The organism is Conexibacter stalactiti, from assembly GCF_033542075.1.
GTDB classification, from domain to species: domain Bacteria; phylum Actinomycetota; class Thermoleophilia; order Solirubrobacterales; family Solirubrobacteraceae; genus Conexibacter; species Conexibacter stalactiti.
In genome coordinates, this window is the sequence record NZ_JAWSTH010000017.1 from 1 (window position 1) to 55,691 (window position 55,691).

At 72.3% G+C, this 55,691-nt stretch carries 55 protein-coding genes, 1 pseudogene and 1 riboswitch (1 of these 57 running past the window's edge); of the genes and pseudogenes, 33 read left to right on the forward strand and 23 right to left on the reverse strand.

Translation table 11 applies throughout. The features are described 5' to 3' along the window. Both R7226_RS08810 and R7226_RS08815 read left to right on the forward strand, forming a co-directional pair. Positions 1-612 (forward strand): annotated as a pseudogene (locus R7226_RS08810) (hypothetical protein); the annotation flags it as partial. After that, positions 609-1,025 carry a hypothetical protein gene (locus R7226_RS08815; RefSeq protein WP_318596703.1) on the forward strand — a complete coding sequence of 139 codons (417 nt, stop codon included), beginning with the start codon at positions 609-611 and terminating at the stop codon, positions 1,023-1,025. The pseudogene R7226_RS08810 and the gene R7226_RS08815, both read left to right, overlap by 4 nt. 48 nt (positions 1,026-1,073) lie before the next feature. Here the strand turns inward: R7226_RS08815 and R7226_RS08820 are convergent, their stop codons facing one another. From R7226_RS08820 to thiE, 6 genes are all read right to left on the reverse strand, one after another. Next, entirely contained in the window at positions 1,074-2,411 is a 1,338-nt protein-coding gene (locus R7226_RS08820; RefSeq protein ID WP_318596704.1) for a dihydrolipoamide acetyltransferase family protein, read from the reverse strand. A 138-nt stretch (positions 2,412-2,549) separates the two neighbouring features. Next, on the reverse strand, positions 2,550-2,804 hold the full coding sequence (locus R7226_RS08825; RefSeq protein ID WP_318596705.1) for a hypothetical protein: 255 nt from the start codon (positions 2,802-2,804) through the stop codon (positions 2,550-2,552). Then, positions 2,801-3,424 (reverse strand): DsbA family protein, encoded by a 624-nt coding sequence (locus R7226_RS08830; protein ID WP_318596706.1) that lies wholly within the window; start codon positions 3,422-3,424, stop codon positions 2,801-2,803. Before R7226_RS08830 ends, R7226_RS08825 begins: the two co-directional genes overlap by 4 nt. 56 nt (positions 3,425-3,480) lie before the next feature. Beyond that, entirely contained in the window at positions 3,481-4,854 is a 1,374-nt protein-coding gene (lpdA, locus tag R7226_RS08835; protein WP_318596707.1) for a dihydrolipoyl dehydrogenase, read from the reverse strand. A 100-nt stretch (positions 4,855-4,954) separates the two neighbouring features. Then, positions 4,955-5,590 carry a hypothetical protein gene (locus R7226_RS08840; RefSeq protein ID WP_318596708.1) on the reverse strand — a complete coding sequence of 212 codons (636 nt, stop codon included), beginning with the start codon at positions 5,588-5,590 and terminating at the stop codon, positions 4,955-4,957. Then, positions 5,577-6,230, reverse strand: a complete 654-nt coding sequence (gene thiE / locus R7226_RS08845; protein WP_318596709.1) for a thiamine phosphate synthase — start codon at positions 6,228-6,230, stop codon at positions 5,577-5,579. The genes R7226_RS08840 and thiE overlap by 14 nt, the downstream gene beginning before the upstream one ends. Before the next feature lie 171 nt (positions 6,231-6,401). Then, positions 6,402-6,511: riboswitch (TPP riboswitch) on the forward strand. On the opposite strand from thiE, the gene thiO reads away from it, so the two are divergent. The 4 genes from thiO (at position 6,504) to R7226_RS08865 (ending at position 9,220) form a co-directional block, all read left to right on the forward strand. Then, entirely contained in the window at positions 6,504-7,676 is a 1,173-nt protein-coding gene (thiO, locus tag R7226_RS08850) for a glycine oxidase ThiO (RefSeq protein WP_318596710.1), read from the forward strand. (Overlaps the previous riboswitch by 8 nt.) Further along, the gene (thiS, locus tag R7226_RS08855) at positions 7,673-7,879 is read left to right on the forward strand and encodes a sulfur carrier protein ThiS (RefSeq protein WP_318596711.1); all 207 of its coding nucleotides are present in this window, start codon (positions 7,673-7,675) and stop codon (positions 7,877-7,879) included. The genes thiO and thiS overlap by 4 nt, the downstream gene beginning before the upstream one ends. A gap of 2 nt (positions 7,880-7,881) precedes the next feature. Then, positions 7,882-8,727, forward strand: a complete 846-nt coding sequence (locus R7226_RS08860; RefSeq protein WP_318596712.1) for a thiazole synthase — start codon at positions 7,882-7,884, stop codon at positions 8,725-8,727. Further along, the gene (locus R7226_RS08865; RefSeq protein WP_318596713.1) at positions 8,720-9,220 is read left to right on the forward strand and encodes an ester cyclase; all 501 of its coding nucleotides are present in this window, start codon (positions 8,720-8,722) and stop codon (positions 9,218-9,220) included. Before R7226_RS08860 ends, R7226_RS08865 begins: the two co-directional genes overlap by 8 nt. 10 nt (positions 9,221-9,230) lie before the next feature. On the opposite strand, the gene R7226_RS08870 is transcribed toward R7226_RS08865, so the two are convergent. After that, the gene (locus tag R7226_RS08870) at positions 9,231-9,902 is read right to left on the reverse strand and encodes an endonuclease/exonuclease/phosphatase family protein (RefSeq protein WP_318596714.1); all 672 of its coding nucleotides are present in this window, start codon (positions 9,900-9,902) and stop codon (positions 9,231-9,233) included. A gap of 23 nt (positions 9,903-9,925) precedes the next feature. On the opposite strand from R7226_RS08870, the gene argF reads away from it, so the two are divergent. Both argF and R7226_RS08880 read left to right on the forward strand, forming a co-directional pair. Further along, entirely contained in the window at positions 9,926-10,798 is an 873-nt protein-coding gene (gene argF, locus R7226_RS08875) for an ornithine carbamoyltransferase (RefSeq protein ID WP_318596715.1), read from the forward strand. Between the two features lie 69 nt (positions 10,799-10,867). Then, positions 10,868-11,938 carry a hypothetical protein gene (locus tag R7226_RS08880; protein ID WP_318596716.1) on the forward strand — a complete coding sequence of 357 codons (1,071 nt, stop codon included), beginning with the start codon at positions 10,868-10,870 and terminating at the stop codon, positions 11,936-11,938. A gap of 6 nt (positions 11,939-11,944) precedes the next feature. Here the strand turns inward: R7226_RS08880 and R7226_RS08885 are convergent, their stop codons facing one another. From R7226_RS08885 to R7226_RS08895, 3 genes are read right to left on the reverse strand one after another with little or no spacing between them, the layout of a single operon-like run. Then, on the reverse strand, positions 11,945-12,379 hold the full coding sequence (locus R7226_RS08885) for a GFA family protein (RefSeq protein WP_318596717.1): 435 nt from the start codon (positions 12,377-12,379) through the stop codon (positions 11,945-11,947). A gap of 30 nt (positions 12,380-12,409) precedes the next feature. Continuing rightward, the gene (locus R7226_RS08890; protein ID WP_318596718.1) at positions 12,410-13,909 is read right to left on the reverse strand and encodes a hypothetical protein; all 1,500 of its coding nucleotides are present in this window, start codon (positions 13,907-13,909) and stop codon (positions 12,410-12,412) included. A 12-nt stretch (positions 13,910-13,921) separates the two neighbouring features. Further along, positions 13,922-15,049: a glycosyltransferase family protein gene (locus tag R7226_RS08895; protein ID WP_318596719.1), complete on the reverse strand. Its 1,128-nt coding sequence runs from the start codon at positions 15,047-15,049 to the stop codon at positions 13,922-13,924. Between R7226_RS08895 and rlmD the strand changes: the two genes are divergently transcribed. Genes rlmD through R7226_RS08910 form a run of 3 tightly spaced genes read left to right on the forward strand, consistent with a single transcriptional unit; the run spans position 15,025 to position 17,568 of the window. After that, the gene (rlmD, locus tag R7226_RS08900) at positions 15,025-16,398 is read left to right on the forward strand and encodes a 23S rRNA (uracil(1939)-C(5))-methyltransferase RlmD (protein ID WP_318596720.1); all 1,374 of its coding nucleotides are present in this window, start codon (positions 15,025-15,027) and stop codon (positions 16,396-16,398) included. The two genes, R7226_RS08895 and rlmD, sit on opposite strands and share 25 nt — an antisense overlap. Positions 16,399-16,454: 56 nt before the next feature. Beyond that, complete coding sequence (locus R7226_RS08905; RefSeq protein WP_318596721.1) at positions 16,455-17,126, forward strand: VOC family protein; 672 nt, start codon at positions 16,455-16,457, stop codon at positions 17,124-17,126. A 31-nt stretch (positions 17,127-17,157) separates the two neighbouring features. Further along, complete coding sequence (locus tag R7226_RS08910) at positions 17,158-17,568, forward strand: hypothetical protein (protein ID WP_318596722.1); 411 nt, start codon at positions 17,158-17,160, stop codon at positions 17,566-17,568. A gap of 27 nt (positions 17,569-17,595) precedes the next feature. Here R7226_RS08910 and R7226_RS08915 read toward each other — a convergent pair whose 3' ends face one another. Both R7226_RS08915 and R7226_RS08920 read right to left on the reverse strand, forming a co-directional pair. Continuing rightward, positions 17,596-18,633 carry a glycosyltransferase family protein gene (locus R7226_RS08915; protein ID WP_318596723.1) on the reverse strand — a complete coding sequence of 346 codons (1,038 nt, stop codon included), beginning with the start codon at positions 18,631-18,633 and terminating at the stop codon, positions 17,596-17,598. Between the two features lie 11 nt (positions 18,634-18,644). Further along, positions 18,645-19,445: an esterase/lipase family protein gene (locus R7226_RS08920; protein ID WP_318596724.1), complete on the reverse strand. Its 801-nt coding sequence runs from the start codon at positions 19,443-19,445 to the stop codon at positions 18,645-18,647. A 193-nt stretch (positions 19,446-19,638) separates the two neighbouring features. Between R7226_RS08920 and R7226_RS08925 the strand changes: the two genes are divergently transcribed. Both R7226_RS08925 and R7226_RS08930 read left to right on the forward strand, forming a co-directional pair. Then, the gene (locus R7226_RS08925; protein WP_318596725.1) at positions 19,639-20,577 is read left to right on the forward strand and encodes a zinc-binding dehydrogenase; all 939 of its coding nucleotides are present in this window, start codon (positions 19,639-19,641) and stop codon (positions 20,575-20,577) included. A 101-nt stretch (positions 20,578-20,678) separates the two neighbouring features. After that, entirely contained in the window at positions 20,679-21,473 is a 795-nt protein-coding gene (locus tag R7226_RS08930; RefSeq protein WP_318596726.1) for a DUF4097 family beta strand repeat-containing protein, read from the forward strand. Between the two features lie 51 nt (positions 21,474-21,524). On the opposite strand, the gene R7226_RS08935 is transcribed toward R7226_RS08930, so the two are convergent. The 9 genes from R7226_RS08935 to R7226_RS08975 form a co-directional block, all read right to left on the reverse strand. Then, positions 21,525-21,707, reverse strand: a complete 183-nt coding sequence (locus tag R7226_RS08935) for a hypothetical protein (RefSeq protein ID WP_318596727.1) — start codon at positions 21,705-21,707, stop codon at positions 21,525-21,527. Positions 21,708-21,734: 27 nt separating this feature from the next. Beyond that, a complete protein-coding gene (locus R7226_RS08940) occupies positions 21,735-22,343 on the reverse strand; it encodes a uracil-DNA glycosylase family protein (protein ID WP_318596728.1) in 609 nt (202 codons plus the stop codon). Positions 22,344-22,390: 47 nt separating this feature from the next. After that, positions 22,391-24,307, reverse strand: coding sequence for a glycosyltransferase (locus R7226_RS08945; RefSeq protein ID WP_318596729.1), 1,917 nt, complete (start codon positions 24,305-24,307; stop codon positions 22,391-22,393). 80 nt (positions 24,308-24,387) lie between these two features. Further along, the gene (locus R7226_RS08950) at positions 24,388-25,554 is read right to left on the reverse strand and encodes an inositol-3-phosphate synthase (protein WP_318596730.1); all 1,167 of its coding nucleotides are present in this window, start codon (positions 25,552-25,554) and stop codon (positions 24,388-24,390) included. Positions 25,555-25,611: 57 nt separating this feature from the next. Next, the gene (locus R7226_RS08955) at positions 25,612-26,268 is read right to left on the reverse strand and encodes a CDP-alcohol phosphatidyltransferase family protein (RefSeq protein ID WP_318596731.1); all 657 of its coding nucleotides are present in this window, start codon (positions 26,266-26,268) and stop codon (positions 25,612-25,614) included. Continuing rightward, positions 26,268-27,047: a phosphatase PAP2 family protein gene (locus tag R7226_RS08960; protein ID WP_318596732.1), complete on the reverse strand. Its 780-nt coding sequence runs from the start codon at positions 27,045-27,047 to the stop codon at positions 26,268-26,270. Before R7226_RS08960 ends, R7226_RS08955 begins: the two co-directional genes overlap by 1 nt. Positions 27,048-27,062: 15 nt before the next feature. Further along, the gene (locus tag R7226_RS08965) at positions 27,063-28,835 is read right to left on the reverse strand and encodes a hypothetical protein (RefSeq protein ID WP_318596733.1); all 1,773 of its coding nucleotides are present in this window, start codon (positions 28,833-28,835) and stop codon (positions 27,063-27,065) included. Positions 28,836-28,906: 71 nt separating this feature from the next. Continuing rightward, complete coding sequence (locus R7226_RS08970; protein WP_318596734.1) at positions 28,907-29,440, reverse strand: CAP domain-containing protein; 534 nt, start codon at positions 29,438-29,440, stop codon at positions 28,907-28,909. Positions 29,441-29,444: 4 nt separating this feature from the next. After that, positions 29,445-30,248 carry an alpha/beta fold hydrolase gene (locus R7226_RS08975; protein WP_318596735.1) on the reverse strand — a complete coding sequence of 268 codons (804 nt, stop codon included), beginning with the start codon at positions 30,246-30,248 and terminating at the stop codon, positions 29,445-29,447. 74 nt (positions 30,249-30,322) lie between these two features. Here R7226_RS08975 and R7226_RS08980 point away from each other — a divergent pair, with 74 nt between their 5' ends. The 7 genes from R7226_RS08980 to clpB all read left to right on the forward strand — a co-directional run bounded on the left by R7226_RS08980 (position 30,323) and on the right by clpB (position 38,860). Further along, entirely contained in the window at positions 30,323-31,219 is an 897-nt protein-coding gene (locus R7226_RS08980) for a PfkB family carbohydrate kinase (RefSeq protein WP_318596736.1), read from the forward strand. After that, complete coding sequence (locus R7226_RS08985) at positions 31,219-31,959, forward strand: endonuclease III domain-containing protein (RefSeq protein ID WP_318596737.1); 741 nt, start codon at positions 31,219-31,221, stop codon at positions 31,957-31,959. Before R7226_RS08980 ends, R7226_RS08985 begins: the two co-directional genes overlap by 1 nt. 99 nt (positions 31,960-32,058) lie before the next feature. Next, positions 32,059-33,987, forward strand: coding sequence for a molecular chaperone DnaK (gene dnaK, locus R7226_RS08990; protein WP_318596738.1), 1,929 nt, complete (start codon positions 32,059-32,061; stop codon positions 33,985-33,987). Next, the gene (locus R7226_RS08995) at positions 33,984-34,598 is read left to right on the forward strand and encodes a nucleotide exchange factor GrpE (protein ID WP_318596739.1); all 615 of its coding nucleotides are present in this window, start codon (positions 33,984-33,986) and stop codon (positions 34,596-34,598) included. The genes dnaK and R7226_RS08995 overlap by 4 nt, the downstream gene beginning before the upstream one ends. Positions 34,599-34,608: 10 nt before the next feature. After that, complete coding sequence (gene dnaJ, locus R7226_RS09000) at positions 34,609-35,745, forward strand: molecular chaperone DnaJ (protein ID WP_318596740.1); 1,137 nt, start codon at positions 34,609-34,611, stop codon at positions 35,743-35,745. Then, positions 35,742-36,248, forward strand: coding sequence for a heat shock protein transcriptional repressor HspR (locus R7226_RS09005; protein ID WP_318596741.1), 507 nt, complete (start codon positions 35,742-35,744; stop codon positions 36,246-36,248). Before dnaJ ends, R7226_RS09005 begins: the two co-directional genes overlap by 4 nt. A 47-nt stretch (positions 36,249-36,295) precedes the next feature. After that, on the forward strand, positions 36,296-38,860 hold the full coding sequence (gene clpB, locus R7226_RS09010) for an ATP-dependent chaperone ClpB (protein ID WP_318596742.1): 2,565 nt from the start codon (positions 36,296-36,298) through the stop codon (positions 38,858-38,860). 28 nt (positions 38,861-38,888) lie between these two features. Here clpB and R7226_RS09015 read toward each other — a convergent pair whose 3' ends face one another. Then, positions 38,889-39,587, reverse strand: coding sequence for a hypothetical protein (locus tag R7226_RS09015; RefSeq protein WP_318596743.1), 699 nt, complete (start codon positions 39,585-39,587; stop codon positions 38,889-38,891). 138 nt (positions 39,588-39,725) lie between these two features. Between R7226_RS09015 and R7226_RS09020 the strand changes: the two genes are divergently transcribed. The 3 genes from R7226_RS09020 to purE all read left to right on the forward strand — a co-directional run bounded on the left by R7226_RS09020 (position 39,726) and on the right by purE (position 41,783). Beyond that, positions 39,726-40,007 (forward strand): GYD domain-containing protein, encoded by a 282-nt coding sequence (locus R7226_RS09020; protein ID WP_318596744.1) that lies wholly within the window; start codon positions 39,726-39,728, stop codon positions 40,005-40,007. Positions 40,008-40,022: 15 nt separating this feature from the next. After that, on the forward strand, positions 40,023-41,300 hold the full coding sequence (gene purD / locus R7226_RS09025) for a phosphoribosylamine--glycine ligase (protein WP_318596745.1): 1,278 nt from the start codon (positions 40,023-40,025) through the stop codon (positions 41,298-41,300). Between the two features lie 102 nt (positions 41,301-41,402). Further along, positions 41,403-41,783 (forward strand): 5-(carboxyamino)imidazole ribonucleotide mutase, encoded by a 381-nt coding sequence (gene purE, locus R7226_RS09030; protein ID WP_404827801.1) that lies wholly within the window; start codon positions 41,403-41,405, stop codon positions 41,781-41,783. Between the two features lie 63 nt (positions 41,784-41,846). On the opposite strand, the gene R7226_RS09035 is transcribed toward purE, so the two are convergent. Then, entirely contained in the window at positions 41,847-43,628 is a 1,782-nt protein-coding gene (locus tag R7226_RS09035; protein WP_318596747.1) for a PKD domain-containing protein, read from the reverse strand. A 129-nt stretch (positions 43,629-43,757) separates the two neighbouring features. Here R7226_RS09035 and purB point away from each other — a divergent pair, with 129 nt between their 5' ends. The 10 genes from purB to purH all read left to right on the forward strand — a co-directional run. After that, on the forward strand, positions 43,758-45,038 hold the full coding sequence (gene purB, locus R7226_RS09040; RefSeq protein ID WP_318596748.1) for an adenylosuccinate lyase: 1,281 nt from the start codon (positions 43,758-43,760) through the stop codon (positions 45,036-45,038). A 108-nt stretch (positions 45,039-45,146) separates the two neighbouring features. After that, complete coding sequence (locus R7226_RS09045) at positions 45,147-46,028, forward strand: phosphoribosylaminoimidazolesuccinocarboxamide synthase (RefSeq protein ID WP_318596749.1); 882 nt, start codon at positions 45,147-45,149, stop codon at positions 46,026-46,028. A 2-nt stretch (positions 46,029-46,030) separates the two neighbouring features. Continuing rightward, on the forward strand, positions 46,031-46,279 hold the full coding sequence (purS, locus tag R7226_RS09050; RefSeq protein WP_318596769.1) for a phosphoribosylformylglycinamidine synthase subunit PurS: 249 nt from the start codon (positions 46,031-46,033) through the stop codon (positions 46,277-46,279). A 4-nt stretch (positions 46,280-46,283) separates the two neighbouring features. Then, positions 46,284-46,955: a phosphoribosylformylglycinamidine synthase subunit PurQ gene (purQ, locus tag R7226_RS09055; protein ID WP_318596750.1), complete on the forward strand. Its 672-nt coding sequence runs from the start codon at positions 46,284-46,286 to the stop codon at positions 46,953-46,955. Next, positions 46,948-49,185, forward strand: coding sequence for a phosphoribosylformylglycinamidine synthase subunit PurL (purL, locus tag R7226_RS09060; protein ID WP_318596751.1), 2,238 nt, complete (start codon positions 46,948-46,950; stop codon positions 49,183-49,185). The genes purQ and purL overlap by 8 nt, the downstream gene beginning before the upstream one ends. A 125-nt stretch (positions 49,186-49,310) precedes the next feature. Further along, positions 49,311-50,909 carry a S1 family serine peptidase gene (locus R7226_RS09065; protein WP_318596752.1) on the forward strand — a complete coding sequence of 533 codons (1,599 nt, stop codon included), beginning with the start codon at positions 49,311-49,313 and terminating at the stop codon, positions 50,907-50,909. Positions 50,910-51,127: 218 nt separating this feature from the next. Then, positions 51,128-52,519, forward strand: coding sequence for an amidophosphoribosyltransferase (gene purF / locus R7226_RS09070; protein WP_318596753.1), 1,392 nt, complete (start codon positions 51,128-51,130; stop codon positions 52,517-52,519). Between the two features lie 27 nt (positions 52,520-52,546). After that, a complete protein-coding gene (locus tag R7226_RS09075; protein ID WP_318596754.1) occupies positions 52,547-54,295 on the forward strand; it encodes a RecQ family ATP-dependent DNA helicase in 1,749 nt (582 codons plus the stop codon). Then, positions 54,292-54,915, forward strand: coding sequence for a phosphoribosylglycinamide formyltransferase (gene purN / locus R7226_RS09080; protein ID WP_318596755.1), 624 nt, complete (start codon positions 54,292-54,294; stop codon positions 54,913-54,915). Before R7226_RS09075 ends, purN begins: the two co-directional genes overlap by 4 nt. A gap of 54 nt (positions 54,916-54,969) precedes the next feature. After that, positions 54,970-55,691: the 5' end (the start) of a bifunctional phosphoribosylaminoimidazolecarboxamide formyltransferase/IMP cyclohydrolase gene (purH, locus tag R7226_RS09085; protein WP_318596756.1), read on the forward strand. 874 nt of this gene lie beyond the right edge of the window; the window shows 722 of its 1,596 coding nt (coding positions 1-722); its start codon is at positions 54,970-54,972; the stop codon falls past the right edge of the window.

Consider the following 55,691-nt stretch of genomic DNA (forward strand, 5'->3'; position numbering starts at 1 on the left):
CCCGCCGGCGCCGCGCCCGCCGGCGCCGCGTCCGCCCATCCGCGCGTGCTGCTGCCGCCCGCGCCCAGCGGCGCGGCGGTGGAGGGACTCGCCTGGCTCCCGCCCGACCGGCTGCTGGTGCTGCGCGGCGGCGGTCTGCTGCTGCTCGACCGCGACGGCCGCCTGCTCTCGAGCGTCCCCCGCCCGGAGCACGGCCGCTTCGCCGCGCTGACCGCCTCGCCGATGACGCGCACGGCAGCCTTCGTCCGCCGCGACCCGCGCACCGGCACGAACGTCGTCTGGAGCGTCCGCTTCCCGCGCCACGACGCGAGGGCCGCGCTCGGGCCGGTCGCACCGACGCCGGCGCCCGCCCGCCGCGCGGCCGCCTCCGGTGCGGCGCCGCGCCTGTTCGGCGGTCGTGCCCGGATCGCCTTTGCCGGCACCGGCACGGTCCGCTCGCTCGCCTTCTCACCCGACGGTCGCTGGCTCGCGTTCGCGTGGCCGCCGTCGGACCAGTGGATCTTCCAGCGCGTCGACGGCCGCCCGCGCCTGGCGACGGTCGAGCGGGTGGCGGAGCGGCTCGGCCACATCGGCCTCCCGGCCGACTCGGCGATCGCCGGCTGGGCGAGATGACCGCGGCTGCGCTGCTGGCCGTGCTCGCCGGCGCCGTCACGAGCCCGCTCACGCCCGGCGCAGAGCTGCAGTACGTCTACGCCGGCGTCACCTGCCGTTCGCCCAACTCGATCGCGTGCGATCGCTTCGGCATCGCGGTCGCCGTGCGACCACGGCCCCGGTACGTCTCCGCGGTCGTCGGTGGGCGGCAGGTGCGGCTCGCGCGGAGGAACGACGGCAGCGGTCTGTGGGTCGGTCAGCTCCGCGACGCCGGGCTGCCGCGGATCCTCGCCGCCTCGGGCGCCGTCGTGCGCGGGTCGCGCTGGAACGGCAACGGTGCGCCGTTGATCGGCGCACGGATCGTCGCGACCTTCGCCGATCGCCGCCGTGAGATGCTGCCGGGGCTGGCCTGGCTCTGCCCCGGCTGGGGGTGAGACGCCGAGCGCGCCCGCCGTGGGCGCGCCCGGGTGCGACGGGGCCGCCTAGAAGGCGAGCGAGAAGGGCGTCTCGAGCAGCTCGCGGATGCGTGCGAGGAACTGCGCGGCTTCGGCGCCGTTGATGATGCGGTGGTCGGCGGCGATCGTGATGCTCATGCGCTTGCCGGGGACGACCTGGCCGTTCTTGACGACGGGCTCGTCGCGGAGCGCGCCGACCGACAGGATCCCCGCCTGGCCGGCCGTGATGACGGCGGTGAACTCGGTCGTGCCGAACATGCCGAGGTTGGAGACCGTGAAGGTCGCGCCCGACAGCTCCGGCGGCGTGATCTTGCCGGCGCGCACACGCGCGGCCAGCGCGCGGGCGTCGCGCGAGATCTCGCCGAGCGCCTTTCTGTCGACGTCGAAGATGGTCGGCACGATCAGCGCGTCATCGGTCGCCACGGCGATGCCGATGTTGACGCGGCCGTACAGCTCCCACTTGCCGTCCTTGTAGGCGCCGTTGGCCTTCGGGTGCTCACGCAGCGCGAGGCCGGCGGCCTTCACGACCATGTCGTTGAAGGAGGGCGCGCGCAGCGTCTCGGTCGCGGCGGCCTTCATCTGCTCGCGCAGCGAGACGGCGGCCTCCATGTCGACCTCGGTCGTGACGGTGTAGTCGGGGATCGTCGCCTTCGACTCGGCCATGCGGCGCGCGATCACCTGCTGCGTGCGCGTCAGCTCGACGGTGGTCGTCTCGCCCTTGCCGATGCCGGCCTCACCGGAGACGACCGGGCCCGGTATCTCCTTCGCGGGCTTCTCGGCGGCGGCCGGCGCGGGAGCGGCGCTCTCAGCAGCAGCGGCGGGCGCGGCGCTCGCGGCAGCCGGCGCGCCCTTCGCGGCACCCTCGACGTCGGCCTTCACGATGCGGCCGTTGGGGCCGGAGCCCTCCAGCGCGCCGAGGTCGACCCCCAGTTCCTCGGCGAGCCGGCGGGCGACGGGGGAGGCCTTCACGCGGCCGTTGCCGTTGCCGTTGGCGCCGTCACCGGCGGGCGCGGGGGAGGTGGGAGCCGGCTCCGCGGTCGCGGTCGCGCCGGAAGCGGCGGGCGCCTCGGCCGGCGCGTCCTTCGCCTCCGCGGCGGCGGCCTTCGGCGCCTCAGCCTTCGCGGCCGGCGCGCTGCCGTCGCCCAGCGTCGCGATCGTCTCGCCGATCGGCAGCGTCGCGCCCTCTTCGGCGACGATCTCCAACGTGCCCGAGGCGTCTGCCTCGTAGACCATGTTGGCCTTGTCGGTCTCGATCTCGACGAGCTCCTCGCCGCGCTGCACGTCATCACCGGAGGCCTTCAACCACTTGATGATCGTGCCCTCCTCCATCGAGTCCGACAGGCGGGGCATCACGACGTCCGGCACGGCGGGTTCCTTTCGAGTACTGACCTACGCTGCTCGTCCTGTCGATTTGCTATCGACGGTCTCTCGCACGATAGCGAAGGAGTCGCCGCCGACCCGGTCCGGCGCGGCTGCGATCTCCCCCGCTCGGGGGGTAGCGTGTTACTCGCCGCGCTCGCGCTCCTGCGCGGCGCGCCAGGCGGCGATGAAGGCGTCGGCGTCGAGGCGCCCGAGGTCCTCGCGCAGCGCGCGCGCCAGCCGTGAGGCGGCGCGCGGCTCCAGCTCCCAGAACAGGACCGACTCGCCGCTGACGATCTCGACGACCTCGACGCGGTCGAGCCGGTCCGGCGCGGCGAACAGCGCCGGCCCGCGGCCCTCGCGCGCGACGATCAGCTCGTAGGCCGCCTTCGCCTTCACGGCGCCGGTCTCCGCGCGAGCGCCTCGGCGATCGCCGCCGCTCGTCCCTGCGCGACCTGGAGCTGGTCGGCGAGCACGTCGACGCCGACGTCTCCGTGGAAGACCTGGCCCTCCCACACGAGCGCCGGCACGCGCTTGACGCCTGCCGCGACGGCGGCGGCCGTCGCGAGGTCGAGCGCGGCGCCGAGCACCGCCTCACGCTCCAGCGCCTTCACGACCGCGTTGGGATGGACCTCGCAGGCGGCTGCCGCCAGCAGCAGCGTGTCGTCGTCGGCGAGGTCGCGTCCGCCCGCGAACGCCTGCCGGAAGGCGGCGAGCGAGAAGGCGGTCGCGCGGCCGATCTGCTTCGCGTAGGTGGCGACGACGAGCGCGCGGCGCGTCTCACCGGGCCAGGGACGCGGCCAGCGCAGCGGCTGCACGCCGCGCTTGACGGCGAGCGCCTCGATCGCCGCGCGGCGGCCGGGGCGGTCGGCGATCCCGCCCTCGGGCAGGCCGCTGGCCGCGACCGGCACCCACTCGGCGAGCGGCAGCAGTCCGGAGAGCCGTTCGGCTGCGAGGTACGACTCGGGGTCGCCGAGGTCGTAGAAGAACGACGGCCGCGCCCCCTCGGCAGGAGGCACGGCCGTGAAATGCTGGGTGACGCGAAGTGAGGACTCCGGCGCCACTCGGATGCTCCTTACCCGTGGATGAGCCAGCCGTCGGCGTCTCGCGCGGCCTCCATCACGCCCTCGGAAAGCGTGGGATGGCCGTGGACGATGCGCGCGACTTCGGGGTAGCCGCCCTCGAGCGCCTTGGCGTTGACGAGCTCCTGGATCAGCTCGGTCGCCTTCGCGCCGATGATGTGACCGCCGAGCAGCTCGCCGTATCTCTTGTCGCCGATGACCTTGATGACGCCGGCGCGGTCGCCGTAGACGGTGCCGGCGCCGACGGCGCCATACGGCACTCTGCCGACGACGACGTCATAGCCGGCCTCGCGCGCCTGTGCCTCGGTGAGGCCGAAGCTCGCGACGTTGGGGGTGCAGAACGTCGCGCGCGGGACGTCGACGTACTCGATCGGGTGGGTTCTGTGGCCGGCGATGTCCTCGGCGGCGATGATGCCCTCCTCCGAGGCCTTGTGCGCCAGCGCGGGGCCGGGCACGATGTCGCCGATCGCCCACACGCCTCTCACGGAGGTGCGCAGCGCGCCGTCGACCTCGATCAGGCCTCTGTCGGTCAGCTTCACGCCGGCCTCAGAGAGGCCGAGGCCCTCGTCGTCGGGGCCGCGACCGGCCGCGATCACGAGCCACTCGGCCTCGCCCTGCTCACCGTTGTAGGTGAAGGTGACCTTGTCCTCAGCCGTCGCGACGTTCTCGACGAACGTTCTCGTGACGACCTTCATGCCCTGCTTCTTGAGGCCGCGCTCCGCCAGTCTGGAGATCTCCGCGTCCTCGGTCGGCAGCACACGATCCAGGCCCTCGAACAGCGTCACCTCGGTCCCGAGACGGGCGTAGGCGGAGGCGATCTCCGAGCCGGAGGCGCCGGCGCCGACGACCGCGAGCGTCTTCGGCAGCGCTTCCAGCGCCCACGCCTCCTCGGTGCCGATCACGCGGCCGCCGAACGTGGTGCCGGGGATCGGCCGCTTGACCGACCCGGTCGCGACGATCACGCCCTTGGTCGCCTCGTACGTCGTGCCATCGACGATCACGTTGCCGTCGGCGGTGACCTGGCCGAGGCCGGGGATGACGTCGATTCTGTTCTTCTTGAACAGGCCCGAGACGCCGCCGGTCATCGTCTTGACGACTCTCTTGCGGCGCTCCTGGACCTTGTCGAAATCGACCGAACGGCCATCGACGTTGATGCCGAACTCAGCGGCCTCGTCGACCTCCGAGAGGATGTCGGCCGAGCGCAGCACGACCTTTGCGGGAATGCAGGCGTAGTTGAGGCATCGGCCGCCGATCTGGTCCTTCTCGACGACAGCGGTCCGCAGGCCAAGCTGCGCCGCGCGGATCGCCGCGACATAGCCGCCGGGACCAGAACCGATGACGATGCAGTCATAAGCGGATTCGGGCATGGTGGTTCGAGACTATAGGAACGTCATACAAAACAGCCGGCCGCGCCTAGCAAATCCGCCAGGCGGCTGTCGCGTTCCGGTCTGAGGAAGCCTCGGGTGCTCAGTGAGCGGTCGGCCGCTCGGGCATCTGGATGCGCGCCATCGCGCGGATCAGCTTCCAGAAGAGCCAGCCGCCGAGCCCGATCAGCGCCACGCACAGCAGCGCCGCCCACCAGTTGGAGGCGACCAGCAGCGACAGTCCCGCGACCGCGATCTGGAAGGCGAGCAGCGCCTCGAAGCCGAGCACGGCCCAGTACTGGACCTTCCACATGCCGCCGGCGGCGACGAAGAGGATCGCGGCCAGCACGAGCGCGCCCGCGAGCGAGCCCTCGCCGCCCACGCGCGCGCCGGTCGCGTAGCCGATCAGCACCAGCGCGCCGAGCGCCGCCGCGACGGCGGCGCCGACCGTCACCGCGCCCGGTCGCTCGCCCTTCGCGAGCGGTTCGAGCCCAGCGCGCACCTCGGCGTTGCGCTGCTCGGTCCGCTCGCTGCGGGAGGGTCTGGGTTCGGGCGGGGCGGCCGGCGTGAGGGTGTCGGCCGCCGGACGTGGCAGGGACCGGCCGGTCGCGGCGGCGTCCTCGCGCGCGGCATCGGCCTCCGAGCCGCCGCCACCGAGCGCCGGCGTGTCGCCGAGCCCGCCGGAGGCCGCCCCGGCTCCGCCCGAGGAGCGCTGGCGCTTGCGGCTACGCTGCGCCAACGCCGGCCTCCAGCTCCGCGCGCAGCGCACGCGCCGTCGCCTCGGGGTCGCTCGCCGCCGTCAGCGCGCGCACGACGACCGCGCGCCGCGCGCCGGCGGCGACCGCGGCCGGCAGCGTCGTCGCGTCGAGCCCGCCGATCGCGAACCACGGCACCCGCCGCGGCTCGCTCGCGGCATGCTCGATCAGCTCCAGCCCGACGGCCGGTCGCCCCGGCTTCGTCGGCGTCGCGTGGACCGGCCCGACGGCGAAGTAGTCGACGTCGTCCTGCGCCGCCGCGTCGACCTGCGCGGGCGTGTGGGTCGAGAGCCCGACGATGCGGTCGTCGCCGACGGCGACGCGCGCCTGCGGCACGCCGATGTCGTCCTGTCCGACGTGGGCGCCGTCGGCGCCGGTCTCGGCGACGAGGTCGGGCCGGTCGTTGAGCACGAACAGCGCGTCGTGCGCGTCCGCGGCGGCGCGGAAGAGCGGCGCCGCGCGCAGGATCGCCTCGTCATCACCACGCTTGTCGCGCAGCTGGATCAGGTCGACGCCGCCGCGCAGCGCGGCGTCCAGGAAGGCGGCGAGGTCACGACCGTCGCCGCGCGCGTCGCAGACGAGGTAGAGACGGGCGGCGGCGAGGCGTGCACGGCGGTCAGGCATCGCCCTCATCTTGCCAGCCCTGCTCCGGCGGTGGAGCCGGCCGGCCGCACTCCTCCGCGGCGCACTTGTGCTCCCGTGCGCCGCGGGGGACTGCGGCCGGCTCTCTCCAGCGCCGCCGAACCCTGTTGTCGGCAGCTCGCGCAGAAACCTGAAGCGGTGGCCGGGCGCTACCATCGATCGCACGGGAGCCCGCGTGGGCTGAGAGGGCGGTGAGCACGCACCGCCGACCGTCACGACCTGATCCGGATAATGCCGGCGCAGGGAAGGAGGCACGTGCCCCAGGGATCGCATCGAACGTTCGACGTCGCCGTCGCCGGCGGCGGCATCATCGGCCTTGCCGTCGCATGGCGCGCGCAGCGCCACGGCCTGAAGACCGTGTTGCTGGAACGCGACGCGCGCGTGGCGCAGGGCGCCACCCACGCGGCCGCCGGGATGCTCGCGCCGGTCAGCGAGGCGAACGTCGCCGAGCAGGAGCTGCTGCGGCTCGGGCTGGAGAGCGCCGCCCGCTACCCCGCCTTCGTCGCCGAGCTGGCGGAGCAGAGCCCGCTCGACGCCGGCTTCCTGCGCTGCGGCACGCTCGTCGTCGCGCGCGACCGCGACGAGGCCGAGGCGCTCGACCGCGAGCGCGACGCGCGCGCCCGCCTCGGCCTCGAGGTCGAGCGGCTGCTGCCGAGCGAGGCGCGCCGCCGCGAGCCGGGCCTGGCGCCGACGCTGCGGCTGGCGCTCGACGTGCCCGAGGACCACGCCGTCGACCCGCGCGGGCTCGCCGCCGCGCTCGCCGACGCCTTCGCGCGCGCGGGCGGCGACCTGCGCACCGGCACGCCCGTCGCGCGCGTCACGACGAGCGCGACGGGCGAGCGCGTCAGCGGCGTCGAGCTGGATGACGGCGAGCGGATCGCGGCCGCGCAGGTCGTCGTCGCGACCGGCGCGTGGACGCAGGCGCTCGGTGGCATCCCGACCGCCGCGCGCGTGCCGGTGCGCCCGGTCAAGGGGCAGATCCTGCGGCTGCGCGACCCGGCCGGCCCCGGCCTCTTCACGCGCGTGCTGCGGATGGACCCCGGCTACCTCGTCCCGCGCGGCGACGGCCGCTACGTGCTCGGCGCGACGATGGAGGAGCGCGGCTACGACACCGACGTCACCGCCGGCGGCGTCTTCGAGCTGCTGCGCGACGCGAGCGAGCTGGTTCCCGGCATCTCCGAGCTGGTGCTGGAGGAGCTGGAGGCCGGCCTGCGGCCGGGCACGCCCGACAACGCCCCCGCGCTCGGTCCCGGCGCGCTGGAGGGGCTGCACTGGGCCGCCGGCCACCACCGCAATGGGATCCTGCTAGCGCCCGTCACCGCCGACCTGCTGCTCGCCTCGCTGACCGGCGCGCCGCTCGGCGAGCTGGCGACGCCGTTCACGCCCGACCGCTTCACGACCACCCCGACGAAGGACGTCGCCGCATGACGATCCGCCTCAACGGCGAGGAGCGCCGCCTCGACGACGCCGCCACCGTGCAGACCGCACTCGATCTGCTCGACGTGACGCCCGACTCGCGCGGCGTCGCCGTCGCCGTCGACCGCGAGGTCGTGCCGCGCGCCCGCTGGCACGAGACGCCGCTGCACGACGGCGCGCAGGTCGAAGTCGTGATGGCGATCCAGGGAGGATGATGATGAGCACCGTGGAGAGAGCACCGACCCCCGTCGCCGCGAGCGCGCTCGACGCCGCCGCGGCGGCCGACCCGCTCACGATCGCCGGCAGAACGTTCGGCTCGCGGCTGCTGCTCGGGACCGGCGGCTTCCAGTCGCTGGAGGCGATGGCGGAGGCGATCCGCGTCAGCGGCAGCGAGCTGGTGACGGTCGCGCTGCGGCGTGTCGACCCGGCCGCGCGCGGCTCGATCATGGACGTGATCGCGGAGGCCGGCGTCGAGGTGCTGCCGAACACGGCCGGCTGCTACACCGCCCGCGACGCGGTGACGACGGCGCAGCTCGCGCGCGAGGCGTTCGAGACCAACTGGGTCAAGCTCGAGGTGATCGGCGACGATCGCACGCTGCTGCCCGACGCGATCGAGCTGGTCGAGGCCGCGGAGATCCTCGTCGACGACGGCTTCGTCGTGCTGCCGTACACGACCGACGACCCGATCCTCGCGCGGCGGCTCGAGGACGTCGGCTGTGCGGCGATCATGCCGCTCGGCTCGCCGATCGGCTCCGGGATGGGGATCAACAACCCGTACAACGTCGCGATCATCCGGGAGCGCACGCAGTTGCCGGTCGTGCTCGACGCCGGCGTCGGCACCGCCTCCGACGCGGCGCTCGCGATGGAGCTGGGCTGCGACGCGGTGCTGTGCGCGAGCGCCATCTCCCGCGCGCACGACCCGCGCGCGATGTCGCTCGCGATCCGCGCCGCGGTCGAGGCCGGGCGGCTGGCGCGCAGCGCCGGGCGGATCCCGCGCCGCCTGCACGCAGAAGCCTCGACCCCCGACGCCGGCATCCCGCACTTCGGCGGCGGCGATGGCTGAGGAGGAGGCCGTCGACCGCCGGCCGGTCGACCGGCTGCTCGACAACTGGGAGGCGGCATGGTCGGGACGCGACGCGGCCGCCTTCGCGCCGTTGTGCGATCCCGACGTCCACTACGAGGACCCGCTCACGAGGGGTCCGTACGTCGGCGTCGAGGAGCTGGGCGAGCTGGCGCGCAGACTGTGGGGCGGCTTCCCCGACGTGCGCCTGGAGCGCGCCGGCGAGCGGCTCACCGACGGTCGCTACCTGGCCGCGCCGGCGAAGCTCGCCGGCACCCATCGCGAGGCGCTCGACGGACTGCCGGCGACCAATCGCTTCGTCGTCATCCACTGCGTCTTCTACTGCGAGCTGCGCGGCGGCAGACTGCTGCGCGTGCGCGCCTTCTACGACCTCTACGACGCGGCGACCCAGCTTGGCGTGCTGCCGAGACACGGCACGCTCGGCGAGAAGGCGCTGCTGACGCTGCGCGGCTTCGGTCTGCGCGCACGCGGCTAGGACGCGCGTCCTAGCCGAGCGTCACGCGCACCGGCGCGTGGTCGGAGAGGTCGCCGCGATCGAGCAGCTCACGTCCGCTGCCGCACGCACGCGCGAGCCCGTTCGCGGCGAAGACGTGGTCGACTCCGCTGCCGCCGACGTGCGTCAGCCCGCCCGCCTCCGGGTCGCGCACGTTGAGGTCGCCGCCGAAGACGAGCGGCGCGCCGCCGGCCCAGCGCAGCGCGGTCGCCGCGGCTGTCGCGATCTCGCGCCGCGCCCGCGGGTCGTCGTGCACGGTCGCGTGCAGGTTCGCGAACCAGCGGCCGTGCTCGTCGCGGACGCCGTGCACGACGCGACGCTCAGGCCACAGGCAGAGCCGTCGCCGCGCGTGGGCGTCGACGCGCGCGCCGCGCACGAGGATCACGTTGGCGCCGCCGCCGCCCGACTTCAGCAGCTCCGGCCGCCGTCGCGCGACCGCGCGTCGCAGCGGCAGCAGCTGGTTGCGCGAGGTGAGCGCGGTGCGCTGCTCGGCGTCGCACGCGAGCGCGAGCGGCGGTCCCCACCACGGCGGCACCTCCTGCAGCAGCGCCACCTCCCACGACCAGGTGGAAAGACGCTCTGAGAAGGCGTGCATCAAGTCGTGATCGCGCGGTGGAACGGAGCGTCCATGGAAGAGATTCCAGGTCACGACGCGCAACGCCATCGTCTGACCGTACACTGGCGGCCGTGCCGCGCCATTTCCTGACCGGGACAGAACTGACCAGAGACGAGCTGCTGACGCTCGTCGATCGCGCGATCGAACTGAAGGCCGACCCGCTCGGCTCCGCCGCGCTCGCCGGCAAGAGCATCGGCCTGATCTTCCAGAAGCCGTCGACGCGCACCCGGCTCTCGTTCGAGGCCGGCGTCTTCGAGCTCGGCGGCAACCCGATCATCCTGCGGCCCGACGAGATGCAGCTCAGTCGCGGCGAACCGGTGCGCGACACCGCCTATGTGCTGTCGCGGCACGTCGCCGCCTTCGGCATCCGGACGCACGCGGACGCGCTCGTCGAGGAGCTGGCCGAGCACGCGAGCGTGCCGGTCTTCAACATGCTCACCGCCGAGCACCATCCCTGCCAGGCGCTCGCCGATCTGATGACGCTGAAGGAGACCTTCGGCAGACTCGACGGGCTCGTGCTGACCTACGTCGGCGACGGCAACAACGTCGCGCGCTCGCTCGCGCTGCTCGGCACGCGCGCCGGCATCGAGGTGCGCGTCGCGGCTCCGGCCGGGTACCAGTTGGAGGATGGGACCGGCGCGCAGCTGTTCGACGATCCGACCGCGGCGGTCGCCGGCGCCAACGCCGTCTACACCGACGTCTGGGTCAGCATGGGTGACGAGGAGACGGCTGCGCAGCGGCGCGCCGCGCTCGCCTCCTACCGCGTCGACGACGCGCTGCTCGACCACGCCGCGCCCGACGCGATCGCCTTGCACGACCTGCCCGCGCACCCCGGTGACGAGATCACCGCGGAGGTCCTCTACGGAGCGCGTCAGCGCATCTGGGACCAGGCAGAGAACCGTCGTCACGCGCAAAAAGCCCTGCTCGAACTGCTGTTGCGGTAACGCGTCGACATGCCGCTGCGGTAGCCTCGCGCCCACCGCCCGTTACACCCCGCTTCTGAGGAGCCGTCAATGCCGCAGCCGAAGTCCCCCGCATCGTCCGCAGCCGGTAGAAGAGCTGCGCGCAGATCGGCGGCCGCGAGAGCGACGTCGAGAAGAACGACGGCGAGAAGACCGACGGCTGTCAGAGCCGCGGCCAGAACGCCCGTCGCGAGAGTCGCCGCGAGCAGATCGCCCGTCGCAAGAAGAGCCGCCGCCAGAAGAGCGCCGGCCGCAAGAGCAGCGAGAAGAGCGGCGGCGAGAAGAGCGCCTGCCGCGAGAAGAGCCGCCGCGAGAGCGCCGGCGAGCAGAAGAGCGGCGGCCAGACGACTGGCCGCCAGAAGAACCGCGCCGGCTGCCAGAAGAGCCGCCGCGAGAAGACTGGCCGCCAGAAGACCGGCCGCCAGAAGAGCGGCTGCGAGAAGAGCGCCTGCCGCGAGAAGAGCCGCCGCGAGAGCGCCGGCGAGCAGAAGAGCGGCGGCCAGACGACTGGCCGCCAGAAGAACCGCGCCGGCTGCCAGAAGAGCCGCCGCGAGAAGACTGGCCGCCAGAAGACCGGCCGCCAGAAGACCCGCTGCCAGAAGAGTGGCCGCGAGAAGACCCGCTGCCAGAAGAGCGGCAGCGAGAAGAGCGGCGGCCAGAAGACCGGCCGCCAGAAGAACGGCAGCGCCGTCGGCTGCAGCCGCGACCGCCGGGGTCGCCGAGGCGGCTGCGAGCGTGAGAACGGCGAAGGGCGAGGACCCGCTTGGTCAGCTCGTCGGCACGCTGCGCGAGCAGCTCTCCGATCACGTCTTCGAGCCGCTCAACCTCGTGCTGCTCGCCGCCGACCGGATCCAGGGCACGCTCGACGAGGCGGTCGAGCGTGGCAGGGTCACGAGGGGAGACGCGAACGACCTCGTCTCGGAGCTGGTGCGCCGCGGTCGCGAGCAGACCGACGACGTGCTCGGCAACCTCGACGAGCTGCTCGGCAAGGGCATCGACCAGCTCGACTCGCTCTCGCGCAAGCTGGAGGAGAAGAGCGCTCGCGCTCGCCGCGTCGACTCCGTCGACCGCATCGTGCAGACCGCCGAGAAGGCTCGCAGAGCGGTCGGCAAGCAGCTCTAGTCAGTCTCAGTCCGGACGGCGGCCGTCGAAGCGCGGCAGGCCGTCGTCCGGCAGCGGCTCCCACACTGGCGCGGAGGCGACGAACTGGTGCCACTGCGGCCGAATGCCGGGGTCGCCATCGATCGCGCCGAGCCGCACGCCGACGCCGTCGCCCTCGCCGGGATGCCCGGCGAACAGGTGCGAGCCGCACAGCACGCAGAACGACTTCGGCCAGCCGTCCGCCGGCTCCCATGACCGCACGTGCTCGGCGCCGCTGATGACCACGACTGCGTCCGAGTCAGCCACACCGGCCGGTGAGGCGGCCGCGCCGGTCCGCCGCTGGCAGCGGGTGCAGTGGCAGTAGCCGGCCGACTCGAACGGCGCGCGCACCTCGAAGCGCACTGCGCCGCAGTTGCAGCCGCCGGTCAGCGGCAGCTCAGGAGAGGCCGTCGGTTCGCTCATGCCGCCGACCCTACCGCGCCCCGCAGCCGCTCAGATGCCGAGGTCGGCGACGAGCACGTCGAGGTCGAGCTGCTCGCCGGTGAGCGATGCGAGCAGCTCCTCGGCGCTCAGGCGCTGGCCCTCCGCCCACAGCGAGCGCAGCGCGGCGCCGGCCTCGGGGACGGTGAACCAGTCGGGGCCGAAGCGGTCGGTCAGCCAGCGGCGCAGATGGGTCTCCAGCGCCCACGCGCGCAGGTAGGCGGCGACGTAGAAGCCGGAGTCCATGTCGGCGAGGTGGTTCGCCGCCGGCCACGCGACGCCGACAGCCTCCGACAGCGAGCGCGCGTAGACGTCGGCCAGCAGCGCGTCGCCGGGCGGCGCCTCGCCGTGCGCGGTCAGCTCGTAGGCGAGCTTGCCGCAGTAGCGGCGCAGGTAGACGAGGCGCGCGGCGCGCGCATGCCGCGCGAGTCCTCCGTCGGCGTCGGCGACGCCGCGCAGCGCCAGCCAGCGCGGATCCTCGGCGAGGTGGTCGAAGAGGAAGGCGAACGCTTCGGTGATCGCGTTGTCGCCGAGCTGGCGGTACTCGAACGGCAGCGTCGTCTCCATGTGCGCGAAGTGCTGCGCGTGGCCGCCCTCGTGCAGCAGCGCGGCGTAGTCGTCGCGACCGCCCACCGGGGCGACGACGAGCCGCACGTCTTGAGGCGCGCGCACCGCGACGCAGAAGGCGCGCGGCGACTTGCCCGGTCGCGCCTCGACGTCGAGCGCGATCCGCCCGCCGGCGTCGGTGCTCAGGCCGAGACCGTCGAGCGTCGCCGTGTACGACGCGAGCAGCCGCGCCGCCGGGAAGGCGCGGTCGTCATCGCGGGCGCGGAAGAACCACGGCAGGTCGGAGCGCAGGAGGCCGTCGAGACCGCTCCCGACCGTCCGCTGCAGCGCCGGCGCGAGCACGTCGGGATACGCGGCCGCCGTCGCGTCGAGGAACGCATCGGTCGACCTGCCGAGCGCGCCGAGGTCGTACCCCTTCAGCTCCTCGCACATCGCGCGGTAGCTCGGCCAGCCCAGCTCGGTCACCAGAGCACGGGTTCGCTCGAGCGCCGCTCGGTGAAGCGGGTTGAGCTCGCTCTCGGTCGCCTCCAGCCGTGCCGCCTCGATCGCGGCGCGCCGCTCGCGGTCCGGCTCGTTGGCCTGCGCGACGCTCGATTCGCGGAAGCCGAGCACACTGCCGCCGACGTCGAGCCGCAGCGACGCCTCGCGCCGCGCGAGCGCCTCCGCCTCGGCCGCCGTCGCCTGGCCGAGGCAGCCCTCGACGGCGAAGTCGAGCAGCATCCGCAGACGTCGCGCCTCGTCGTCGCGAACGCCGGCCGCCGCGGCCGCGGCCGCGACGCGCTCACGCAGTCCCGCGACCGCCTCGAACGAGAACAACGCCCGATGACGGGCGTAGATCGCGTCGACCGCGAACTCCCGCCGCAGCCCCGCGTAGTGCGCGTGGTACTCGTCGCCGAGCTCGGCGACGAAGGCCTCCGCCTGCTGTCGATACGCATCGAGGTCCACGACGGGCGCAGTCTAGACGCGCGCCGCCTGCGCTCTCGCCCGCGTCGTTCTGACGGCGAGCTGAACCGCGGCCTCCCAACGAGCAGCGGTGGCTCGAACCGTCTGCTGCCGCGCCCACCTGCACGCCTGTCTCGTGAGCCGATCGCGCAGCGCGTCCTCCTCCACCACCCGCGTGAGCGCCTCGTACCAATCGCCATCCGCGACAAGCTGACCGCCGTGCGCCTCGCCGAGCTGCCGGTACGGCCCGATCGGGGAGGCGAGCCACATCGCGCCCGCGGCCGCGTACTCCTTGACCTTGATGTCGGAGCGACTGCGGTTGAACGGCGTCTCGAGCAGCGGAGCGATCCCGACGTCGAATCCTCTGACGATCGTCGCGAGATCTCTGAACGGGACGAATCCGTGGCAGTGATAACGAGGTGACTGGAGCCCGAGATCTATGCCGACGGAGACGAAACGGACGCGTGGGTGCTCCTCCAGCAGCCGGTCCAGCAGCTTCGCGAACTTCAGCTTTCGCAGGTCCTCCGCGTGTTCGACCGCCCCTGTGTAGCCAATCACGAGGCTGCGATCCCGAGATCCGCTTCCGATCGGCTCCGCCCCGGCCACCTGATTCTCGATCACCTGAACGGACGGCGCCCCCAGCTCGCGGTAGATGCGCGCGATCTCCTCGCTGGATGTGGTCATCAACGAGGCCGCACGCGCAATCTCGACGGATCGCTTGAAGAAGCCGAGCGAGGTCCGTTTGCTGTGACCGTTCTGCGCGCGCGTCGCCTTCGGCAGCGCCGCGAGATCGTCGTCGTTGTCCCATACGACAGGAATCGCCTGCGCGGCGCAGTTGCGCACCAGTTCGAGATGCTCGGGGTAGCAGCCGCGGTGAAGGAAGACGAGGTCGGAGCTCGGCAGGTCGTAACCGCGCGCGAGCACCGCGCCCGCATGGTGGCAGACGACCTTGTGACCCCGTGCCTGGAGCGCCGCGAGCGGAAGCTGCGCGCGGTAGTAGCCGTTCGCCGTATCGGGATCGAAGAGGCCGGTGATCTTCACATCCAGATTATGGAGCCTTGTGAAGGGCTGCGGCAAGCAGGAGCCGTCCGGTCGCGACCTGCCATCCTTGGCCGTGCATGAGCACCCCTCCCACAACTCCACGCAAGAAGCGGCCTGACCGCTTCGTCGAGCTCGACCTGACGATCGACAGCCTCGCGTTCGGTGGCAACGGCGTCGCACGTCACGACGGCTACGTGCTGTTCGTGCACGGCGCGATCCCCGGCGACCGCGTGCGCGCGAAGGTCACGAAGACCAAGCGCGACTACGGCGAGGCGATAACGCTCGAGGTGCTGGAGCCGAGCCCAGACCGGATCGCGCCGGTCGCCAAGCACCCCGGCGCGCCGTGGCAGGTGCTGCCGTACGAGAAGCAGCTGGAGATCAAGACGCAGCAGGTCGACGACGCGCTGCGCCGCATCGGCAAGCTCGGCGGCTTCGAGCTGGAGCCGATCGTGCCGGCGCTGGAGACGTGGCGCTACCGCAACAAGCTCGAGTACTCGTTCGGCACCGAGGGGACGGCCGAGAGAGGCGAGCTGGTCTTCGGCTTCCACGCGCCCGGCGAGTGGGACAGAATCGTCCCGATCGAGGACTGCCTGCTCGCCTCCGAGGCCGGCAACGCCGTCCGCGACCAGGTGCTGAGGTTCTGCAAGGAGCAGGGGCTGGAGCCGTACGACCGCCGCACGCGGCGCGGCTTCCTGCGCAACTGCGTGGTGCGCGAAGGGCGCCGCACCGGCCAGTTCCAGGTCCGTCTCGTGACGATGCCGGGCGAGCTGGACCAGGACGCCTTCGCGCAGGCGATCGACGCCGACGGCCTGCTGTGGACGCAGTACGACGGTCTCGGCGAGACGACGACCAGCGGCGAGACGACGCTGATCTCCGGCAGAGAGTATTTGGAGGAGGAGCTGAACGGGATGACCTTCCGCGTCTCCCCGCACGCCTTCTTCCAGGTCAACACCGAGATGGCCGAGAAGCTCTACGGCCTCGCGACCGACTACGCCGGGCTGGCCGGCTTCGAGCGCCTCTACGACCTCTACTGCGGCATCGGCACGATCGGCCTGACGATGGCGCCGCGGGCCGGCGAGCTGTGGGGCCTGGAGATCGTCGAGGACGCGATCGGCGACGCGATCGTCAACGCGAGACTGAACGAGACCGACAACGCGCACTTCTTCGCCGGCGACGTCCGCACCGCGCTGAGACTGCTGGTCGAGAAGGCCGGCTCGCCGGACGTCGTCGTCGTCGACCCGCCGCGGGCCGGTCTCTCGCAGAAGGTCGTCAGACGGATCATCGACGCCTCGCCGAAGCGGATCGTCTACATCTCCTGCAACCCGACGACGCTGGCGCCGAACGCGGCCCAGCTGGTCGAGGGCGGCTACGTGCTGCGCAAGGTCCGCCCGGTCGACATGTTCCCGCAGACGCCGCACATCGAGTGCGTCGCGCTGCTGGAGCGCGCGTAGCGACGTAAGCGCGAGCGGCGCGGCGGCTGCCCGCCCGCCGCTAGCATCGCGCGGCGATGGTGACGATCGAGCAGCTGACGATCGCCGACGAGCCGGAGAGCTGGTCGGCGCTCGGCTTCGCGGTCGAGGGCGACCGCTGTCGCATCGGCGCCGTCGAGCTGCGTCTGGCCGGACGCGAAGCTGGTCGCGGGCTGGTCGGCTGGACGCTGCGCGGACTGCCTCACGACGGCGACGCCGCACTCGCGCTCGACGGCCTGCCGACGACGCGCGCGGAGACGCGCGGCGCCGGCGGGGAACCCGCCGAGTCATCCGCGTCCGCCGCCGAGCCGCCGCACCCCAACGGCATCACGCGGATCGACCACGTCGTCGCCGTCTCGCCCGACCTCGACCGCACCGTCGCCGCGCTCCAGGCCGCCGGTCTGGACCTGCGCCGCATCCGTGAGCAGCCGACCCCGGCCGGCGCGCCACGGCAGGCCTTCTTCCGCCTCGGCGCGGAGATCCTGGAGGCGATACAGGAGCCGGCCGAGGTCTCCGCCAGAGCCGGCGGCAGCGACCGCGGCGCCTTCTTCTGGGGGATCGCGCTGCGCAGCGACGACCTCGACGCGACCGTCGCGCGGCTCGGCGCCAACGTCAGCGAGATCCGCGACGCCGTGCAGCGCGGACGCAGGATCGCGTCGTTGCGGCGCGAAGCGGGCCTTGCGCTGCCCGTCGCGTTGATGACAGGCTGACGCGAGCAAACCCTTCGAAGGAGTCCCCCGCATGTCCAACCGCCTCCGTGCGCTCGCCGTTGCGGCCACTGCCGCGCTTGCGCTCACCGCGACGACCGGCGCCGCCACCGCGAAGAAGCCGTCGGCGACGAAGTCCGCCACCGCCGAGTGCCCGATCTTCACGGTCGTGCTCAACGACCCCGAAGCCGGCTTCACGGCGGGCAGATACCACCGCCTGAACTTCGCGCCGAGAATCGCGTCGCTGACCTGCGACGACACGTACAACATCTTCCGCAGCTACCTGTACCACCCGAGATCGCTGCGCGGCTGGAGCGTCGGCCCGCTCGGCGGCGAGCTGAGAACCGCCACCGGCAAGCGCTTCACCAAGAGAGGCTCCAACGGCAGAATCGGCTTCGACGTGTGGCGCTTCCCGAGAGGCGTCACGCCGCCCGCGGGCGCCTGAGCGAGCGTCTGCCGGTCGCGCGGCCGGTCAGCGACCGGTCGCGCGGGTGGCGCGTCTTGCGCGCACGACGGCGTCGCGGAACGCCGACTCCCACAGCGCTGCTGAACGCTCCAGCGTGTCGCGCGCGACCCAGGCCCGCGCTCTCTCCGCGAGGTCCGCGCGCAGCTGCGGCTGCGCGACGACGCGCTCGAGCGCGTCGCGCCAGCCGTCGTCGGCGACGAGCAACCCGCCCTGCTGCTCACCAAGCTCGCGATACGGGCCGACCGGCGACGCCAGCCACATCGCTCCGGCCGCCGCGTACTCGCGCAGCTTCACGTCAGAGCGGGCGCGGCTGAAGGGCGAATCGGCGAGCGGCGCGATGCCGACGTCGAACTCGCTCTCCGCGCGGAGCAGGTCTCTGAACGGCACCAGCGGCCGGTTCGTGTAGCGAGGATCGCGCAGGCCGAGGTCGAGGCCGATCGCTACGACGCGAACGCCGGGCTGGCTTGCCAGCAGCGCGCTCAGCGCCTCGGAGATCCGCAACCGCTCAAGGTCCGGGAGGTGCTCGGCCGCGAGCGTGCAGCCGATCGTCACCCCTGCTCTGCCGCGCGGTCGTCTGCGAATCAACGAGCCGGCCGGGAGCCGGTTGCCGATCACCTTCACGTGCTCGACGCCGCGATCGGCGTAGAGCTGGGCGAGATGGGCGCTGGTGGTCGTCATCAACGTCGCGGTGCGTGCGATCTCGACGCCCTTCGCGAAGCTGTCATCGAGGCCGCGACGGCCCCGGAAGCCCTTTCTGCCGCCGTGCTTGGCGTAGGCGGGGCTGCTCTTCGGGATCGCGGAGATGTCGTCGTCGGTCTCCCAGACGACGGCGACGCCGCGCTCACGCAGCCGGCCCACGCGCGCCCGGTCGGCCTCCGTGAAGAACTGCTGCAGGTAGAGCAGGTCGTAGTCGGAGGCGTCCGGCGCGTGCTGGCCCGGCCACAGCACGGTGTGCCCGCGCCGCTGCAGCTGCTGCAGCGGCGCGATCATGCGATACCACGCGTTCGCCGATTCGTGGTTGATGAACGCGCTCGCGATGCGCATCGCGAGCGGCGTCAGGCGGCGACTGCGGCGAACTGGGCGTCGAACGGCTCGGCGCCCAGCTCCGCGTCGCGGAAGCTGCGCAGCGCCGCCGCGATCGCGCGGTAGGTCGCGGCGTGGAAGCCCATCCCGAGGTGAGTCGCGTCGACCTCGACGTGGCGGGCGCCGGCGTCGAGGCAGGAGCGCCAGTCGACGATCCCGTCGCGGCGCGAGTAGACCGAGACGTAGCCGACGTCGTCCGGCAGCGGGCGGCGCAGGTCCTCGCGCAGCGGCTCGCAGCAGTCGCCGTCGCGGCAGGCGGCGCGCAGCAGCCCGGGGACGCCGAGCGAGCCGAGCCGGCCGACCAGCTCGACGTTCATGCGCACGAGCGGGTGGACCATCAGCGGATCCAGCAGGGGGGAGCCGAGCGCGACGACGCCGCTGACCAGCTCCGGCCGCCGGCCCGCCAGCGCACGCGCGTGGGCGCCGCCGCGGCTCTGCCCGACGACCGTCACCCGACGTCCGCCGGAGCTCTCGTAGAGCTGCTCGAGACGCTGCTCCAGCCGGCCGACGGTCGTGCCGCCGCAGCCGACGTTGAGGCGGATCCCGGCGCGCTCGGCGCGGTAGCCGCCGCGCTGCAGCCAGCCGGCCATCGTCGCCAGCGAGCGGTCGCCGGCCAGATAGCCGGGGATCAGCAGGACCGGTCGCCCATGGCCAGCCGGCATGCCGATGCCGCGGAAGATCGGGTCGAGCACGAGGCCGGCGGCCTCGGCCGGCAGCAGCGTCTCGCGCCAGATCGGCGGCAGCGCGCGCAATGTGGGGGGCAGGATCTGCATCGCTCTCCTCGTGTCCAGCAGGGCTGAACTACGTGACAACTCTTACACACTCAGTGGTCGGTTCGCTGGGGGAACCGTCACAGCCGCTCGCGCGCCAGCCGCAAATTCCGGTCATTGCGCTGACCCGCGATGTTTCGAAGCGCTGTTCTACAGACCGCCGAAGATCGCCGCGCCACCTGCAAGACTGCGCGCAATGAAGGCGGCGACGATTCGCGACGGCAGACTGCTCTTCGAAGAGCATCAGGATCCCGAGCCCGGCGCGGGCGAGGTGCTGGTGCGCGTGCGCGCGGCAGGCCTCAACGGGGCCGACATCCTGCAGCGGCGCGGCCTCTATCCCGCCCCGCCCGGCGCGCCTCAGGATATTCCCGGGATGGAGCTGGCCGGCGAGGTCGCCCTGCTCGGCCACGGCGCGACCCGCTTCGCGCCCGGTGCGCGCGTGATGGCCGTCGTCGGCGGCGGCGCACAGGCGGAGCTGGCGGTCGTCCATGAGCGGCTGCTGATGCCCGTGCCCGACCAGCTCGACTGGCCGGCCGCCGGCGGCTTCCCGGAGGTCTTCACGGTCGCCCACGACGCGCTGATCACGCAGGCCGCGCTGGCGCCCGGCGAGCGGCTGCTCGTGCACGGCGCCGCCGGCGGCGTCGGCACCGCGGCGATCCAGCTCGGCCACGCGCTCGGCGCGCGCGTCACGGCGACCGTCCGCAACGCCGAGCTGCGCGAGCAGGTCGCCGCGCTCGGCACGACCGTGATCGCGCCCGAGGGCTTCGGTGAGCACGGTCCCTTCGACGTGATCCTGGAGCTGGTCGGGGCGCCGAACCTCGCTGAGAACGTCAACGCGCTCGCGACCGGCGGGCGTATCGCCGTGATCGGGATCGGCGCCGGTGCCAAGGGCGACCTCCACCTCGGCGCGCTGATGGGCAAGCGCGCCCGCGTGATGGGCTCGACGCTGCGGGCGCGGCCGCTGGAGGAGAAGGCGCTCGCCGCGCGGCTGGTCGAGCGCCACGTGCTGCCGCAGGTGGAGAGCGGCGCACTGCGCGTGCCCGTCGCCGCGACATATCCGCTCGCGGAGGCCGAGGCCGCCTACGAGCGCTTCGCCGCCGGCGGCAAGCTCGGCAAGATCGTCCTGCTGCCGTAGGCAGGGCCGGGCGCTCGGGCCGCGAGGTCGGGTTAGCCCCAGGGCGAGGACGGGAGCAGGTCCCATTCCACCGCCGCACCCGCGGGCATAAGGTGCTGAGCGTGCCCAGAACGAGCCGCACCGGCCTCTCCAAGCCCTTCATCGTCGTCAGCGTCCTCGTCGGCGCCTTCTTCGTCGCCTACGCCGCGCTCTTCTTCGCCGCGGTGACCGTCCACCGCGAGGACAGCACGACGCAGACCTACGCCGACGTCGAGCACCTGCGCGTGAAGGGCGGCAACGGCGACATCACCGTGATCGCCGAGCAGCGCGCCGACGTGCAGGTGATCGCGCACCGCGAGTGGAGCCTCGCCGAGCCCGACATCGAGCAGGGCTTTCGCGACGGCCAGCTGGAGCTGTCCGGCGGCTGCGGCTTCATCGGATCGATCGGCCCCTCCGGCTGCGAGACCGACTTCGAGCTGCGCGTGCCGCGCGAGCTGACGGTCGACGTGCGCGGCTCGTCCGGCGACGTGACGGCGCGCGACCTCGCCGCCGACGCCTATCTCGGCACCAGCTCGGGCGACGTGGACGCGATCGACGTGACCGGCCCGTTGCGCGTCGGCGTCTCCTCCGGCGACGTGACGGTCGAGGGCTACGGCGGGGAGGACGTCAGAGTCCACGCCAGCAGCGGCGACGTCGTCGTGCGCACCCGCACCGCTCCTGAGTGGATCGAGGCGGTCGCCTCCTCCGGCGACGTGACGATCGCCGTGCCCGGCACCGTCGCCTACGACGTCGTCACCGACGTCTCCTCGGGAGACCAGTCAGTCGACGTCGACCAGTCGCGCGACGCGCCTCGCCGGATCGACGCGCGCACCTCCTCAGGGGACGTGCGCGTCGTGCGGCTCGGCGACGCGCGTTAGCGGCGCGTGCGGGGCGCGGCGCGGTGAACCCGCTTCCCGCGGCGCAACGCGCTACTCAGCCGGCGATGGCGCCGCGTCCTCAGCCGCGTCGGGCAGCTCCTCGGCTGCGTGGACGGTGCAGAGCGCGGGGCCGCCGCTCTCCAGCACGGCCTGCTGCTCGGCGGTCGTCAATCTGACGCCGCACACCTCGCACGTGTCGCCGACCGTCTCGAGCGTGTGCTCTTCGAGGTCCATGGCGGCGGTGTACCCGCCGTGGGCCGCTTAGTAAGGCGGCAGGTCGGCGTACCAGTCGCCGAGCACTTTGAAGGCCCGCCAGAAGGCGCGCTTGGCGCCCTCCTCGTCGAGCGCGTCGTCGATGTTCGGCACGTACAGCGCCTCGATCGACGGCGTCAGCTGCTGCAGCACGCCCGGCTCGGCCTCGACGCGGCGTGCGAGCGGGATCTCCAGCTCGTTGAGCACGTCGAGCGCCTCGTCGCCCATCACGACGACGATCTTCGGCTGCACGATCGCCAGCTCCTCGACGATCCGCTCGACGCAGGCCGGGTCGGCGAGCGTCGGATCGGTCACCGGGCACTTGACGCAGAGCGTGCCGTAGACGGCCAGCGGATCGATCTGGAGCCGCTTGAGCGACTTCATCAGCGCGCCGCCGGAGCGACCGTAGAAGGCGACGCCCTCCTCGACTTCAGACGGGCGCGGCTGGTACTTCAGCATGAAGACGTCGGCCTGCGGGTGGCCCGAGCCCAGCACGGGCATCAGGTTGCCGCGCGGGCAGTGGGGACATTCCTGCAACTCGCGCGTGAGCTGGTTCAGCTCGCGGATCGCTCGCTCGAGGTACTTCTCGCGGATCTCGTCATCTGTGGTCACGGGCATGCTCTGGGGAAGATTGGACGCGTCCACACCTTCTCCCTGCCCGTGCATCAGGACTTGCGAACCGCGCGCCGCACGCGTGCCTCCCGTACGCCTCTGCGCGCGGGGGGCGGCGTCGCCTTCGTCTGGAGGAACTTCAGCGCCTGCACGTACAGCAGGCTGGCCGGCGTGCGGATCACGTCGGCCTCCCGCAGCGACTCCATGAACTCGTCGGGACCGTCGAAGTCGGGCATCCGGATGCGGACCGATCCGAGCCCCTGCGCGACGTGCGCGTCGGAGCCGGCGCCGGCCGGGACGCGGTACTTGGCGGCGAAGCGGACGGCCTCCTCGTTGAACTCGTGGATCGCGATCCGCGGGTTGAAGACCTCGATCGCGTCGACGTCGTCGAGCACCGCCAGCAGGTGCTCGTAGTCGGGCACGGAGTGCATCCGGTCGAATGGGTGGGGGACGTAGACGAGGCCGCCCTGGCGCTTGATCTCGGCGATCGTCGCCTCGAGCGACAGCCCGCGCGGGATCAGCTCTCTGAGGAAGAGGCCGATCACCTCGCCCTGGTCCTTCGTCTTGACCTCCTCGCCGACGATCACCTTGATCCCGTCGGCCTTGGCCTGCGCCTCCAGCGCACCGGAGATCTCGTTGTGGTCGGTGACGGCGATCGCGCCGAGCCCTCTCGCCTTCGCCTGCGCCAGCAGCACCTCGACCGGTGTCGCGCAGTCGCCCGAGTGGTCGGTGTGCATGTGCAGGTCGACGTCGATCAGCGGCCGCGCGGCGACCTTCGCGCGCAGCACGGGATCGCCGCGTCTGTCGTGGCGGCGGGCGATCAACCCGCCGTAGACCTGCTCCAGCTCGTCGACGACGCGCGACCACGTCAGCCGCTCGCGCAGCGGCGTCGCGCCCTCGCGCAGCCGCCGCCGCAGCTCGGGCTCGCGCACCAGGCGCGTCAGCTGCGCCGTCAGCGTCTCGACGTCGCCGGGCTCGAACAGCAGCCCCGCGCCCTCCTCGACCAGCTCCTCGTAGACCGGCAGGCGTGAGACGACCGGGACGGCGCCGGCCGCGACGGCGTCGAGCAGCCCGCTCGGCACCGGCACGGCGCCGGAGGACGCGCGCACGGCGACGTCGGCGCGCGCCAGCAGCGATGCCTCGTCGCTCTCCTCCGGCCCGACGAAGGCGACCCGCTCGCGCAGCTCGCCGCGCAGCGCTCCGGGCGGCTGCAGCCCGCTCGGCGACCAGACGGTCGCGTGCCACGGCTGGTCGAGCGGCAGTCTGCGCAACGCGCGCAGGAAGGTGCGGATGGCCGGGCGCTCCTCATCGGAGATCAGCACCAGCTCGGGAACCGCGCTCATCCGGTCGTTGCGGGCCTCCTCGCGCGGCGCGTCGGCGCCAGGCAGGATCACCCCGTAGTCGGCCGGGAACCAGCGGCAGAGCTGCTCACGGGTCGCCTCGTAGGAGGCGATGCGGGCGTCGAGGCGGCCGAGGAACAGCTCGACCACGCGGCGCGCGACCTGCGTCGAGAGGACGCGCTCGGTCGTCGAGTGGAAGGAGCCGACGTTGAGCGCGCGCGAATGGCGCAGCGCGGCGCTGGCGGCGCTCGGCGCGAACGGCTCGTGGATGTGGGCGAGGTCGAGCGGCGCGGTCGTGAACAGCTGCTCGATCGTGCGGGCGACGTCGATCGGCAGCGAGACGGCGCGCTTGCGCGACGGCTGGAACGGCAGCACCTCGCCGACGCCGAGCAGCCGCGGCACGCCGTCGCCGGTTCCCTCCAGCAGCGCGGCGGGGTGCTCGCGCGCGGCGCGGATCGCTCTGCGCGACTCCCGCACGAGCGCGCCGGACTGCGACGGCGCGACGATCAGGACCTGATGCCCGCGCGCCGCCAGCTCGTCGGCCACGCGCGCGACGGCGCGATTGACGTCGTGCGGCGCCTCCCAGGCGTAGGGCGTGACCTGGGCAATGGCGAAGCGTCCCTCTGACACGGTCCGGAGGATAGTCCCCCAAGAACGAGAATGGCCCGCCAGTTGGCGGGCCATTCGATGCTGCGAAGTGGCGGTGAGGCCTACGCCTCGGCCGTCTTCGGCGCGGTCGCGCCGGTCGGGGCGGTGCCGACTCTCTTGCCGTACTCGGCGATGAACGACTCGGTGTCGTTGCGCGCCTCGTCGTCGGGCCGCTGGTTGTGCGGCGACTTCATCAGGTACGAGCTGGGGCCGTCGAGCTGGCCGCCGACGCCGTGGTTGAGCGCCAGCTTGCAGCAGCGCACGGCGTCGGTGACGATGCCGGCCGAGTTCGGCGAGTCCCACACCTCGAGCTTCAGCTCGGCGATCAGCGGGACGTCGCCGAACGCTCTGCCCTCGAGGCGGATGTGGGCCCACTTGCGGTCCGTCAGCCACGGCACGTAGTCCGACGGACCGACGTGCACGTCTCTGGCGGGCAGATCGATGCCGGCGACCGAGGTCACGGCGTTCGTCTTGGAGATCTTCTTCGACTCGAGACGCTCGCGCTCGAGCATGTTGAAGAAGTCCATGTTGCCGCCGACGTTGAGCTGCGAGGTGTGCTCGAGCTTGACGCCGCGCTCATGGAAGAGGCGCGCGAGGTTGCGGTGCGTGATCGTGGCGCCGACCTGCGACTTGATGTCGTCGCCGACGATCGGGAGGTTCGCTCTCTTGAAGCGGTCGTCCCAGTAGTCCTCGCTGGCGATGAAGACGGGGATGCAGTTGACGAAGCCGCAGCCGGCCTCGATGACCTGCTCCACGTACCACTTCGTCGCCTGCTCTGAGCCCACCGGCAGGTAGGAGACGACGACGTCGGTCTTCGTGTCCTTGAGGATCTGGACGATGTCGGCCGTCGGGCCGTCGGCCTTTCTGATCTTCTGCGACAGGTACTTGCCGAGCCCGTCGTGCGTCATGCCACGCTGGACGGTGACGCCGATTCTCGGGACGTCGGCGAACTTGATCGTGTCGTTCTGACCCGACCAGATCGCCTCGGAGAGATCCTTGCCCACCTTGTCCGCGTCGATGTCGAACGCGGCCGTGAACTCGATGTCTCTGACGTGGTAGCCGCCGAGGTCCACGTGCATGAGGCCGGGGACGCGCTCGTTCGGATCGGCGTCTCTGTAGTACTGGACGCCCTGGATGAACGAGTTGGCGCAGTTCCCGACGCCGATGATGGCGACGCGGACCTTGTCGGCCTGGTACCGGCTCGCGCCGTTGGTGGAAGCGTTGCTCACTTGGGGTGTTTCCTCCTGAAGGATGCTGTCGGGAAAGACCCCGACGAAAGCCGGTGGTTACACGGACGGCGCGGATCTCGCCGCGCCGGCCATCTGTCTGCGCACGTGGAAGATGCGCTGGAAGGTCGTGAAGACCGTGAGCACGGCGAGCACGTAGACGGCCGGCGCCAGCAGCTCGAAGTCGCCGAGACCGGCGCCCTTGGCGAACAGCAGGCCGACGGAGAGGATCACGACGCGGATCGCGCGGCTGGCGATGCCGACCTTGCACTCGATCCCGAGCGCCTCGGCGCGGGCGCGGGTGTAGGAGACCATCAGCGAGAAGAGGACCGCGACGACGACTGCTGCGACGGCGAGGTCGTCGCCCTGCGTCGAGAAGTACCAGGCGACCGCGGTCAGGACGATCCCTTCCTCTATGCGGTCGAGCGTCGAGTCGAGGAAGGCGCCGAACGGCGTGCCCTTGCCCGACATGCGCGAGTAGCGGCCGTCGAGCGTGTCCATCACCGAACCGAGGATGAAGGCGACGCCGGCGAGGAAGAAGTACTCCTGCCACACCAGCACGGCGGCGATCACGTTGCCGACGAGACCGGTCAGCGAGATCGCGTTCGGCGTCAGGCGCGAGTCGATCAGCTTGTTGCGAACCGTCTCGGACAGCTCGCCGCGGGCGCGCGGCTCGCCGCCGCGGCGGCGGCCGTCCCCGGGCGACTCTGTCGACATCAGGCGGTCGCCTCGGCGCGGGCCTGGCCGAACGACCATGCCTGCGGACGCCAGCGCGCCAGCAGCTGCTGCGACAGCAGCGCGGAGGCACCGGCCACGGCGGCGCCGAGGACGGCGTCGAAGATGTAGTGGTTGCCGGTCGCGACGACCACGAACATGACGAGGAACGGGTACAGGAACCAGGCCACCTTGAGCGGCTTCGGCTTGACCAGCCGGGCCATCGGCCAGCCGATCATCAGCGCGAAGCAGCAGTGCATCGACGGCACCGCGGCGTACATGTTCAGCAGCGCGGAGACCGGCTCGTTCTCGACGCGCACGCCGGTGAAGGCGGCGACGGTGTCGCTGAAGCCCCACTCGGGCATCAGCCGCGGCGGCGCCGTCGGGAACATCGCGTAGCCGACCAGCGCGAACGCCATCGCGATCATGAACATGTTCCGCACGAAGTAGAAGGCCTCGTTGCGGAAGAGGTAGATGAAGGCGAGCGAGCCGACGGTCACGACGAAGTGGCTGTTGAGGTACATCCACGCCGCGAAGTCGGAGATCCATCCGGTCGAGGAGGCCCACGACTGGATGCTCGGCTCGATGAACACGTTGAGGCTGTGCTCGAGGTTGATGATCTTCGTCGCGTTCCACGCGGCGACCGCGGCCTTGCCGTCGGCGATGCCGCGGACCATCTGGTAGCCGTAGTAGGCGACTGCGAAGAGCAGCAGCTGGCGGAGAAGGTCGCCGACCCCGTGGGGGAGCACCCGCTGCTCGAAGTTGCGAAGCGATCGGATCATGCGCAAACGCGCATCCTATCTCGGATCGCGGCCCGATTCAGAACAACGGGGGTTATCCGTACCGACGCGACTGAGCGCGAAGCTCGTGTCGAGCACGATCCGGCCGGCGGATCGGACGCGCAGCTCGGTCAGGTCGTCACCGCCGGACTCGGGCGCCGGCGCGACGCAGGCGTCGCCAGCGGCGACGCGCCAATAGGGCGTCCAATGCATCCGCAGCCGCACCGTGCCGGGGCCGCTGGCGTCGAACACGACGCGGTCGGGCGCGACCGACACGACGCGCGCCGGTCCGCTCGCGAGGCCGCTGTGGCCGTCGACCTCGAAGACGCGCCAATGGCCGCCCGACCACACCTCGCGCAGGTACGGCAGGCCGTCGGCGACCAGTCTCGCCTCTTCTCGCGCGGAGTAGTCGAAGCGCGTGTCCGGCAGCGCGACCCAGCGCACGCCGCTGCGCAGCAGCCAGCCGCGGTAGCGCTCGGCCGTAAGCGTCCCCTCGTAGAAGACGGGGTTGACCTTGTGGTCGAGCTGGCGCTCCCAGCCGCGCGCGAGCGCGTGGTGGGGCGCGACCCAGCGCGCCTCCCAATGCAGCTTCGTGAAGGGGATCTCGACACGGCCGGTCGAGCCGTCGGGATCGGCTCTGTCGAGGAAGCCCAGCAGCGGCGCGTAGTAGGCGGCCTCGACGCTCGCGTCGCCGTGCGTGACGGTGACGTCGTGAACTGCCGCGGTCCACTGCCAGTAGAGCAGCGGCAGCGCCAGCAGCGCCAGCGCCAGCGGCCGGCGGCGCCACAGCAGCAGCGCGAAGATCGGCCCCGCGCAGAGCGCACCGAGGCGCGCGGCGTTGCCGCCGACCGGCGTCTCCAGCACGAAGGCGGCTGTGCAGCCGAGCGCGTACAGCACGACCGCGATCCGCAGCGTCCGCTGCTCGCGCGGGAAGAGCGCCAGCGCCGCCGCCGCGACCGCCAGCACCGGCCAGTAGGCCGACAGCACGAACGGCTCCTTGCCGCCCTCGGGGAACGCGACGGCGAAGCCGGCGACCGGCGCGACCGTCGTCGCCGCCAGCGCCAGGCCGCTGACGCGGCGGGGCGTCGCGAGCTGGCGCAGCCGCTCGCCGGCGCTGCGGCGGTCGGCGCGGGCCGGCCAGCGCTCGCCGAGCGCGTAGGCGGTTCCCGCCATTGCCAGGAAGACGGCGGCGACGGGGCTCGCGAGGCCGGTGAGGAGACCCAGCGCCAGCGACAGCGCCGCCAGCGCGCGGCGGCGGTGAGAGCGCGGTGGCGCGGCGCTGCTGCGCTCCAGCGCGACGAGCGCGCCGAGCGCCGGCGCGAGGCCGAGCGCGAAGGTGACGCGGCCGCTCAGCAGCACCGTCACGCTGCCGGCCGCGAACCACAGCGCGCCGAGCCAGGCGCGCGCGCCGTAGCGGTCGTAGGCGAGGCGCGCGAACAGCGCGCTGGCGAGCACCATGCAGATGGCGCCGAGCAGGCGCGGGCCGAACAGCCACGAGAGCGGCGGCAGCAGCAGGCTGTATCCCGGCATGTGGTGGCCGGCGTACCACTGCAGATCCCACAGCGACAGCCCCTGCTCGCCGAAGAGCCAGGTGCGGTACTCGGTCGCGGCGAGGTCGATGCTCGGCGGCGACCAGATCAGGTAGACGGCGGCCAGCAGCGCGGCGAGCGCGACCGGCGCCCAGCGCCGGAGTGCGTCCGGGCGCGTCTCGTCGGCGGGGACGGGCGCCGTCGCCGGCGCGAGCGAGTCGGCCGTCGTCCCAACGGGAGCTGCTTCGGTCAGACTCGCCATGCGTTGGAGCAGGCTAGATGGTCGCTGCGACGGCCGTCACGAGCGCTGGCGCCCAGCAGGCGCGCAGGCGCTCAGCGCGCCGAGGCCCAGTCGACCGTGTAGATCGCGGCGCTGACGCCGCTGAGGCTGCCGCGCGCGCGGCCGATGCCGATGCGCCGGAACTGCCCGTCGAGCAGCACCTGGCGGTGCGGCGGCGAGTTCAGCCAGCCGCGCACTATCTCGCGCGCCTCGCTGCGCGGGGTGTTGCGCGGCAGCCAGCCGAGCACCTCGCCGACGGCGGAGGCCGACCCCGACGCGCGTGCGACGCGACTGCCCCACGAGCCGTGGCCGAAGTAGCCGCGGCGGGCCATGTCGCGCGAGTGGGCGGTCGCGGTGCGGCTCATGCGGCGATCGATCCCGACCTTCGGCAGGCCGGAGCTGGCGCGTATGCGGTTCAGCTCGGCGAGGACCGCGGGGCCGAAGCCCGCTGCCGCGGCGGCGGCCGTCGGCGGCGTCGTCACGGCGGGCTCCGCGGCGGCGGTGCCGAGCAGTGCCGGCGTCGCCAGCCAGCCCAGCAGCGTCAGCAGCAGCGCCGCGGCGAGCGGCCCGAGTCGCAACACGGACACGCGGTCAGTTTTCCCCGAGGTAGTCGGCAATTCGTCTGATCAGATCGGCCCTGTCGACCCAGGGCCAGTGTCCGGCCTGTGAAACCTGTTCGACCCGCGCTCCCGGGATCCTCGCTGCGTAGTCCTGTGCGAAGCGAGGCGGGATGAACGGGTCGAGCGCGCCCCAAACTACCAACGTCGGCGCGTCGATACGTGAGAGTTCTCTTCCCAGCTGCGCCAGCTTCGTCTCGGGCGCGCTGCGGTACAGCCGCAGGATCGCGCGCTGCGTGCCCTGGTCGAAGTGGCGCCACGCCGCGTTGATGAACGGCTTCGGAACCGGCCCGGCGAAGGCGGGGCGCAGGATCCGGCGCGCGGTCAGCTTGAAGGAGAGGCCCATCACGAACTCGCCGACCCCCGGCCGCCGCCACATCCGCGCGATCCAGTGCCAGCGGTAACCCGGCAGCAGCGGGACGGCGTTGACGATCACGACGCGCTCGACGCGCTCGGGGTGGCGGGCGGCGAAGATCAGCGCGGCCGAGCCCCAGTCGTGCACGACGAGCTTCACGCGCTCGACGCCGAGCATGTCGAGGAAGCGCTCGACGAAGTCGGCGATCCCCTCCGGCGTGTAGGCGTTCTGGCCGCCCTTGCCGGAGCGGCCGAAGCCGAGCAGGTCGGGCGCGAGGCCACCGGTCAGCGCGAGGAACGGCAGCCAGTCGTCGCTGCTGGTCGGGACCCCGTGGACGTACAGCGTCGGCGTGCCCTCGGCCGGGGCTGAGCGCCAGAAGACGGGCTGGCCGTCCAGCTCCCCGGTGTGATCCGTCACGTCCACGCGGCGCCGAGCCTATCCGCCGAGCACTCCTGCGCGCCACCGTCATCCGTCGTGCAGGCGGTAACTTCCCGGGCGTGAGCGTCCTCTGCCTTGGTGAAGCCCTCGTCGACCTGATCTGCGAGCGGCCGCTGAGCGACCTCGCCGACGCCGACGCGTTCGTGCCCGCCTTCGGCGGCGCGAGCGCCAACGTCGCCGTCACCGCGGCGCGCCACGGAGCGCGGGTCGCGCTCGCCGGCGGCGCCGGCGACGACGCCTGGGGTCGCTGGCTGCGCGCGCGGCTGGAGCGCGAGGGCGTCGACACGCGCTTCTTCACGCTCGCGGAGGAGGCGCGCACGCGGCTCGCCTTCGTCGCGATCGACACGGCCGGCGAGCCGCGCTACGAGCTGTATGGCGAGGACCCGCGCTCGCTGCTGCACGCGTTCGGCAGAGGCGCGGAGGACGCGGTCGCCGCCTCCGACGGCCTCTTCCTGACGACCAACGTGCTCGTCGACCCCGATGAGCGCGAGCTGGCGCTGTCGCTGCGCGAGCAGGCGCTGGCGGCCGGTCAGCCGGTCGTCTTCGACCCCAACCTGCGGCTGCCGCGCTGGCGGCTGCGCTCGCAGGCGCAGTCGTACGCCAACGCCTGCGTACGCGACGCGCTGCTTGTCTGCGCGACCTCCGAGGAGGCCGCGCTGATGACCGGCGAGACCGAGCCTGAGCAGGCGGCGCGGGCGCTGCTGAAGGGCGGCGCGCGGATGGTCGTGCTGACGCTCGGCGCGCGCGGGGCGATCCTGCGCGGCGAGCTGAGAGCGGATGCGCCGGGCGTGCCGGCGCAGGTGCGCAGCACCGTCGGCGCCGGCGACACGCTGACCGGCGTGCTGCTGGCGCGGCTGGCGCTCAGCGGCTGGTATCCGGCCGCGGCCGCCGCCGGGCTGCGCGAGGCGGTCGCGGAGGCATCGCGCGCGACTGAGCGCTGGGCCGCGCTCGACTGATGGCGGCGACTGCCAGAAGAGCGAGAGGGACCGGCAGAGACCTCCCGACGATCCCGAAGGGCGACTGGACGCGCCCGCCGCGCCGGCGCGTGCTCGCGATCCGCGACAAGCTGCGCGAGGTCTACGGGATCCCGATCATGCCGCCGCACGAGCAGCCGCTCGACGAGCTGGTGCTGACGGTCCTGTCGCAGTCGACCAACGACCGCAACCGCGACGTCGCCTACGAGCGGCTGCGCGAGCGCTTCGACGGCTGGCAGGCGGTGATGGAGGCGCCCAACGCGGAGGTCGAGGAGGCGATCCGGCCGGGCGGGATCTCGAAGGTCAAGTCCCGCCGCATCCAGGACATCCTGCTCGCGATCGACGCCTCGCCGGAGGGGGCCGGGCTCGACCTCTCCTTCCTGCGCGAGGCGAGCGTGCCGGAGGGGCAGCGCTATCTCTGCTCACTGCCCGGCGTCGGGCGCAAGACCGCCGCGTGCGTGCTGCTGTTCGCCTACGGGTTGCGCGACGTGCCGGTCGACACGCACGTCTCGCGCGTCGGCATGCGGCTGCACCTGCTGCGCCCGGGCGCCCCGTTCGAGGAGCTGCACGACGAGATGCTCGACCTCTCGCCGCGCGGGCAGGAGCTGGAGTTCCACGTCAACCTGCTGCGTCACGGCCGTCGCACCTGCCACGCGCGCAGACCGGACTGCCCCGCCTGCGCGCTGAGACGGCTCTGCCCGAGCCGGCGCAGCTACGACTGATCGGCGCGCCGGCACTCGAAGCGGCGCGCAGGATCTTCTATAGTCCCGCTTAGATTTTTTTCTCGCGAACCTCGCAGCACCACTGAAGGAGTTCCATTCATGGGCAAGACGATCGGCATCGACCTCGGCACGACCAACTCCTGTATGGCCGTCCTCGAAGGTGGCGAGCCGACCGTGATCGAGAACGCCGAGGGCGGCCGCACCACGCCGTCCGTCGTCGCCTTCACCCAGGGCGGCGAGCGGCTGGTCGGCACGGTCGCGAAGCGCCAGGCAGTGACCAATCCGACCAACACGGTCTTCTCGATCAAGCGCTTCATGGGCCGCAAGGAGGCCGAGGTGCGCGAGGAGGAGTCGATCGTGCCGTACAAGGTCGTCGCCGGCCCCGGCGGCGACGCGCGCGTGGAGGCCGACGGCAAGCAGTACTCGCCGCCGGAGGTCTCCGCGATGATCCTCCAGAAGCTGAAGGCCGACGCCGAGGCCTACCTCGGCGAGACGGTCGACAGCGCCGTCATCACCGTCCCCGCGTACTTCAACGACGACCAGCGCCAGGCGACGCAGGACGCCGGCAAGATCGCCGGCCTCGACGTCAAGCGCATCATCAACGAGCCGACCGCCGCGTCGCTCGCCTACGGCCTCGACAAGGAGACCGACCAGACGATCCTCGTCTTCGACCTCGGCGGCGGCACGTTCGACGTGTCGGTGCTGGAGATCGGCGACGGCGTCTTCGAGGTCAAGTCGACCGCCGGCGACAACCATCTCGGCGGCGACAACTTCGACAAGGCGATCGTCGACTGGCTCGTCGCGGAGTTCAAGAAGGGCCAGGCGATCGACCTCTCGGCCGACCCGATGGCGCTCCAGCGTCTCTACGAGGCGGCCGAGAAGGCGAAGATCGAGCTCTCCACCACGCAGGAGACGCAGATCAACCTGCCCTTCATCACGGCTGACGCCAGCGGCCCCAAGCACCTCGACACGCGCCTCTCGCGCGCGAAGCTGACGGAGCTGACGGCCGACCTGCTCGACCGCACCGTCGTGCCGGTCCGCCAGGCGCTCGACGACGCGAAGGACAAGGGCGCCAAGACGATCGACCACGTCGTGATGGTCGGCGGCATGACGCGCATGCCGGCCGTCCAGGAGAAGGTCAAGGAGCTGACCGGCAAGGACCCGCACCGCGGCGTCAACCCGGACGAGGTCGTCGCGCTCGGCGCCGCGATCCAGGCCGGCGTGCTCGCCGGCGACGTCAAGGACGTCCTGCTGCTCGACGTCACGCCCCTCACGCTCGGCATCGAGACCAAGGGCGGCGTGATGACGAAGCTGATCGAGCGCAACACGACGATCCCGACGCGCAAGTCGGAGGTCTTCTCGACCGCCGAGGACAACCAGCCCTCCGTCGAGATCCACGTGCTCCAGGGCGAGCGCGAGATGGCGCAGTACAACAAGTCGCTCGGCAAGTTCCAGCTGACCGGCATCCCGCCGGCGCCGCGCGGCGTGCCACAGATCGAGGTCGCCTTCGACATCGACGCCAACGGCATCCTGTCCGTCTCGGCGAAGGATCTCGGCACCGGCAAGGAGCAGAAGATCGAGATCAAGGCCGGCTCCGGCCTCTCGGACGACGAGATCAAGCAGATGGTCGGCGACGCCGAGGCGCATGCCGAGGACGACAAGAGACAGCGCGAGCTGGCCGAGGCGCGCAACAACGGCGAGAACGCCGCCTACCAGGCGGAGCGCCAGCTGAGAGACCTCGGCGACGGCGTCGACGCCTCCTCCAAGGAGGAGATCGAGGCCGCGATCAAGGCCGTCCGCGACTCGCTCGAGTCCGACGACGCGGCCGAGATCACCGCCAAGACCGAGGCGCTGCAGTCGGCCTTCCACAAGGTCTCCGAGGCGATGTACCAGAGAGCGCAGGAGGCGCAGGCCGCCGGCGGCGACGGCGCCGGCCCGGGGCCTGAGGCGAACGGCCCGGTCGGCCAGGACAACGACGCCGACGACGAGGACGTCGTCGACGCCGAGGTCGTGGACGAGGGCAGATGACGATGGGTGCCGAGCAGCAGCATCCGCGGGAGGCGGCGGCCGAGGAGGTCGTCGCCCCCGAGGCGACGCCGTCGCACGAGGAGCCGCGTCCCGTCGATGGCGTCCACGGGATCACCGACGACGGCACCGAGGTCGTCGAGGACCTCGACGAGCTGGTCGCGAAGGCGTCCAAGGCCGACGAGTACCTCGCGCTCGCGCAGCGCACGCAGGCGGACTTCGAGAACTTCCGCAAGCGCATGTCGCGCGACGTCGCCGCCGCGCAGGAGCGCGGCATCGGCAAGCTCGCGAAGGAGCTGCTGCCGGCGCTCGACAACCTCGACCGCGCGCTCGCCGCGGCGGAGACGCCCGGCGAGGCCGGCTCCGGCCAGCCCGACCACCACCTGACCGCCGGCATCAAGCTCGTCCACGACGAGCTGCTGGCGGCGCTGACGCGCGCCGGGATCGAGCGCTTCTCGCCGCGGGGCGAGAAGTTCGACCCGACCGAGCACGAGGCGATGGTGCAGCAGCCCGTCGAGGGGGCCGAGTCCGGCACCGTCGTCGAGGTCTACCAGTCCGGCTACAGGCTGGGCGGCACGATCCTGCGCCCCGCGCGCGTCGTCGTGGCGGCATAGGCGGTACGCGATGGCCGCAACGAAGCCCGACCTCTACAAGATCCTCGGCGTCGGCAAGAACGCCAGCGACGAGGAGATCAAGAAGGCGTACCGCAGACTCGCGCGTCAGTACCACCCGGACACCAACCAGGGTGACGCGAGAGCCGAGGAGCGCTTCAAGGAGGTCTCGGCCGCCTACGACGTGCTCTCCGACCCGGAGAAGCGCAGAGCGTACGACCGCGGGACCGGGCCGTTCGCGCCCGGCGGCGCGGCCGGCGGCGGGTTCGACCCGAACCAGTTCGGCGGCAGCTTCAGCGACATCCTCTCGAACCTGTTCGGCGGCGGCTCGGGCGCGGGACGCGCCTCGGGCGGCGCCGGGCAGCGGACGAGCCGGCCGCGCTCCCAGCGCGGCCGCGACCTCGAGACGGAGGTCTCGCTCAGCTTCGAGGAGGCGATCGACGGGACGCAGACGTCGCTCGCCGTCCCCACCTCGACGACGTGCGAGACCTGTCACGGCAGCGGCGCCAGACCCGGCACCGCGCCGACGATCTGCCCCGTCTGCCACGGCCGCGGCGTCGAGCAGCAGGGGCAGGGCGTCTTCTCGATCTCCAAGCCCTGCCACCGCTGCGGCGGCAGCGGCTCGATCATCGAGGACCCCTGCCCGACCTGCAACGGCAGCGGCGCCCGTCGCACGATCAAGCGGCTGAAGGTCAACATCCCTGCGGGCGTCCGCGACGGCAGCCGCGTACGGATCGCCGGCAAGGGCGAGGCCGGCATGAACGGCGGCGAGCCGGGAGACCTGTTCGTCGTCACGCGCGTCGCCGACTCGCCGATATTCAGACACATGGGCGACCGCGTCGAGGTCGAGGTGCCGCTGACGGTGCCGGAGGCGATGCGCGGCGCGACCGTCGAGGTGCCGACGCTGAACGGCTCGAAGAAGCTGCGCGTCGCGGCCGGCACCAGACACGGGACGGTCCAGCGGCTGAGAGGCGAGGGCGCTCCGAAGCTCGGCGGCAGAGGCAGAGGCGACATCCACTACCGCTTCGTGATCGAGCTGCCGAGAGAGCTGACGCGCGACCAGCAGAAGGCGGTCGACGAGCTCGCCAAGACGATCAACGGCAACCCCCGCGACCGCCTCTTCCGCGGCCGCACCGAGGCGCGCGCATGAGCAGCGGCGGCCGCCGGATACGAACGACGACGCGGATCGAGGTCAGCGACGACCGCGGCGTCTTCATGATCTCGGTCGCCGCCGAGCTTGCCGAGATGCACCCGCAGACGCTGCGGATGTACGAGCAGCGCGGGCTGATTCAGCCGAAGCGCTCGCCGAAGGGCACGCGCCTCTACTCGCACAAGGACGTCGAGCGGCTGCGGCGGATCCAGGAGATGACCGCCGAGCTGGGGATGAACCTCGCCGGCGTCGAGCGCGTCTTCGAGCTGGAGGAGCAGCTGGAGGCGGCGAGCGCGAAGGTGCGCCGGATGGAGCGGCGCGCGCGCGAGCTGCAGCAGGAGGTCGAGCGGCTGGAGGAGCTGCGCCGCTCGCTGCGTGCGGAGATCGTGCCGTACGTCCGCGGCGGCGCGATCGTCCCCGTCAGAAGAGCATCCCCCGACGCCGCGCCGCGTTTCAGAATCCCCGTCGAACGCCCTTCAGAAGACGGCGACGACGCGGTATGATCTAAGTCACTTCGACTTAGATTTCGACTCACTGGAGGAACCGCCGCATGCAGCTCGACCGCTTCACGATCAAGTCTCAGGAGGCTATTCAGGCCGCTCTGCGGCTTGCGGAGGAGCGGCGCAACCCGCAGGCGACGCCCGAGCATCTGCTGTCGGTCCTGCTGACGCAGCCGGAGTCGATCGTGCCGGCCGTGCTGCGCAAGGTCGGCGCCGACCCGGCCGCGATCCGCAACGAGCTGAACGCCGCGCTCGACGGGCTGCCGAGAATGACCGGCCCCAGCGGCGGCAGCGGCTCCTCGACCGAGCTGGGCCAGGTCGTGCGCGCCTCCGAGCACGAGATGCGCCAGCTCGACGACGAGTACGTCTCGACCGAGCACCTGCTGCTGTCGCTCTCCGGCCACAACTCGAAGGCCGGCGAGATCCTGCGCGCGGCCGGCGCAACGCACGACAACCTCGACACCGCGATCAGAGAGGTGCGCGGCCCGCACCGCGTCACCGACGCCGCGCCCGAGGACAAGTACCAGGCGCTGGAGAAGTACGGCCGCGACCTGACCGAGGCGGCCGGGCTCGGCCAGCTCGACCCCGTGATCGGACGCGACCAGGAGATCCGCCGCGTCATACAGGTGCTCTCGCGCCGCACGAAGAACAATCCCGTTCTGATTGGCGAGCCCGGCGTCGGCAAGACCGCGATCGCCGAGGGCCTCGCGCAGCGGATCGTCTCCGGCGACGTGCCCGAGTCGCTGCGCGACCGCAAGGTCGTCTCGCTCGACATCGGCGCGCTGATCGCCGGCGCGAAGTACCGCGGCGAGTTCGAGGATCGCCTCAAGGCGGTCCTGAAGGAGGTCCAGGACGCCGCCGGCGCCGTGATCCTCTTCATCGACGAGCTGCACACGATCGTCGGCGCGGGCGCCGGCGAGGGCGCCGTCGACGCCGCCAACCTGCTGAAGCCGATGCTCGCGCGCGGCGAGCTGCGCGCGGTCGGTGCCACGACGCTCGACGAGTACCGCAAGCACATCGAGAAGGACCCGGCGCTGGAGCGCCGCTTCCAGCCGGTCTTCGTCGGTGAGCCGACCGTCGAGGACACGATCGCGATCCTGCGCGGGCTCAAGGAGCGCTACGAGGTCCACCACGGCGTCGACATCCAGGACTCGGCGATCATCGCCGCCGCGACGCTCTCGCACCGCTACATCGCCGACCGCTTCCTGCCCGACAAGGCGATCGACCTGATCGACGAGGCGGCCTCGCGGCTGCGGATCGAGATCGACTCGAAGCCGACCGAGATCGACGAGATCGACCGCCGCATACTGCAGCTGCAGATCGAGCTGCGCGCGCTGGAGAAGGAGACCGACGAGGGCTCCGTCGCCCGCCGCGGGCTGATCGAGCGCGAGATCGCCGAGCTGCAGGAGCGCTCGGCCGGGATGACCGCGCAGTGGCAGCGCGAGAAGGACGCGATCGGCGCCGTCACGGTCGTGCGCGAGCGGCTGGAACAGGCGAAGCTCGAGGCCGAGCAGGCGACGCGCGCCTCCGACCTCCAGCGCGCCGCCGAGCTGCGCTACGGCGAGATCCCGGCGCTGGAGAAGCAGCTCGCCGAGGCCGAGGAGCGCGAGGCCAGCGCGGAGCCCGTCGAGGGCGAGGAAGCCGTCTTCCTGAAGGAGAAGGTCGACGCCGAGGACGTCGCCGAGGTCGTCGGCAGCTGGACGGGGATCCCCGTCAGCCGGCTGCTGGAGGGCGAGGTCGAGAAGCTCGTTCAGATGGAGGACCGCCTCCACCAGCGCGTGATCGGCCAGCACGAGGCGGTCGAGGCGGTCGCGAACGCCTTGCGGCGCTCGCGCGCCGGGCTGCAGGACCCCGACCGGCCGATCGGCACCTTCCTCTTCCTCGGCCCGACCGGCGTCGGCAAGACCGAGCTGGCGCGCGCGCTCGCCGAGTTCATGTTCGACTCGCAGGACGCGATGATCCGGCTCGACATGTCGGAGTACATGGAGAGACACGCGGTCTCGCGGCTGATCGGCGCCCCTCCCGGCTATGTCGGCTACGAGGAGGGCGGCCAGCTGACCGAGGCGGTCCGCCGCCGGCCGTACTCCGTCGTGCTGCTCGACGAGGTCGAGAAGGCCCACCCGGACGTCTTCAACGCGCTCCTGCAGGTGATGGATGACGGCCGCCTGACCGACGGCCAGGGCCGCACGGTCGACTTCAAGAACGTCGTGCTGATCATGACCTCGAACATCCCGGGCGGGCGCACCGGAGCCGAGGGCCACTTCAAGCCCGAGTTCATCAACCGCCTCGACGACATCGTCGAGTTCGCGCCGCTGTCGCGCGACCAGCTGGCCGAGGTCGTCGACATCCAGGTCGCGAGACTGGTCGCGCGGGTGCGCGAGCGCGAGATCGAGGTGCAGCTGACCGACGACGCGCGCACGCTGCTCGGCAACCTCGGCTACGACCCGACCTACGGCGCGCGGCCGCTCAAGCGCGTGATCCAGAAGCGGCTCATCGACAGACTGGCGCTGGCGCTGCTGCAGGGCGAGTTCACCGCGGGCGACCTCGTCGAGGTCGACGCCGTCGACGGCGAGCTGGTCTTCACGCGCGCCGCACGGCCGGTCGCGGCCGCGTAGCGCTCGCGAAGCGGGCGGGGCCGCCCGGTCAGCCTCTTCTTCTCGATCTGCTTTGGGGTCTTCTGACCTCGAAGCCGATCGAGACGCGCGGCTTCGTCGCCGCCGAGTATCTGTGGCTCGTGTCGACCTGGAAGGTCCAGCGGCCGAACTCGTATCTGAACGGGAAGAGCGAGATTCTGCCGGTCTTCAGCGCGCCGCAGACGTCGTCGGTCGTGCCGATCCGCAGCGTCCGCTTGAGCTTGCCGTTCGGCCGCAGGTAGTGGACGTAGACGCCGCGGTTGGCGCCCATGCCGAGCACGCGCCAGCGCACCCGCAGCGTCGCCGGGTTGCCCGACTGCGGCGCGAAGCTGGCGGCGAGCGGGGTCATCAGGAAGGTCGTGCTGGCGACGTTGGGGCCGTCGGTGACCGACAGCGTCAGCTCGCGCGTGCCCTTCGTGCCCTCGTAGCGGGGGGCGGTGAACTTCGCGCGGATGCGGCCTCTGGCGTCGGTTCTGCCGCTGCCGATCTGCTTCGTGCCCGACAGCTTCGCCGTCCAGGTCGCGTCCGGCTTGAAGCCGGTTCCCAGCAGCGCGCCCTGCTCGCTGGAGAGGTAACAGCCCGGATCGAGCGCGATCGTCGCCTTCGCGTCGGCGTCGGCGGGGGCGCCGCCGGCGAGGCCGGCGGTCAGCGCAGCGGCCGCGCAGGCGAGCGCGGCGGCGCGGGCGGGGCGGGCGATCCGAGCGTGCATGGTGACCTCCATCATCGCGTAAACCCGCGACGCGTTCCGCCGATGCGGTGCGGCGCAGTGGCGTCGAGGCCCAGGGTTGGATAGAAACCAGGGAGGAGACGAAGCCGGTCCAGGACTCGACATCGACGGGAGGCAGCCATGCCGACGTACGTCATGCTCTCGAAGCTGACGCCTGAGGGAACTCAGACGATCAAGAACAACCCGCAGCGCATCCGCGAGATCAACAAGGAAGTCGAGCAGCTCGGCGCGAGAGTGCTCGCGCAGTGGGCGACGCTCGGTCGCTTCGACTTCATCAACGTCGTCGAGGCGCCCGACGAGAAGACGATCGCGCGCGTCTCGCTCGAGCTGGGCTCGCGCGGCACCGTCCAGTACGAGACGCTGAGCGCGATCCCGATCGACGACTTCATCTCGTCGCTCTGAACTGAAAGCAGCCCTGTGCCCCAGAAGGTCCTCGTCATCGGCGCCGGCGGGCGCGAGCACGCGATCGTGCGCGCGCTCGCCCGCTCGCCGCAGTCCCCCGAGCTGCTCTGCACGCCCGGCAACGCCGGCATCGCCGCCGACGCGCGGCTGCTCGACGTCGGCGTCGGCGACGTCGCCGGCCTCGTCGCCGCGGCGCGCGCGGAGCAGGTCGACCTCGTCGTCGTCGGGCCGGAGGCACCGCTGGTCGACGGCGTCGTCGACGCGCTCGCGGAGGCCGGCATCGCGGCCTTCGGCCCGCACGCCGCGGGGGCACGGCTGGAGGGCTCGAAGGCCTTCGCGAAGGAGGTGATGGAGGCGGCCGGCGTGCCGACCGCCTCGCACACCGTCGTCACGACCGTCGAGCAGGGGATGGCGGCGATCGACCGCTACCCGGTCGTCGTCAAGGCCGACGGCCTCGCGGCCGGCAAGGGCGTGATCATCGCCGCCGACGAGCAGGAGGCGCGCGACGCGCTGCACGCCTTCCTCGTCGAGCACAAGCACGGCACCGAGCAGGTCGTGATCGAGGAGCACCTCGTCGGCGAGGAGCTGTCGCTGCTGGCGCTGTGCGACGGCGAGCGCGCGTTGCCGATGGCGCCGGCGCAGGACTACAAGCGGATCTTCGACGGCGACGCGGGGCCCAACACCGGCGGGATGGGCTCCTACTCGCCCGTGCCCGGGATCGATGCCGCGCGCGTGCGCGAGCTGGCGGCGCAGGTCTCGCAGCCGATCGTCGACGAGCTGGCGCGCCGCGGCGAGCCGTTCCACGGGGTCCTCTACGCCGGTCTGATGCTGACGGCCGACGGCGTCAAGGTGATCGAGTACAACGCCCGCTTCGGCGATCCCGAGACGCAGGCGGTGCTGCCGCGGCTGCGCAACGACCTGCTCGACGTGCTGGAGCGCGCCAGCCGCCCCGGCGGCCTCGATGGCGTCGAGCTGGAGTTCGCGCCCGAGACGGCCGTGACGCTGGTGCTCGCGAGCGCCGGCTACCCCGAGTCGCCGCGCGCCGGCGATCCGATCGGCGGCCTCGACACCGTCGCCGACGGGATCGAGGTGACCCACGCCGGCACGAAGCGGGCCGACGACGGCGCCGTCGTGACGGCCGGCGGACGGGTCCTGAATGTGACCGCGCTCGGCGCCGACGCGGCGCAGGCGCGAGCGGCGGCCTATGCTGCGGCTGACCTGATCGACTTTGACGGGCGCCAGTTGCGCAGGGACATCGCGCTGCGCGCCGTCACGAGAACTGAGAGCAGCTAGATGAACGACGAGCTTTCCGCGGTGCCCGAGACGCAGACATCCGAGCAGGTCGCCGCGCTGGAGCAGGAGCTCGAGGTCGACGGCGTCCTCGTCGGCATCGTGATGGGTTCCGAGAGCGACATGCCCGCGATGGAGAAGGCCGCCGCCGAGCTGAACAGACGCGGCATCGCCAACGAGATCCGCGTGATGTCGGCCCACCGCAACCCGGACACGGTCGCCGAGTACGCGAAGACCGCGCAGGCGCGCGGCCTGAAGGTCCTGATCGCCGGCGCCGGCCTCGCCGCCGCGCTCCCGGGCGCGGTCGCCGCCCACACCGAGCTGCCGGTGATCGGCGTGCCGCTGACGAGCAAGACCTCGGTCGCCGGCGGCCTCGACGCGCTGCTGGCGATCGCGCAGATGCCGCCCGGCGTCCCGGTCGCCTGCGTCGGCGTCGACAACGCCCGCAACGCGGCCGTGCTCGCCGCGCGCATCATCGGCGCGTAACCTCGCCGCAGGCTTTGCGCGGGCGGGGCGGGCGGCGACGTGCCGCCCGCCCCGCCGCCGCGCTCACTTCGCGATCACGAAGGCGGTGCGGACGCGCTTGCCGATCGCTCTTCTGCCTTGGAAGACGCGGACCGTGACGACGTACTTGCCGGTTCTGATCCCTCTCTTGAGGGCGACTCTGACGAGCGCCTTCTTGCCCGCTCCCAGTCTCGCCCGCTGAGTCGCGACGCGGCGCGGTCTTCTGCCGGTCGTGCGGATCTCGATCACGAAGCGGCGCGCCGTTCTGGCCGACACCCAGACCGGCACGAAGCCGCCCTTTCTGAGCGAGATTCTTCTGTAGGTCGTGACCGTCGCACCGCCGGTCGACGTTCTCGTCGCGCCGCCGGCGTTGGCCGGGGTCGGTGTGCCGGAGCCGCTGCCACCGCCTCTCGCGATCGGTCTTCTCGGCGGTGGCGTGACCGTCGAGGCGGCTCTGACGAGCACGAATCTCGTCGCGGTGGCGACGTTGCCGGCGTTGTCGGAGAAGCTCGCGGTGACGGTGTAGCCGCCGGCCGTCGGGAAGCTGAACGTCGCTCCCGGGCCGCTCTGGCCCGGCAGCCCGGTCACCGACCACGTGGTCGCGGCCGCGTTGAGGCCGGAGCCGCCCTCGTCGGCGGCGACGAGCGTGAAGCCGACCGGCTGGCCGGCGGTCGCGCTGCCGGGTCCGTCGATGAAGCCGGTCGGTCTGAGCAGGTCCGGCGTCGCGCTGGCGGTGCTGCTCAGCAGCAGTCTGCCGCCGACGCCGCCGACGGCGCCTTGCGTCCCACTCGCGAGCGCGACCGCGCGCCAGTCGTTGGTCGCCGGCGCGCCGTCGGCGCCGTTCCAGAAGAAGTCACGGCCGTTGGTCGAGTGGATGATGAAGCCCTCGTTGCCAGCCGCCAGGACGGTGCCGCCGTTGAACGCGACGTCGTAGGGACCGGTGGCCGGCCACGGGTGCGCGGACTCGTTGACGAGGAACATCCAGCGTGAGGTGCTCCAGCCGTCCTCGGTGTAGACCGCGGTCGAGTTGCCGTGCGGCGACGGCACGACCGACCACATCCGGTTCGGGCTGCCGGGGTCACCGACGAGCGAGCCGGCGACGCTGAAGCCGTTCGCGACGCCCGCGGTCGTGGGGATCGGCGTGCTCTGGAGGTTGTCGGTCGACAGCAGCGCGGCCTCCGAGAAGGGCATCGCGAAGTAGAAGACGTCGGGATCGGCCGTTACGAAGATGTCGGGGAATCCGTCGGACTCGGTGATCCAGCAGTTGTCGCCGGCTCTGGCGACGGGCTTGCGGTTGGCGTCGATCCACGTCAACGGCGCGCCGACGTTGGCGGCGAGGGCCGGCTGGGAGGTCGCGAGCTGCCGTCTCGGACCGCCGATCCAGACGCGACCCGGTCCGGCGAAGTGGACGAAGTTGACGTCGCCGAGCGTCTCGGGTCTTGTGCACTTGTTGCCGGTGCCGTCGCCCTCGTTGGAGACGGGGATCCCGGCGATTCTGGTCCAGGTGTCGCCGCCGTTGATCGAGCGCAGCACCGTCCCGCCGGCGCCGACGGCGAAGCCGATGTCGCCGCCCGGCTGGAACTCGATGTCTCTCAGCGCGAGGCCGGCCGGTTGGACTCTCTGGAAGCCGCTGAGGTCGGCTCTGCGTCTCCAGATCTCTCCGTTGGCGGTCGTGAACCAGAAGCGCGAATCGCTTTGGTACTCGATCGCGGTGATCGTGCTCGTCGTAGGCGTCGGCACCTCGCTCCAGATCCCGGCAGCGGCCGGTGCGGCGCCTGTCAGCATCGCGGCCGCCGCGATCGCGGCGAGCGCCCCCGTCTTGCGCATCTCGTGCTCCTCGCGTCGTCGTCGACTGTCCTGTCGAGCTGCGATGCAGCGTACGCCCGAAACCCGGTGCGGCCAGTGTCACCGGGGTCGCGCATCGGTCTCACCAGCCGACTTGCGAGAATCGGGGCCATGATCGCTCGCTACACGCGCCCGGAGCTGGGCGCCCTCTGGACCGACGAAGCCCGCATGACCGCCTGGCGCGACGTCGAAGTGGCGGCGTGCGAGGCGATGGAGGGGCCGACGGCCGAGGAGCTGGAGGCGATCCGCAACGCGACCTTCACCGTCGAGGCGGTCGACGAGCGCGAGAAGACGACCGACCACGACGTCGCCGCCTTCGTCGACGTGCTGTCGGCCTCGGCCGGGCACGCCGGTCGCTGGATCCACTACGGCCTGACCTCCTCCGACGTGCTCGACACGGCGCTCGGACTGCAGCTCAAGCGCGCCGGCGAGATCGTCGTGCCGGGCGCCTACAGACTGGCCGAGGTGCTCGCGCGGCGGGCGCGCGAGCAGCGCGCGACGCTGACGGTCGGCCGCACCCACGGCGTCCACGCCGAGCCCACCACCTTCGGCATCAAGCTCGCCGGCTTCGCCTTCGAGGCGCACCGCAACGCGCAGCGTCTCGAGCGCGCCTTCGCGCAGGTCGCCGTCGGCGCGCTGTCGGGCGCGGTCGGCACCTACGCGGCGACCTCGCCGCAGTTCGAGGAGCGGGTGCTCGCCTCGCTCGGGCTGGAGCGCGAGCCGGTCTCGACGCAGGTCGTCGCGCGCGACCGCCACGCCGAGCTGCTGCAGGCGATCGCGCTCGCCGGCGCCGGCCTGGAGCGGCTCGCGACCGAGATCCGCCACCTGCAGCGGACCGAGGTGCGCGAGGCCGAGGAGCCGTTCCGCAAGGGGCAGAAGGGCTCCTCCGCGATGCCGCACAAGAGAAACCCGATCAAGACCGAGCAGATCACGGGCCTCGCGCGCGTGCTGCGCGGCAACGCGCAGGCGGCGACCGAGAACGTCGCGCTGTGGCACGAGCGCGACATCTCGCACTCCGCTCCCGAGCGCGTGATCCTGCCCGACTCGACGATCCTGATCGACTACCTGCAGGCGCGCCTGACGGCCGTGATCGACGGCCTCGTCGTGCACGAGCAGCGGATGCTCGACAATCTCGAGATCACCTCCGGCGCGCTCTTCTCCCAGCGCCTGCTGCTGGCGCTGATCGAGCAGGGCGGTCTGATCCGCGACGACGCCTACCGGATCGTCCAGCGCACTGCCCAGCAGGCGTGGGACACGCGCACGCCGCTGCGCGAGCTGATCGCAGCCGAGCCGGAGGCCGCCGCGCTCGACCTCGACGCGATCTTCGACTACGGCCACTACTCGCGCCACGCCGACGCGATCATCGCGCGGCTGGACGAAGTGGGGCTCTGACGAGCCTTGCGAGTTCCACGGCTGCGCGGCGAGCTGCGCCGCGCCCGTGGGAACTCGCGGGTGCGGCGGGCGGCTGATCGTCGCGCGCCGCTGCTAGCATCGGGCCACGTGACCGCCCTCTCTGAGTTGCCCCTCATCGCCAGAGGCAAGGTCCGTGAGATCTACGATCTCGGCGACACGCTGCTGCTCGTCGCCTCGGACCGAATCTCGACGTACGACGTCGTCCACCCGAACACGATCCCGGACAAGGGCAAGGTGCTGACCGCCCTGTCCGTGTTCTGGTTCGAACGCCTCGGCCAGATCGTCCCGAACCACTACATCTCCGCGACCGACGGCGTCCCCGCCGAGGTGCGTGGCCGCGCGCTGGTGGTGAAGAAGCTGAGCATGCTGCCGATCGAGTGCGTCGTGCGCGGCTACATCACCGGCTCCGGCTGGAAGGACTACAAGGCGACCGGCAAGGTCTCCGGCCTCGAGCTGCCCGCCGGCCTCGAGGAGTCCCAGCAGCTGCCGCAGCCGCTCTACACGCCGAGCACGAAGGCCGAGGTCGGCCACGACGAGGCGATCGACTTCGAGCAGACCGTCGCGCTGCTGGACGACGACCGCGCGCTCGCCGAGCGGGTTCGCGACGTCTCGATCGAGCTGTACGCGAAGGCCGCCGAGCACGCGCGCGAGCGCGGCATCATCCTCGCCGACACGAAGTTCGAGCTGGGCAAGGCCGCCGACGGCGCGCTGACGCTCGGCGACGAGGTGCTGACGCCCGACTCCTCGCGCTTCTGGCCGGTCGAGGGCTACGCGGTCGGCCGCGGTCAGCCCAGCTTCGACAAGCAGATCGTGCGCGACTGGGCCTCCTCGACGGACTGGGACAAGACCTACCCCGCGCCCGAGATCCCCGCCGAGGTCGTCGACAAGACGCGCGCGAGATACCTCGAGGCGTACGAGCTGATCACCGGCGAGCCGTTCGACGCCTGGCTGGAGAGGACCAACCCGTGAAGATGCGCGTGCTCGTGCGGCCGAAGGCCGGAATCCTGGATCCGCAGGGGCAGGCCGTCGAGCGGGCGCTGCCGGCGCTCGGCTTCGAGGGCGTCTCGCAGGTCCACGTCGGCCGGCTGATCGAGCTGGACGTGGCCGACCCCGAGCAGCTTCCCGCGATGTGCGAGAAGCTGCTCGTGAACCCGCTGATCGAGGACTACGAGATCGTCTCGATCGACGCCGCCGGCGCACCCGCCGGCGCCGCCGGGTGACGCGATGAAGTTCGGCATCCTCCGCTTCCCCGGCACCTGCGACGAGGTCGACGCGCAGCTCGCCTGCGAGCGCGTCGCCAACGCCGAGATCCTCTGGCACGGCGACCGCGACCTGAAGGGCGTCGACGCGATCGTCGTCCCCGGCGGCTTCTCCTACGGCGACTACCTGCGCGTCGGCGCGATCGCCCGCTTCTCGCCGCTGATGGAGTCGGTGATCGACTTCGCCAAGCAGGGCGGCCCGGTGCTCGGCATCTGCAACGGCTTCCAGATCCTCTGCGAGGCCGGCCTGCTGCCCGGCGCGCTGCTGCCGAACAAGACGCTGCGGTTCGTCTGCCGCCAGGTCGACCTCGTCGTCGAGCGCGACGACACGCCCTTCACCAACGCCACGCAGAAGGGCGACCTGCTGTCGATCCCGGCCAAGCACACGACCGGCTGCTGGTACGCGCCGCAGGCGCTGCACGAGCAGGTCGAGGCCAACGGCCAGGTGCTGCTGCGCTACGCCCCCGGCCAGAACTTCAACGGCTCGCTCGCCGACGTCGCCGGCGTCTGCAACGAGGCCGGCAACGTCTTCGGCCTGATGCCCCACCCCGAGCACGCCGTCGACCCGCTGACCGGCTCGACCGACGGGCTGAAGCTGTTCGCCTCCATCCGCGATTCCCTCGCCGCCCATGTCTGACGCCACCGTTCCCGCGCATCGGGCGCTCGGCCTCACCGACGCCGAGTACGACCTGATCCTCGACAAGCTCGGCCGCGAGCCGAACGCCGTCGAGCTGTCGATGTTCTCGCTGATGTGGTCCGAGCACTGCGCCTACAAGCACTCGAAGAAGCTGCTCGGCCAGCTCCCGACCGAGGGCCCGTACCTGCTGATGGGCCCTGGCGAGAACGCCGGCGCCGTCGACGTCGGCGACGGCCTCGCGATCGCCTTCAAGGTCGAGTCGCACAACCACCCCAGCGCCGTCGAGCCGTTCCAGGGCGCCGCGACCGGCGTCGGCGGGATCCTGCGTGACATCTTCGCCGTCGGCGCGCGCCCGATCGCCGTGCTCGACTCGCTGCGCTTCGGTGAGCCCGACGGTCAGCGCTCGCGCTACCTGCTGGAGCACGCGGTCGGCGGCATCGGCCACTACGGCAACTCGATCGGCGTCCCGACCGTCGGCGGCGAGATCTACTTCGAGCCGGCCTACGAGCAGAACTGCCTCGTCAACGCGATGGCGCTCGGGATCGCCCCGCACGACCGTCTCACGCGCGCGGCCGCGACCGGCCCCGGCAACGTGCTGGTGCTGTTCGGCGCGCTGACCGGCCGCGACGGCATCGGCGGCGCGTCGGTGCTGGCGAGCGCCGAGCTGGGCGAGGACGACGCCGACAAGCGCCCGACCGTCCAGATCGGCGATCCGTTCGCCGAGAAGAAGCTGCTGGAGTGCTCGCTGGAGCTGCTCGACAGCGAGCTGCTCGTCTCGCTGCAGGACCTCGGCGCCGCCGGCCTCACCTCGTCCTCGTCGGAGATGGCCTCCAAGGGCGGGCTCGGGCTCGACATCCACGTCGACCGCGTGCCGCTGCGCGAGCCCGGCATGGAGCCGTTCGAGATCATGGTCTCCGAGTCGCAGGAGCGGATGCTCTGCGTCGTCGAGCCGTCGAAGGTCGACGCCGTGCTGGCCGTCTGCGAGAAGTGGGAGACGACCGCCACCGCGATCGGCGAGGTGACCGACTCCGGCCACCTGCGCGTGCTGAAGGGCGGCGAGGTCGTCGGCGACATGCCGGTCCCCGCGCTGGTCGACGACTGCCCGCTCTACGACCTCGCGCCCGAGAAGCCGAGCGCGCAGATCTACCCGACGGCGCCGCGCGCGCTGAAGGCGGCCGACGACGACGTCCAGGCGATCCTGCCGGAGCTGCTCGGCTCCGCCAACATCGCCTCGCGCCTGCCGGTCTTCGAGCAGTACGACTGGATCGTGCAGTCGCGCACCGTGCGCCGTCCCGAGGAGGCCGACGCGGCCGTCCTGCTGCTGCCCGACGGCGCCGCGATCGCGGTCTCGATCGACGGCTCCGGCCGGCGCGTCGCGGCGGACCCGTACCGCGGCACGGTCGAGGCCGTCTTCGAGTGCGCGGCCAACCTCGCCTGCGTCGGCGCCGAGCCGCTCGGCCTGACCAACTGCCTCAACTTCGGCAACCCGGAGAAGCCGCACGTCGCGTGGCAGCTGTCGGAGTCGGTCCGCGGCATGGCTGACGCCTGCCGCGCGCTCGACACGCCGGTCGTCGGCGGTAACGTCTCGCTCTACAACGAGAGCGGCGGCGGCCCGATCTACCCGACGCCGGTCGTCGGCATGGTCGGCAGACTGCCGGAGGCCGCGCGCGCCGGCCGGCTCGGCTTCTCGCAGGGCGGCGACGCGATCGCCGTCGTGCGCGCCGCGTCGCCGTCGCTGCCCGCCTCCGAGCTGGCGAAGCTGCGCGGCGAGGCGCTGCCCGACGGGCTGCCCGAGCGCGATCAGGCCGCGTTGCGCACGGCGATCGAGCTGGTCCGCGACGCGGTCCGTCGCGGCGACCTGCGCAGCGCCCACGACGTCGCCGAGGGCGGCATCGCGGTCGCGCTGAGCGAGGCGGCGCTGGCCGGCGGGATCGGCGCGCGGATCGACCTGCGCAAGGTCGGCGGCGCCACCTGCCAGGGCAAGCCGCTCGACGAGCAGCTGTTCGGCGAGGGCTCCGGCACGTTCGTGCTCTCCGGCCCGCGCGAGCTGCTGGAGGCGCTGGCCGCCTCCGCGGGCGACGGGCTGTCGGTCGCGGTCGTCGGCGAGGTCGGCGGCGACGTCGTCGAGATCGCGCACGAGGGCGGCACGCTCAGCTGGTCGCTCGCCGAGCTGGCAGAGCCGCGCACGCGCGGTCTCGCCGATCGGCTCCACGACGTGCAGGCCGCGTAGCCCGAGCGGGGCACGCGGCGCGGGCCGGCGTAGCCCGAGCGGGAGGGGCCGGCCGGGATGTTGGTCACCCTGGCTGGGGACGTATGTCGGATGTGCCGCGCGCGGGCGCGCGGCACGCTGCGCCGATGAGTCTGCAAGGGGTCTTCGAAGCGCTCGTGCGCCGCGCCGGTCGCAGGACCGGCCTGCTGCTGGTGGTGACGAGCGTCGTCCTGTCCGTCGCCTTCTGGGTCGTCTTCGCCGCGGTCGCCTCCGCGGCGCGCCCGCAGCCCGCCGACGGCGGGCCCGCGCCGGGGATCATCAACCCCGACGAGGACGAGACCGACCTGCCCTGGCAGGCCGGGCTGATCCAGATCGACTCCAACGGCGAGATCGCGATCCCGCTGTCGATCTACTGCGGCGCGACCGTCCGCGACGCGACGCACGTGATCACGGCCGCCCATTGCGTCCCCGATGACGCCGCCGCCGACGTCGGCGTGGTCGCGGGCGTCTTCGACCGCACCGAGCCGAGCGGGCGGGACCCGCAGCTGCGCAGAGTCGCCGCGATCACCTCCCACCGCGACTACGACTCCGCGACGAAGGTCAACGACCTCGCGCTGCTGACGCTCGCGACGCCGCTGGAGCTGGGACCCGGGACGGTCGAGCCGCTCCCCGTCGTCGCTGCCGGCAGCGACGATCGCGGCGGCTTCGCCGTGATCTCCGGCTGGGGCGACACCGATGCGCAGACCGAGGGCGGCCAGCCGCCGGACCGGCTGCGCTACGGCTTCGTCGAGGTGCTCGACGACGCTGCCTGCGGCGGCTACGGCGCCAGATACATCGCCCCCGTGATGCTGTGCGCCGCCGGCGCCGCCTCCGACGGCAGCGTCATCGACACGTGCCAGGGTGACTCCGGCGGCCCGCTCGCACGCTTCGACGGCAACGTCGTCGACGCGCTGATCGGCGTCGTCTCGTGGGGCAAGGGCTGCGCGGTGCCGGGCTTCCCGGGTATCTACACGCGCCTCGCCAACGCCGAGCTGAACGCCTTCGCGACGCAGCCGAATCCGCCCGCGCGGCTGGAGCCGGTCACGCCGCCGGTCGTCACCGGGACGCCGCGCGCCGGCGACGCCGTCACGTGCGCGACCGGCCAGTGGACCGACCCGGCGCCGCAGACGACGGTCACGTGGCTGAGCGCCGCGGTCGACGCCGCCGGCAGACTGACCGACGTGCGCGCCGACGGCAGCGGGCCGACGCTGACGCTGCCCGACGGGCTGACCGGGCGCGTGCTCGCCTGCCAGGTGCGCGCCGTCAACGCCGGCGGCGCGCGCACGATGGTGTCGAGAACGGCCGGACCGGTCGCCGTGCGTCCGCCCGCGCCGCCGCCTCCGCCGCCCGGCCCGCCGGGACCGCCGGTCGTGACGCCGGCGGGCGACCTGCTCGCGCCCGTCGTCGAGGTCACGCGCCGCAACTGCGCCAGACGCCGCTGCACGCTCACGCTCGTGGCGAGAGACAGCGGCGGCGACGCCGTGCGCGCGTCGGTCGCGTGGGAGCGCGTGAGCGGCTGCCGCAAGGGCAAACCGGGCAAGCGCTGTCGCGCCATCAGACGGGCTGGCGCGAGACGGGCCGGGGCTGGGATCTTCCGGCTCAGAACGCCGCGGCTGGCGGCGGCGCGCTATCGCTTCACCGTCACCGCGTGGGACGCGGCCGGCAACCGCAGCAGAGCGGTCAGCGTCGTGTTGCGCGTCAGATAGCAGGGCAAACGGGTGGGCGGCCGATACCGGCCGCCCACCGCTGGACGCACGTTGCGGCAACAGCCGTCCGTCCAGGGAGAGCGACGCCCGCGCGCGTTGCTACTCTGATCGAGCGCCTGCCGCCCCGGGTGGGACGCTTCTCTCGATGCCGGAGGACGGCCCGCCCTCCCATGACTGACCAGCTCCCTGATCGCGATGGACCGCGCGACGAATGTGGTGTGTTCGGGATCTACGCTCCCGGCCACGACGTCGCTCGCTTCTCCTATTTCGCGCTGTACGCGCTGCAGCACCGCGGGCAGGAGTCCGCGGGGATCGCCACCACTGACGTGGGCGGCAACATCATGACCCTCCGCGATCTCGGGCTCGTCTCGCAGGTCTTCGACGAGCAGAAGCTGCGCTCGCTGCCGGGGGACCTCGCGATCGGCCACGTGCGCTACTCGACGACCGGCTCCTCCGCCTGGGAGAACGCCCAGCCGGTCTACCGCTCCGACCAGCGCGAGCTGGCGCTGGCGCACAACGGCAACCTGATCAACGCGGTCGAGCTGCACAGCGAGCTGCGCGAGAAGGGCGTCGGCTTCCGCTCGACCTCCGACTCGGAGATCATCGCCGCGCTGCTCTCGACGCATCCGGCCGAGAAGCTGGAGGACGCCGTCGCCGACGTGCTGCCGCGCCTCAGAGGCGCCTTCTCGACCGTCGTGATGACGAGCGAGAAGGTCGTCGCCTTCCGCGACCCGCACGCGCTGCGGCCGCTCGTGCTCGGCATGATCGGCGACCGCTACTGCGTCGCCTCGGAGTCGTGCGCGCTCGACATCATCGGCGCCAGACTGCTGCGCGACGTCGCGCCGGGCGAGGTCGTCACGATCGACGCGGGCGGCATCTCGACGCGGATGGCGGTCGAGGGCGAGCGGCTCGCCTCCTGCGTCTTCGAGTACATCTACTTCGCCCGTCCCGACTCGAAGATGGCCGGCACGACGCTGCAGGGCGCGCGCGGCCGGATGGGCGAGATCCTCGCCCGCGAGGCGCCGGTCGAGGCAGACCTCGTGATCTCGGTGCCGGACTCCGGTACGCCGGCGGCGCGCGGCTTCTCACGCGCCAGCGGGATCCCGCAGGACGACGGCTTCGTCAAGAACCGCTACGTCGCGCGAACCTTCATCCAGCCGGGGCAGGAGCTGCGCAAGCACGGCCTCAGACTGAAGTTCAACCCGATGCCGGAGATCGTCAACGGCAGACGGCTGGTCGTCGTCGACGACTCGATCGTGCGCGGCAACACGACGCGGCAGATCGTGCAGATGCTGCGCGACGCCGGCGCCAAGGAGGTCCACCTCCGCATCACCGCGCCGGCGATCCGCAACCCCTGCTACTACGGCATCGACATGTCGACGCGCGAGGAGATGATCGCGCACGGGCGCGACACGGAGGAGGAGATCGCCGCCGAGCTGGGCGCCGACTCGCTCCACTACCTCTCGCTCGACGGCGTCTACGAGGCCGTCGGCGCCACGCGCGAGACCCACTGCGACGCCTGCTTCAGCGGCGAGTACCCGCTCGAGCACACGCCCAACGAGCAGGACAAGCACGCCTTCGAGCACGGCCTGCCGCTCGTCCGCGCCTAGCGCGCGGGCGGCGGAGCGGCACAGTCGATGGACGCCCGCGCGGAGCTGCGCCGCCACTTCGGCTTCGACGAGTTCCGCCCCGGTCAGGAGGAGGCGGTCCGCGCGGCGCTCGAAGGTCGCGACGCGCTCGTCGTGATGCCGACCGGCGCCGGCAAGTCGCTCTGCTATCAGCTGCCGGCGCTCGTGCGCGACGACCTCACGATCGTCGTCTCGCCGCTCGTCTCGCTGATGCAGGACCAGGTCGAGGGCCTCAGGCGGGTCGCGCCCGACGCCGTCGCGCTGTTGAACTCGCAGCAGTCGATGGCCGACAACCAGGAGGTGCTGCGGCGCGCCGCGAGCGGCCGTCTCAAGCTGCTCTACGTCGCGCCGGAGCGGTTCGCGTCGCGCTGGTTCCTCGACCACGTGCAGCGCGCGCGGCTGGGGCTGTTCGTCGTCGACGAGGCGCACTGCGTCTCGCAGTGGGGACACGACTTCCGGCCCGACTACTTCCGTCTCGCCGACGCCGCCCGCTACCTCAGAGCACGCGCGATCATGGCGCTGACGGCGACCGCGACGCCGCGCGTCGCCGACGACGTCGTCGACCGCCTCGGCCTCGCCGAGCCGGTGAGAGTGACGACCGGCTTCGACCGGCCCAACCTCTCCTTCGCCGTCGCCAGATGCGGCTCCAGACAGGACAAGCACCGCCGCGTCGCGACCGTCCTGCGCGACCTCGAGGCGCGCCCCGCGATCGTCTACGCCGGCACGCGCAACGGCTGCGAGGAGCTGGCGAAGACGCTCGGGCGCGAGCTGGGGCTCGACGTCGCCGTCTACCACGCCGGGCTCGACCGCGAGCGGCGCACGGCCGTGCAGCGCGCCTTCATGGCCGGCGACACGCCGATCGTCGTCGCGACCAACGCCTTCGGCATGGGCGTCGACAAGGCCGACGTGCGGACGGTGATCCACGAGACCGTCCCGCAGTCGGTCGAGCAGTACTACCAGGAGGCCGGCCGCGCTGGGCGCGACGGCAGGCCGGCCCGCTGCCTGCTGTTCGCCGAGGCGCGCGACAAGGGGCTGCACACCTTCTTCATCGAGCGGGCGGAGATCGAGGACGCGGCCTTCGGCGCGGTCGCGCGCAGAATCCGCCGCCAGGCGGCCGAGAACGGCCGCTACGAGCTGGAGCTGAGCGTGCTCGCGGACGTCGCGAGCTGCGATCGCGACGGCGCCCGCGCGATCGTCGGCCACCTCGCGCGCGCCGGCGTCGTGCAGCCGGCGCCATCGCCGCCCGATCGTGCCATGGGCAGGCTGGTCGGTGAATGGGACCGCGGCGCGCTGAAGGCGTGCAAGGCGTCGGCAGGGGAGGCGCAGAGAGTGCGCTGGCGCCAGTACCGCGCGATCTGGGGCTTCGTCGAGCAGCGCAGATGTCGCCGCGCCGCGCTGCTGCGGCACTTCGGCGACCGCGCGGCGCCGGCGACCGACCCCGGCGTGATCTGCTGTGACGTCTGCGACCCGGCGATCGCGCCGCCCGGCCCAGCCGTCGCCGCGCGCCGGCGCGAGGCCGACCTCGACGAGGCGATCCTCGCCGTCATCTCCGCCGCCGAGCCGGCGGTCACGCGCACGCAGATCGCCGAGATCCTGCGCGGCAGCCGCTCGCGCGCGATCGCGCAGCACGCCTGGGACGGCCTGCCGCAGTACGGCGCCTTCCCGCAGCTGCGCGGCGACCAGGTGACGCAGCGGGTCGACATGCTGCTGGCGCGCGGCGCCCTGCGGACGCGGCAAGGTACCGTGGGCGCGGCATGAGCCCCGACACCTTCCCGATCGCCGTGCTCGCCTCCGGCACCGGCTCCAACCTGCAGGCGATCCTCGACACGGTCCACGGCCGCGACGGGATCGAGGTCGTCGCCGTCGGCTCCAACGTCGCCGACGCGCCGGCGCTGGAGCGCGCCCGCCGCGCCGGCGTCGAGACCGCCGCCTTCCCGCTCGCCGACCATTCCGACCGCGCCGCGCGCGACACGGCGCTGGCCGACTGGATCGAGGGCCGAGGCGCGCGGCTGGTCGTGCTCGCGGGCTACATGCAGCTGCTGACGCCGTCGTTCCTGGCCCGCTTCCCGCTCGGGGTCGTCAACGTCCATCCCGCGCTGCTGCCGGCCTTCCCGGGGCTGAGAGCGGTGGAGCAGGCGCTCGCGCACGGCGTGCGCGTCTTCGGCGTCACCGTCCACTTCGTCGACGAGGGCGTCGACACCGGCCCGATCATCCTCCAGCGCGCCGTCGAGCTGCCGCACGCGCGCGAGGCCGGCGAGGTCTTCGAGCAGATCCATGCGATCGAGCACGCGCTGCTGCCGGAGGCGATCCGCCTGATCGCCCGTGGGGCCGTGCGGATCGACCCGGCCGATCCGCGCCGGGTGCTGCTCGACCGCTGAGCGAGCGCCCGCCGGGCTTCATCTGCCGGCCGCCTCGCCTATCCTCTGCTGCCGATGTCGCAAGAGACTTCCAACGACCTCGCGCTCACCGCGCCCGGCAAGGTCGCGATCCGCCGCGCCCTGCTGTCGGTCTCCGACAAGACCGGAATCGTCGACTTCGCGCGCGGTCTCGCCGACCTCGGCGTCGAGCTGGTGTCGACCGGCGGAACGGCCGGCGCGCTCGCCGACGCGGGGATCCCGCACCGCTCGATCACCGACTTCACGGGCTTCCCGGAGATCATGGACGGACGCGTCAAGACGCTCCATCCGAAGCTCTACGCCGGCCTGCTCGCGGTCCGCGACGACGAGTCGCACCTGGCGGCCGCGCGCGACGCCGCGGTCGAGATGGTCGACCTCGTCTGCGTCAACCTCTATCCGTTCGAGCAGACCGTCGCGCGTCGCGGCGTCGCCGACTCCGAGGTGATCGAGAACATCGACATCGGCGGCCCGACGATGATCCGCGCGGCGGCGAAGAACTTCGCCTTCGCCGCACCTGTGGTCTCGCCGGAGTCCTACGACGCCGTCCTCGACGAGCTGCGCGCCAGCGGCGGCGAGCTGTCGCTGGCCACGCGCGAGTCGCTCGCGGCGGAGGCGTTCGCCTACACCGCGCGCTACGACACCGCGATCACACGCTGGTTCTCCGAGAAGCGCAACGACGACTTCCCGCAGCTGTTCGTGCGCGCCTTCGAGAAGGTCACCGACCTCTCCTACGGCGAGAACCCGCACCAGCGCGCCGC

Excerpts from the sequence above, each read along its gene's own strand:
- R7226_RS08815 (WP_318596703.1), top strand. The coding sequence starts at position 609 with ATGACCGCGGCTGCGCTGCTGGCCGTGCTCGCCGGCGCCGTCACGAGC.
- lpdA (WP_318596707.1), bottom strand. The coding sequence starts at position 4,854 with ATGCCCGAATCCGCTTATGACTGCATCGTCATCGGTTCTGGTCCCGGC.
- thiE (WP_318596709.1), bottom strand. The coding sequence starts at position 6,230 with ATGCCTGACCGCCGTGCACGCCTCGCCGCCGCCCGTCTCTACCTCGTC.
- thiS (WP_318596711.1), top strand. The coding sequence starts at position 7,673 with ATGACGATCCGCCTCAACGGCGAGGAGCGCCGCCTCGACGACGCCGCC.
- R7226_RS08860 (WP_318596712.1), top strand. The coding sequence starts at position 7,882 with ATGAGCACCGTGGAGAGAGCACCGACCCCCGTCGCCGCGAGCGCGCTC.
- R7226_RS08865 (WP_318596713.1), top strand. The coding sequence starts at position 8,720 with ATGGCTGAGGAGGAGGCCGTCGACCGCCGGCCGGTCGACCGGCTGCTC.
- R7226_RS08870 (WP_318596714.1), bottom strand. The coding sequence starts at position 9,902 with ATGGCGTTGCGCGTCGTGACCTGGAATCTCTTCCATGGACGCTCCGTT.
- R7226_RS08880 (WP_318596716.1), top strand. The coding sequence starts at position 10,868 with ATGCCGCAGCCGAAGTCCCCCGCATCGTCCGCAGCCGGTAGAAGAGCT.
- R7226_RS08885 (WP_318596717.1), bottom strand. The coding sequence starts at position 12,379 with ATGAGCGAACCGACGGCCTCTCCTGAGCTGCCGCTGACCGGCGGCTGC.
- rlmD (WP_318596720.1), top strand. The coding sequence starts at position 15,025 with ATGAGCACCCCTCCCACAACTCCACGCAAGAAGCGGCCTGACCGCTTC.
- R7226_RS08905 (WP_318596721.1), top strand. The coding sequence starts at position 16,455 with ATGGTGACGATCGAGCAGCTGACGATCGCCGACGAGCCGGAGAGCTGG.
- R7226_RS08910 (WP_318596722.1), top strand. The coding sequence starts at position 17,158 with ATGTCCAACCGCCTCCGTGCGCTCGCCGTTGCGGCCACTGCCGCGCTT.
- R7226_RS08915 (WP_318596723.1), bottom strand. The coding sequence starts at position 18,633 with ATGCGCATCGCGAGCGCGTTCATCAACCACGAATCGGCGAACGCGTGG.
- R7226_RS08920 (WP_318596724.1), bottom strand. The coding sequence starts at position 19,445 with ATGCAGATCCTGCCCCCCACATTGCGCGCGCTGCCGCCGATCTGGCGC.
- R7226_RS08925 (WP_318596725.1), top strand. The coding sequence starts at position 19,639 with ATGAAGGCGGCGACGATTCGCGACGGCAGACTGCTCTTCGAAGAGCAT.
- R7226_RS08935 (WP_318596727.1), bottom strand. The coding sequence starts at position 21,707 with ATGGACCTCGAAGAGCACACGCTCGAGACGGTCGGCGACACGTGCGAG.
- R7226_RS08940 (WP_318596728.1), bottom strand. The coding sequence starts at position 22,343 with ATGCCCGTGACCACAGATGACGAGATCCGCGAGAAGTACCTCGAGCGA.
- R7226_RS08955 (WP_318596731.1), bottom strand. The coding sequence starts at position 26,268 with ATGTCGACAGAGTCGCCCGGGGACGGCCGCCGCCGCGGCGGCGAGCCG.
- R7226_RS08960 (WP_318596732.1), bottom strand. The coding sequence starts at position 27,047 with ATGATCCGATCGCTTCGCAACTTCGAGCAGCGGGTGCTCCCCCACGGG.
- R7226_RS08965 (WP_318596733.1), bottom strand. The coding sequence starts at position 28,835 with ATGGCGAGTCTGACCGAAGCAGCTCCCGTTGGGACGACGGCCGACTCG.
- R7226_RS08985 (WP_318596737.1), top strand. The coding sequence starts at position 31,219 with ATGGCGGCGACTGCCAGAAGAGCGAGAGGGACCGGCAGAGACCTCCCG.
- dnaK (WP_318596738.1), top strand. The coding sequence starts at position 32,059 with ATGGGCAAGACGATCGGCATCGACCTCGGCACGACCAACTCCTGTATG.
- R7226_RS08995 (WP_318596739.1), top strand. The coding sequence starts at position 33,984 with ATGACGATGGGTGCCGAGCAGCAGCATCCGCGGGAGGCGGCGGCCGAG.
- dnaJ (WP_318596740.1), top strand. The coding sequence starts at position 34,609 with ATGGCCGCAACGAAGCCCGACCTCTACAAGATCCTCGGCGTCGGCAAG.
- R7226_RS09005 (WP_318596741.1), top strand. The coding sequence starts at position 35,742 with ATGAGCAGCGGCGGCCGCCGGATACGAACGACGACGCGGATCGAGGTC.
- clpB (WP_318596742.1), top strand. The coding sequence starts at position 36,296 with ATGCAGCTCGACCGCTTCACGATCAAGTCTCAGGAGGCTATTCAGGCC.
- R7226_RS09015 (WP_318596743.1), bottom strand. The coding sequence starts at position 39,587 with ATGCACGCTCGGATCGCCCGCCCCGCCCGCGCCGCCGCGCTCGCCTGC.
- R7226_RS09020 (WP_318596744.1), top strand. The coding sequence starts at position 39,726 with ATGCCGACGTACGTCATGCTCTCGAAGCTGACGCCTGAGGGAACTCAG.
- purE (WP_404827801.1), top strand. The coding sequence starts at position 41,403 with ATGGGTTCCGAGAGCGACATGCCCGCGATGGAGAAGGCCGCCGCCGAG.
- R7226_RS09035 (WP_318596747.1), bottom strand. The coding sequence starts at position 43,628 with ATGCGCAAGACGGGGGCGCTCGCCGCGATCGCGGCGGCCGCGATGCTG.
- purB (WP_318596748.1), top strand. The coding sequence starts at position 43,758 with ATGATCGCTCGCTACACGCGCCCGGAGCTGGGCGCCCTCTGGACCGAC.
- purS (WP_318596769.1), top strand. The coding sequence starts at position 46,031 with ATGCGCGTGCTCGTGCGGCCGAAGGCCGGAATCCTGGATCCGCAGGGG.
- purQ (WP_318596750.1), top strand. The coding sequence starts at position 46,284 with ATGAAGTTCGGCATCCTCCGCTTCCCCGGCACCTGCGACGAGGTCGAC.
- purL (WP_318596751.1), top strand. The coding sequence starts at position 46,948 with ATGTCTGACGCCACCGTTCCCGCGCATCGGGCGCTCGGCCTCACCGAC.
- R7226_RS09065 (WP_318596752.1), top strand. The coding sequence starts at position 49,311 with ATGAGTCTGCAAGGGGTCTTCGAAGCGCTCGTGCGCCGCGCCGGTCGC.
- R7226_RS09075 (WP_318596754.1), top strand. The coding sequence starts at position 52,547 with ATGGACGCCCGCGCGGAGCTGCGCCGCCACTTCGGCTTCGACGAGTTC.
- purN (WP_318596755.1), top strand. The coding sequence starts at position 54,292 with ATGAGCCCCGACACCTTCCCGATCGCCGTGCTCGCCTCCGGCACCGGC.